This is a genomic window from Micromonospora sp. NPDC002717 (assembly GCF_040295705.1).
Classification (GTDB): domain Bacteria; phylum Actinomycetota; class Actinomycetes; order Mycobacteriales; family Micromonosporaceae; genus Micromonospora.
The window spans coordinates 1-57,671 of the sequence record NZ_JBEOVW010000002.1 but is presented as its reverse complement, the minus strand read 5'-3'; the positions used below and the strand labels follow the sequence as shown (position 1 = coordinate 57,671).

At 73.7% G+C, this 57,671-nt stretch carries 34 protein-coding genes and 2 tRNA genes (1 of these 36 running past the window's edge); 22 read left to right on the top strand and 14 right to left on the bottom strand.

Annotated features, from left to right (window positions below; all coding sequences use genetic code 11):
• The 3 genes from ABT006_RS04285 to ABT006_RS35065 form a co-directional block, all read left to right on the top strand.
• A protein-coding gene (locus ABT006_RS04285) for a copper resistance CopC/CopD family protein (protein ID WP_350702807.1) crosses the window boundary here: on the top strand, positions 1–839 show its 3' portion. The gene continues 820 nt to the left of window position 1, outside the view; 839 of the gene's 1,659 nt are visible here — the last part of the coding sequence; the start codon falls outside the window, past its left edge; the stop codon is at positions 837–839.
• 15 nt (positions 840–854) lie between these two features.
• Positions 855–1,586 carry a YcnI family copper-binding membrane protein gene (locus tag ABT006_RS04280; protein WP_350702805.1) on the top strand — a complete coding sequence of 244 codons (732 nt, stop codon included), beginning with the start codon at positions 855–857 and terminating at the stop codon, positions 1,584–1,586.
• A gap of 143 nt (positions 1,587–1,729) precedes the next feature.
• A complete protein-coding gene (locus ABT006_RS35065; RefSeq protein ID WP_502890847.1) occupies positions 1,730–2,848 on the top strand; it encodes a hypothetical protein in 1,119 nt (372 codons plus the stop codon).
• 129 nt (positions 2,849–2,977) lie between these two features.
• Here the strand turns inward: ABT006_RS35065 and ABT006_RS04270 are convergent, their stop codons facing one another.
• Positions 2,978–4,246: a glycosyltransferase 87 family protein gene (locus tag ABT006_RS04270; RefSeq protein ID WP_350702803.1), complete on the bottom strand. Its 1,269-nt coding sequence runs from the start codon at positions 4,244–4,246 to the stop codon at positions 2,978–2,980.
• A gap of 75 nt (positions 4,247–4,321) precedes the next feature.
• On the opposite strand from ABT006_RS04270, the gene orn reads away from it, so the two are divergent.
• Entirely contained in the window at positions 4,322–4,912 is a 591-nt protein-coding gene (gene orn / locus ABT006_RS04265; RefSeq protein WP_350702801.1) for an oligoribonuclease, read from the top strand.
• Between the two features lie 96 nt (positions 4,913–5,008).
• Positions 5,009–5,081 (top strand) — tRNA-His (locus ABT006_RS04260).
• 52 nt (positions 5,082–5,133) lie between these two features.
• Here ABT006_RS04260 and ABT006_RS04255 read toward each other — a convergent pair.
• A complete protein-coding gene (locus tag ABT006_RS04255) occupies positions 5,134–6,426 on the bottom strand; it encodes a L,D-transpeptidase (protein ID WP_350702800.1) in 1,293 nt (430 codons plus the stop codon).
• A gap of 331 nt (positions 6,427–6,757) precedes the next feature.
• Positions 6,758–8,014, bottom strand: coding sequence for a L,D-transpeptidase (locus ABT006_RS04250; RefSeq protein WP_350702798.1), 1,257 nt, complete (start codon positions 8,012–8,014; stop codon positions 6,758–6,760).
• A gap of 187 nt (positions 8,015–8,201) precedes the next feature.
• Between ABT006_RS04250 and ABT006_RS04245 the strand changes: the two genes are divergently transcribed.
• Positions 8,202–8,277 (top strand) — tRNA-Lys (locus tag ABT006_RS04245).
• Between the two features lie 84 nt (positions 8,278–8,361).
• Here ABT006_RS04245 and ABT006_RS04240 read toward each other — a convergent pair.
• Both ABT006_RS04240 and ABT006_RS04235 read right to left on the bottom strand, forming a co-directional pair.
• Positions 8,362–8,760 (bottom strand): tyrosine-type recombinase/integrase, encoded by a 399-nt coding sequence (locus ABT006_RS04240; RefSeq protein ID WP_350702796.1) that lies wholly within the window; start codon positions 8,758–8,760, stop codon positions 8,362–8,364.
• 207 nt (positions 8,761–8,967) lie between these two features.
• On the bottom strand, positions 8,968–9,468 hold the full coding sequence (locus tag ABT006_RS04235) for a DUF1877 family protein (protein WP_350702794.1): 501 nt from the start codon (positions 9,466–9,468) through the stop codon (positions 8,968–8,970).
• Positions 9,469–9,681: 213 nt separating this feature from the next.
• On the opposite strand from ABT006_RS04235, the gene ABT006_RS04230 reads away from it, so the two are divergent.
• On the top strand, positions 9,682–10,275 hold the full coding sequence (locus ABT006_RS04230) for a hypothetical protein (protein ID WP_350702793.1): 594 nt from the start codon (positions 9,682–9,684) through the stop codon (positions 10,273–10,275).
• 741 nt (positions 10,276–11,016) lie between these two features.
• On the opposite strand, the gene ABT006_RS04225 is transcribed toward ABT006_RS04230, so the two are convergent.
• The 3 genes from ABT006_RS04225 to ABT006_RS04215 all read right to left on the bottom strand — a co-directional run bounded on the left by ABT006_RS04225 (position 11,017) and on the right by ABT006_RS04215 (position 15,058).
• Positions 11,017–11,229 (bottom strand): hypothetical protein, encoded by a 213-nt coding sequence (locus ABT006_RS04225; protein ID WP_350702791.1) that lies wholly within the window; start codon positions 11,227–11,229, stop codon positions 11,017–11,019.
• 640 nt (positions 11,230–11,869) lie between these two features.
• Positions 11,870–13,216 carry a TolB family protein gene (locus ABT006_RS04220; protein ID WP_350702789.1) on the bottom strand — a complete coding sequence of 449 codons (1,347 nt, stop codon included), beginning with the start codon at positions 13,214–13,216 and terminating at the stop codon, positions 11,870–11,872.
• Between the two features lie 555 nt (positions 13,217–13,771).
• On the bottom strand, positions 13,772–15,058 hold the full coding sequence (locus ABT006_RS04215; RefSeq protein ID WP_350702787.1) for a low temperature requirement protein A: 1,287 nt from the start codon (positions 15,056–15,058) through the stop codon (positions 13,772–13,774).
• 297 nt (positions 15,059–15,355) lie between these two features.
• On the opposite strand from ABT006_RS04215, the gene ABT006_RS04210 reads away from it, so the two are divergent.
• The 3 genes from ABT006_RS04210 (at position 15,356) to ABT006_RS04200 (ending at position 18,122) form a co-directional block, all read left to right on the top strand.
• Complete coding sequence (locus ABT006_RS04210; protein ID WP_350702786.1) at positions 15,356–16,102, top strand: hypothetical protein; 747 nt, start codon at positions 15,356–15,358, stop codon at positions 16,100–16,102.
• A gap of 190 nt (positions 16,103–16,292) precedes the next feature.
• Positions 16,293–16,961, top strand: a complete 669-nt coding sequence (locus tag ABT006_RS04205; RefSeq protein WP_350702784.1) for an NPCBM/NEW2 domain-containing protein — start codon at positions 16,293–16,295, stop codon at positions 16,959–16,961.
• 513 nt (positions 16,962–17,474) lie between these two features.
• The gene (locus ABT006_RS04200; protein ID WP_350702782.1) at positions 17,475–18,122 is read left to right on the top strand and encodes an ATP-dependent Clp protease proteolytic subunit; all 648 of its coding nucleotides are present in this window, start codon (positions 17,475–17,477) and stop codon (positions 18,120–18,122) included.
• Positions 18,123–18,277: 155 nt separating this feature from the next.
• Here the strand turns inward: ABT006_RS04200 and ABT006_RS04195 are convergent, their stop codons facing one another.
• From ABT006_RS04195 to ABT006_RS04180, 4 genes are read right to left on the bottom strand one after another with little or no spacing between them, the layout of a single operon-like run.
• Complete coding sequence (locus ABT006_RS04195; protein WP_350702780.1) at positions 18,278–19,078, bottom strand: SDR family NAD(P)-dependent oxidoreductase; 801 nt, start codon at positions 19,076–19,078, stop codon at positions 18,278–18,280.
• 26 nt (positions 19,079–19,104) lie between these two features.
• Positions 19,105–19,404, bottom strand: coding sequence for a hypothetical protein (locus tag ABT006_RS04190; protein ID WP_350702778.1), 300 nt, complete (start codon positions 19,402–19,404; stop codon positions 19,105–19,107).
• Complete coding sequence (locus ABT006_RS04185; protein ID WP_350702776.1) at positions 19,401–20,753, bottom strand: acyltransferase domain-containing protein; 1,353 nt, start codon at positions 20,751–20,753, stop codon at positions 19,401–19,403. Before ABT006_RS04185 ends, ABT006_RS04190 begins: the two co-directional genes overlap by 4 nt.
• Positions 20,746–25,581: an SDR family NAD(P)-dependent oxidoreductase gene (locus ABT006_RS04180; RefSeq protein WP_350702774.1), complete on the bottom strand. Its 4,836-nt coding sequence runs from the start codon at positions 25,579–25,581 to the stop codon at positions 20,746–20,748. Before ABT006_RS04180 ends, ABT006_RS04185 begins: the two co-directional genes overlap by 8 nt.
• A 984-nt stretch (positions 25,582–26,565) precedes the next feature.
• Between ABT006_RS04180 and ABT006_RS04175 the strand changes: the two genes are divergently transcribed.
• The 9 genes from ABT006_RS04175 (at position 26,566) to ABT006_RS04135 (ending at position 53,897) form a co-directional block, all read left to right on the top strand.
• A complete protein-coding gene (locus tag ABT006_RS04175) occupies positions 26,566–27,369 on the top strand; it encodes an SDR family NAD(P)-dependent oxidoreductase (protein WP_350702772.1) in 804 nt (267 codons plus the stop codon).
• 21 nt (positions 27,370–27,390) lie between these two features.
• Positions 27,391–28,146, top strand: coding sequence for a thioesterase II family protein (locus ABT006_RS04170; protein ID WP_350702770.1), 756 nt, complete (start codon positions 27,391–27,393; stop codon positions 28,144–28,146).
• Positions 28,147–28,221: 75 nt separating this feature from the next.
• A complete protein-coding gene (locus ABT006_RS04165; protein ID WP_350702769.1) occupies positions 28,222–29,856 on the top strand; it encodes a PhpK family radical SAM P-methyltransferase in 1,635 nt (544 codons plus the stop codon).
• 32 nt (positions 29,857–29,888) lie between these two features.
• Positions 29,889–33,353: a non-ribosomal peptide synthetase gene (locus ABT006_RS04160; RefSeq protein ID WP_350702767.1), complete on the top strand. Its 3,465-nt coding sequence runs from the start codon at positions 29,889–29,891 to the stop codon at positions 33,351–33,353.
• The gene (locus ABT006_RS04155) at positions 33,350–36,460 is read left to right on the top strand and encodes a type I polyketide synthase (RefSeq protein WP_350702765.1); all 3,111 of its coding nucleotides are present in this window, start codon (positions 33,350–33,352) and stop codon (positions 36,458–36,460) included. The genes ABT006_RS04160 and ABT006_RS04155 overlap by 4 nt, the downstream gene beginning before the upstream one ends.
• Positions 36,457–42,471, top strand: coding sequence for a non-ribosomal peptide synthetase (locus tag ABT006_RS04150; protein WP_350702763.1), 6,015 nt, complete (start codon positions 36,457–36,459; stop codon positions 42,469–42,471). The genes ABT006_RS04155 and ABT006_RS04150 overlap by 4 nt, the downstream gene beginning before the upstream one ends.
• A gap of 11 nt (positions 42,472–42,482) precedes the next feature.
• Positions 42,483–49,571 carry an SDR family NAD(P)-dependent oxidoreductase gene (locus tag ABT006_RS04145; RefSeq protein WP_350702761.1) on the top strand — a complete coding sequence of 2,363 codons (7,089 nt, stop codon included), beginning with the start codon at positions 42,483–42,485 and terminating at the stop codon, positions 49,569–49,571.
• Positions 49,568–52,780 (top strand): non-ribosomal peptide synthetase, encoded by a 3,213-nt coding sequence (locus ABT006_RS04140; protein WP_350702759.1) that lies wholly within the window; start codon positions 49,568–49,570, stop codon positions 52,778–52,780. Before ABT006_RS04145 ends, ABT006_RS04140 begins: the two co-directional genes overlap by 4 nt.
• The gene (locus tag ABT006_RS04135) at positions 52,743–53,897 is read left to right on the top strand and encodes a hypothetical protein (RefSeq protein WP_350702757.1); all 1,155 of its coding nucleotides are present in this window, start codon (positions 52,743–52,745) and stop codon (positions 53,895–53,897) included. The genes ABT006_RS04140 and ABT006_RS04135 overlap by 38 nt, the downstream gene beginning before the upstream one ends.
• Position 53,898: 1 nt before the next feature.
• Here ABT006_RS04135 and ABT006_RS04130 read toward each other — a convergent pair whose 3' ends face one another.
• Both ABT006_RS04130 and ABT006_RS04125 read right to left on the bottom strand, forming a co-directional pair.
• Positions 53,899–54,624, bottom strand: coding sequence for an ABC transporter permease (locus tag ABT006_RS04130; RefSeq protein WP_350702755.1), 726 nt, complete (start codon positions 54,622–54,624; stop codon positions 53,899–53,901).
• Positions 54,608–55,561, bottom strand: coding sequence for an ABC transporter ATP-binding protein (locus tag ABT006_RS04125; RefSeq protein WP_350702753.1), 954 nt, complete (start codon positions 55,559–55,561; stop codon positions 54,608–54,610). Before ABT006_RS04125 ends, ABT006_RS04130 begins: the two co-directional genes overlap by 17 nt.
• Positions 55,562–55,651: 90 nt before the next feature.
• Here ABT006_RS04125 and ABT006_RS04120 point away from each other — a divergent pair, with 90 nt between their 5' ends.
• From ABT006_RS04120 to ABT006_RS04110, 3 genes are all read left to right on the top strand, one after another.
• A complete protein-coding gene (locus ABT006_RS04120) occupies positions 55,652–56,275 on the top strand; it encodes a TetR/AcrR family transcriptional regulator (protein ID WP_350702751.1) in 624 nt (207 codons plus the stop codon).
• A 163-nt stretch (positions 56,276–56,438) separates the two neighbouring features.
• Positions 56,439–56,639 (top strand): MbtH family protein, encoded by a 201-nt coding sequence (locus ABT006_RS04115; RefSeq protein WP_350702750.1) that lies wholly within the window; start codon positions 56,439–56,441, stop codon positions 56,637–56,639.
• 145 nt (positions 56,640–56,784) lie between these two features.
• Positions 56,785–57,516: a Clp protease N-terminal domain-containing protein gene (locus ABT006_RS04110; protein ID WP_350702748.1), complete on the top strand. Its 732-nt coding sequence runs from the start codon at positions 56,785–56,787 to the stop codon at positions 57,514–57,516.
• Positions 57,517–57,671 lie beyond the last annotated feature (155 nt).

The window sequence follows — 57,671 nt, the reverse complement described above, 5'->3', positions numbered from 1 at the left end:
TCGGGGTGGCGGCCCTGCTGACCTGGCCGCTGGCCGGGCACCCGGCGGCCTCGCCCGCCCCGGCGGTCTCCGTCGTCGTCGACGCGGTCCACCTGGGCAGCATGGCCGTCTGGCTGGGCGGGCTGGTGATGCTCGCCGCCTTCCTGCTGCGCCGGGCAGACGAGCGGGAACTGGGCGCGATCCTGCCGATCTGGTCGCGCTGGGCGACGCTGGCCGTCTCGGCGCTGCTGCTCGCCGGCACCGTCCAGGCGCTGATCGAGGTCGCCACGCCGGCCGCGCTGGTCGACACCACCTACGGGCGGCTGCTGCTCGGCAAGATCGGGCTGTTCGCGCTGGTCATCGCGGTGGCCGCGTACTCCCGGCAGTTGGTGCGCACGGCGGCCGGCCGGCCGGCGCCGATGCGGCGGGCGGTCTGGGCGGAGTTGGCGATCACCGCCGTGGTGCTCGGCCTGACCGCCGTCCTGGTGCAGACCACCCCGGCCCGCACCGCCGGCTCCGACGTGACCGGCGGTTCCCCCGGTTACTTCTCCACGACGCTGTCCAGCCCGATCTACTCGCTGCAGGTGGAGCTGGACCCGGCCGAGCGGGGCAACAACACCGTGCACTTCTACGCGTACACGAAGGACAACCGGCCACAGCCGGTGGTGGAGTGGCGCGCCACGGCGGCCCTGCCGTCGGCCGGGATCGAACCGATCGAGGTCCCGCTGCTGCCGTTGACCGACAACCACGCCACCGGCGAGATCAACCTGCCGGCGGCGGGGGAGTGGCAGTTGCGCGTGACCGTCCGCACGTCCGACATCGACCAGGCCACGGTGACCGCCACCGTGCCGATCAGGTAACAGGAAGGCTCCCAGATGATCCGTCACCGGCGTACCGCAGCCGCCGCAGCCGCCCTGGCGCTCGGCGCCGTCGCCACCGCCGTCCTCGGCTTCGCGGCGCCCGCCTCCGCCCACGTTTCGGTCAACCCGCAGGAGGCGACCCAGGGCGGCTACGGCCGGTTCGCCTTCCGGGTGCCGAACGAGAGCGACACCGCCTCCACGACCAAGGTGGAGGTGGTGCTGCCCGAGAACGCGCCGGTGGGCTCCGTGTCGACCATGCCGGTGCCCGGCTGGACGGTGGCGGTGGAGAAGCGCAAGGTCGACCCGCCGGTCGAGGTGCACGGCAGCCAGCTCACCGAGGTCGTCGCCAAGCTCACCTGGACGGCGACCGGAAACGCGGGGGTCAAGCCCGGCGAGTTCCAGGAGTTCCCGGTCTCGATGGGTCCGCTGCCGCAGGTCGACACGATGGTCTTCAAGACGCTGCAGACCTACTCCGACGGCAACGTTCAGCGCTGGATCGAGGCGCCGACCCCCGGCGGGGAGGAGCCGGAGAGCCCGGCCCCGGTGCTCACCCTCACCGCGGCCTCGCCGTCGGCCGCCCCCACCGGCGGCGCCGCCCCGGCGCAGGCCGACGACGATGACGACGCCGAGGGCGTCGGCCTGGCCACCGGGCTCGGCATCGCCGGCCTGGTCGCCGGGGCGGGGGGCCTGTTGCTCGGCGGTCTCGCCTTCGCGCGGAGCCGGCGGGAGCCCGCGCCGAAGGCGTGAGCCCCTCCCGCACCCTCCACCGGCCCGTCGGCGTACCCGGCGGGCCGGCGGCTTTCCGGGCCGGTGCCGTGGATATCCGCTGATCAGTCGGTCCTCGTCGGTAAGGTCGGCCGGGTATCCGGCTACGGAGGGGGACGAGGCGAATGCGGTTCGTGCGGGCGCTCGGCGGAGTGCTGCTGCTGACCATCGGGATTCCGGCGCTGCTCGCCGGCGGGGTGCTCGGGATGCTCACCCGGCACGCCGACCCGGCAGGCGCCTTCAGCGCCCGGTTCGAGACCGTGCACACCCCCGGGCACGCGGTGGTCGTCCGGGACGTCGACGAGCTGCTGCGCGCGGAGGCGCCGTTCGCCCGGGTCGGGCAGGCCCGGCTCCGGCTGGACGCCCGCACGGCCGACGGCCCGGCCTTCGTCGGGCTGGCCCCCGCCGACGAGGTGCGGCGCTGGCTCGACCCGGTGCCGCACGCCGAGGTCCGCCGGGTGGCCCTGGCGCGGGGCCCGCTGCCGGTCCGGCTGGAGCCCGCCACCCCGTCCGCCGGCTCCACACCAGCCGCCGGCTCCGCGCCGGCCGTCACGCCGATCGGTCAGCCCTCCTGGGTACGCGAGGGGATCGGCGCGCTGGAGTGGTCCCCGCAGGAGCTGGCCGACCGGCGGCTGAGCCTGGTGGTGCTGCGTCCCGACGGGCGTGCCGACCTGACCCTGGAGCTGCGCGCCGGGCTGCGGGTCGGCTGGACCGCCCCGGCGACCGCGGGCCTGCTGGCCGGCGGGGTGCTGGCGGTGGTGCTCGCCGTGCTGCTCCTGTTGCGCCCGGTACGCCCGCGCGAGGTGGTCTTCGTGGTCGAACCGGACCAGGTGCCGGTGCTGGCCGGGCGGCTCGGCGTGACCTCGCTCAGCGGGCTGGGCGCCCAGCCGACCCGGGACAGCGACCGGTCCCGGGTCGTCGGGCGTCAGCTCGCCTCGGTCGGCGCCGGCCCCGCGCCGTCCCGGGCCGCCATCGGGCCGGTGCCCGCGCGCCGCCCCGCGACGCTCGCCGACCTCGCCGGCGACGACCCGGCGGTCTGCCCGCCCGAGGTGACCCTCAGCCTGGCCTGGCCGCCGGCCGTTGCCGAGGCGACGGCCGCGCCGGCCCCGCCGGCCCCGCCGGAGGGCCGGCCCCGCCCGGACTCCCCGACGACCGCGGATTCCCCGACGACCGCGGATTCCCCGGCCGCCCCAGACTCCCCGCCAACCCCGGCGGTCCCGGATTCCCCGGACGCCGCGCGCTGACCGCGCCCGGGCGGCCCGAACGGCGAGTGGCCCTCCGCGCTGCCGACGCGGAGGGCCACTTTCACCGGGGGATCGGTGCTACCCGAGAGACACCTGAGGTAGTTGTGACCAGATTAGCGGTGAAGGGGGCTACTCGGGAAGACTGTCCATTTGGTGCGACTTCCCGGCCCGGCGCCCGACCGGCAGCGCCACCAGCAGCAGCAGGCTCAGCAGCACGTACGTGTTGCGCACCAGGAACTCGGCCGGCGAGTCGGTGCGCACCGGGGCGACGCCCCAGTCGTAGAAGGTCACCACGCCGTACACGATCAGGGCGGTCGTGCCGACGGCGAGCGCGGCCAGCCCGTTCCGGCGGCGGAGGCCCTCGCCGGTGCCGGGGTCGGCGCTCAGCGCCGCGTCCGCCAGCACCACCACCGCGGGGATGAACCAGTAGATGTGGTGGGTCCAGGTGATGGGGCTGACCAGCGCGCCGACCAGCCCGGTGAGGGCGAGCCCGGTGAGCGGGTCCCCGGCCCGGGCGGCCCGCGCCGCCCGCCACAGCCCGTACCCGGCGATGACCGCGACCAGCAGCAGCCAGAGCATCCGGTCCGGCTTCTCCGGGGCGGTGATGCGGCTGAGCAGCCCGAACAGCGACTGGTTGCCGGTGTAGTCGGTGCGGCCGACCCGGTCGGTCGCCCACAGCTCGTGGGTCCAGAACCGCCACGAGTCACGCGGCGCGACCGCCGCGGCGAGCAGGGTCGCGGCGGCGGCCGTCGCGCTCGCCACCGCCGCCGCCCGCCACCGCCGGGTGGCCAGCAGATAGACGATGAAGATGCCCGGGAAGAGCTTGAGCGCCGTCGCCAGCCCGACACCCACGCCGGCCCAACGAGCCGCCCGGGGTACGGCGAAGAGCAGGTCGGCCAGGATCAGCACGACCAGCAGCATGTTGATCTGACCGAAGGTGATCGTCTCCCGGGTGCTCTCCACGGCCAGCACGAGCAGGACCGCCACCGTGAGGGTGAACACACGGGGCAGGCCGTGCCGGGCGATCACCGGCGCCGCCAGCCAGCGGGTGGTGACCACCACCGCGAGCGCGGTCAGGATAGTGAAGATCGTCACGGTGGCGCCCAGCGGCAGCAACGCGAACGGGCGCAGCAGCAGCGCGCTGAACGGCGGGTAGGTGAAGTAGAGCTCGCCCTGCACCCGGTCGGGCTGGACGTAGTCGTAGAGCGGGTTGCCGGCCGCCCACCAGTCCATCGCCCGCATGTAGATCTTCAGGTCGAAGAAGTCGTGTACCAGCCCGGGCAGGTAGAGCGCCGGCAGCACGGCGGCCAGCGCCAGCACGGCGGCGAGCCGACGGACCGTACGGCCGCCCGGGTCGTCGTCGGTGACGGCGGGCGGTGCGGCGGGTTCGGCTGGCACGGGGAAACCCTAGCGGTCGGGTCGCCCCACGGTGCGCGGGCGCGCGGCCGGCGGGGCTGCGCGTAGTCTGGGCCGGTGGCTGATCTTCTCGTCTGGATCGACTGTGAGATGACCGGGTTGGACCTCGGCAGGGACAAGCTGATCGAGGTCGCCGCGCTCGTCACCGATCCCGACCTCAACGTGCTCGGGGAGGGTGTCGACGTGGTGATCCACGCCGACGAGGCGGCGCTGGAGGCGATGCCGGAGATCGTCCGCACGATGCACGGGAAGTCGGGGCTGACCGAGGAGGTCCGGCGCTCGACGGTGACCCTGGCCGAGGCGGAGGACATGGTCCTCGACTACGTCGCCAGCCACGTCAAGGACCCGCGCAGCGCGCCGCTGTGCGGCAACTCGATCGCCACCGACCGGGGCTTCATCGCCCGGGACATGCCGCGCCTCGACGCGCACCTGCACTACCGGATGATCGACGTCTCCTCGATCAAGGAGCTGTGCCGCCGCTGGTACCCGCGGGTGTACTTCGGCCAGCCGCAGAAGGGGCTCGCGCACCGGGCGCTGGCCGACATCCGGGAGAGCATCCGGGAGCTGGAGTACTACCGGCGGACCGTCTTCGTGCCGCTGCCCGGCCCCGACGTGGAGACCGCCAAGGCGATCGCCGCCCAACTCTGATCCGGGGCGGAGAACCCGCTGGACGCGGCGGGCGGGGGTGGGGCTATTATTGGTCCGCACCCCGCCCGGGGCGATCGACCGGGTGCGGAAGGCATGGTGGCTGTAGCTCAGTTGGCAGAGCACCGGGTTGTGGTCCCGGTTGTCGTGGGTTCAATTCCCATCAGTCACCCGGTTGCCGAAGGCCCCCTCCTCGCGGAGGGGGCCTTCGGCGTTTCCGGTGCTCAGGCGGTCGGGCTGGGCGCGGGCTCGCCGCTGGCGTCCGGGTCGGCCCCGGCCGGCTCGTACGGCAGGGCGCTGCCCTTGACGTACTCATCCCAGCTCATGTTCCAGTCGGTCCAGCCGTTGCCGTTCTGCAGCTTGCGCTCGGTGCCCTTGACCGTGATCGGGTCGCCGATCCTTGTGTTGGCGAACAGCCAGGCGCCGTTGGCCATCGAGACGTTCACGCAGCCGTGCGAGACGTTCACGCTGCCCTGCTGCCCCTCCGACCAGGGCGCGGCGTGGATGAACTCGCCACCCCAGGTCAGCCGCTGGGCGTAGTCGATCTTCGTGCGGTAGCCCTCCTCGGGGCCCAGCTCGTCGAAGGTGTCGAAGACCGTCTTGCGCAGCTTCTCGATCACCACCATGGTGCCGCTCGACGAGGGGGTGCTCTTCTTGCCGAGGCTGACCGGGATGGTCTTGATCACAGACCCGTTCTTCGTGACGGTCATCCGCTTGGTCTTGTTGTCCACGGTCATGATCACCGCTGCGCCGATCTTGATGTCGACGGTGAGGTCCGCCCGGCCGTACCAGCCGCCGCCCAGCGGCAGGCCGCCGGCCTGGACGCGGTAGGAGACGGTACTGCCGGCCTGCCAGAACTTTTTCGGGCGGTAGCGGATCTCCGTCGGGCTGACCCAGTGCCAGATGCCCTCCTGGGCCGGCGTGGAGGTGACCGTCATCCGGCGCTGGACGTCGTCGCGGTAGTCCTCCGGGATGGCCCGGCCGAACTTGACGATCAGGGGCATGCCGACGCCGACCACTTGGTCGTCGCCGAGGAAGCTGGTGATCCGGACCTGCTTGCCGGGCTTCGCCATGGTGGTGAAGGTGCTGGTCGCCGTGGCGGGCCGGCCGTCGTCGCCGGTCGCGGTCACGGTGGCGGTGTACGTCTCGCCGTACTTGAGCGCGCCGGCGGGCAGCCAGCTCGTGCCGTCCGCGGCGAGCTTGCCCTCGACGGCCTCGCCGGCCGAGTCCTTGAGCTCGACGCTGGTCTCCTGGGCGTCCTTCGTGGTGAAGGTGATGCCGGTCGAGGCGGGCACGTCCTTCGCGTCGGCCTTGGGCTCGACGATCGTGGCCGCGGCCTTCGGCGCGGCGGGCTGGCCGCCGCCGTCCTGCCAGCCGGACGGCTTGCCCCCGCCGCCGTCGGTGCAGGCGGAGGTCAGGGCGAGTGCCGCGGCGAGCACCGCCGCCGCGATCCCACGGCGTCGCCCACCCCGCCGGTCGTCCCCACGCCGGATCAGCTGGTCCTGGACAGCTCGCATGATTCCCTCACAGTCGTGGTCCCCGGTTGCCCATCGTCCCTCACTGACGCATCCGGACAGATACCCGTTCCTCAGGGTGAACCGAAACACGTCGGGCAAGCTGTCCGAATATTGATAAAATCAAGGGCTTTGCGAGGTGGGTTCGCGTTTCCGGGGTTTCGTGTTCCCCGGGTGACGGGGCGACAAGGCGGCGGCCGGCCGGGGCGGCGACTCGGTCGACGTCGCGGTCGGGGGTCGTGGCGAACGGCCGGAGTCGGGTGCGACCCGGCCCGGAACGCGGCGACCGGCCCGCGGGTGCGGACCGGTCGCCGGATCGTCGGGTGGAGGTGCGTCAGAACGCCGGCCCCGCACCGCCCTCGGGCACCGGCAGGGCGCTGCCCTTGACGAACTCGGACCAGCTCACGCTCCACGCCGTCCAGCCGTTGCCGGCGGCCAGCTTGCGCTCGGTGCCCTTGATGGTGATCGGGTCGCCGACCTTCGTCTTCTCGAACAGCCACTTCGCGTTCGCCGTCGAGACGTTGACGCAGCCGTGCGAGACGTTCTGCCGGCCCTGCACGTGCTCCGACCAGGGCGCGGCGTGGATGTACTCGCCGCCCCAGGTGAGCCGCTGCGCGAAGTCGATCTCCGTGACGTAGCGGTTCTCCGGATCGGGGTCGTCCCGGGTGTCGAAGACGGTGGACTCCTTCTTCTCCATCACCACCATCGTGCCGCTGGAGGAGGGCGTCTTCTTCTTGCCGAGGCTCACCGGCAGGGTGCGGACCACCTGGCCGTCCTCGTACACCGTCATCTTCTTGGTCGCGTTGTCGACCTTCATCTCGAAAGCCCGGCCGATCTTCGCGGTGGCCGCGCGGTCGACGTTGCCGTAGCGGCCGTTGCTCAGCGGGATGCCGGCCAGCGCGATCCGGACGGTGAGGGTGGTGCCGGGCTTCCAGTACTCCGGCGCGCGGTAGTAGGCCTGGGTGCCGTTGTCGACCCAGTGCCAGGCGCCCGGCTGCGGCGGATCCGTCTGCACGAACATGCGCTTCTGCACGGCGGCCCGGTCCTTCTTCGGGATGCCCGGGTGGAACTCGGCGACCACCGGCATCGCCACGCCGTACGTCTTGTCGTCGAAGAGGTACAGGCCCGAGCTGATCATGGACTTGGGCTTCGCCATCGTCGTGAAGGTGCTGGTGCCCTGGCTGGTCCCGCCGTCGGCGCCGGTGGCGGTGACCGTGGCCGTGTAGCGGGTGCCGTACTTCAGCGGCTTCGACGGCACCCAGGACGAGCCGTCGGCGCGCAGCCGCCCCTCGACCTGCTTGCCGTCGGCCGCGGTCAGCGTGACGCCGGACACCTTGCCGCCGTCGGGCAGCTCCGCGCTGATCTCGGAGCTGACCGGCTTGTTCTTCGCCCCGTCGGCCGGGCTCAGCGCCAGCGGCGGACCGCTCGGCGCCGCCGGAGTGGCGGGATCGGCCGCCGCGCTCGCCGTGGCCGGCGTGGTGCCGCCCACGAACTCCGCCTTCTTCTGCTCGTCGCCGCAGGCCGTCAGTGCCAGCGACGCCACCAGACCGAGGGCGCCCACCATCGCCCCGGCCCGCGCGAACCTGCCCATCCCCACCTCTGTTCTCGCGTACCTGGCGCACATCGTGCCGCATGGACCCCCCTCCTCAGGCCCCTGTCGTCGTACGACTGGTGGTTTTGCCCTTGGATGCCCCTTAAGCTCGACCGAAGGGGGGAGCCGGGGATCGGATTGGAACCCGGCTCGGAGGCCGTGCTAATGTTCTCCCCGTTGCCAGCGAGCGCCGCTAGCTCAACTGGCAGAGCAGCGGACTCTTAATCCGCGGGTTCGGGGTTCGAGTCCCTGGCGGCGCACCAGCAATCATCTGGGCATCCACCCTCACGGGTGGGTGCCCAGATATCGTTTCGGGGCGAGTGACAGCAACGTCGACAGCAACGGTGTCACTCGTCACCGTCATCACCCGCCTGCGGCTCGCTGAGCGCCGCGTCCATGTGACCCGCCGCCTCCTGTTGCATGGCCGGCATCACATGCCCGTAGATGTTCATCGTCACCGCGATCTGCGAGTGGCCGAGAACGTCCATGACAACTCGTGGCGACACGCCTGCGGCCAGCAGCAGAGTCGCGCAGGTGTGTCGCAGGTCATGAAAGCGAATTGGCCGGACATCGGCTCGGACGATCAACCGGCCGAAGGCAGTGTTCGGATTGCGCGGTTCGACATGGCGACCGGTGGCGGTCGTGAAGACCAGCCCTGTCTCGTGCCAATCCTCATCGGCGAGACCGCGCTCATGCTCCTGGACGTTCCGGTGACGCTTGAGCGCCTGGACCACAACGGCCGGCATCGTCAGAACCCGCCGGGAGCGGCGCGACTCGCTCGACGGCTCCAAGCCAGCATGCAGGCCCGGAGTCAGGCCGGTTCCGCCTACCTAGAAGAGGGCGTGCCTGTCACCGTCTGAGACGCGGAGTCGGCTCCGCCAGCACAATCCAGGCCGGCCGGCTGCTGGCGATGCCTGGTCTCGCATGATGGTTGACGGGGCGGGTTCAACTGATCAGGCCACCATCGCCACGATGACGGCTTCACCTGCTGCTCCGGCTAACCGGAACAACTCTGTCAGATCCTGCGTATCCGCCACGACCGTCTGAGCCCATTCGTCGTCGAAGGGGCGCTTGTAGCCCATCTCACGAGCTGCAACGGCGAGTTTGGGCCGCAACTGCTGCATCAAGGCCGCCGGTTCGGCGCGGGAGAGGAACTCGGTCGCCTTTGCGACCTCTTCTGGCGTGAGGACGCCGACCATGTGGTCCCCACCCAACCCGTCGGCGCCATCGACCGCGAGCCAGGCACCAAAGGCATCGGGACCATCTCCAGCGCCAAGGCGAAGCAGCTCACCGATCAGCGCGCCGGTGTCTTCCGCACCGACAGTGATCCGAGCCGTGGTCTCCTGTTGGAAGCGGTCGTCGTGCCAGTACGGAACAAGCGTCCGCAGTTCTGCTGGTTCAAGGCCCTGTACGACCCCGGGGTCTACTCGCCGCCAGAACATGTCCACGCTCACCGGCAGATCATGTCGCTCATCGTCGTAGTCGGCAACATCGAACCCCGCGTCCCTCTGGTGGGCCGGCAGCCGGCGATGTCCGGTCTCAGGACCTGCGTGACAGAACAGTCTCGGGACCTGCGTGACAGGTCCGGCTAGACCTGCCGTGAGGGTCTGTGCGGTGCTTGGCAGGCTGGAGTTGTGTCTGCGGAGTTGCATGGGTACTACTTCTGGATGTTTGACCTGGTTGCCGCGGACCAGGTTGTGCGACGCCGGGCGCTTGCTCGTCATCAGGCGTCGGTTGCGGCTGCGCGCGAGGGGCTGCGCGGATGGAACGCGCTGCGGGCCGTGGAGTTATGGCATGACAAGAGAACGATCCATGGGCCTGTTCGTGCGTTCCTGGACTCGGCCCCCGGCGATGACGTTACGGAGGCGTTGTGGGCACCGTTTGCGGTGCTGTACCTGCGGTGGGAGGCGGACTATCCGACCGAGTGGGGAGCGCCTGAGTCGTGGATGTGGTCCCCATGGGCAACCAAGGAGAGGCTTCTCCTGCGGTTCGAGCGCGGCGGTCTTCCGGAAGGTGCTCGGCCTCAGATAGCTGAGTTGATTCTCTCAGCGTTGGGGCGACCCTATCGGTGCAAGGACTGGATGTACGCCCGGCTGGTCCGACACCTTGACCCGTCGTTCCTCGACAGGGTCGCCGCGCTGACTACGGCGGACGACCCGTTGGTCCGGCTTCGGGCGCAGTTCGTCCTCCACGCGGCCGAGAGCCGCGAGCGGCGGATCACACGTGTCAGCTGGCAGCGTTGGCTGAGCGCCAGCGGATGACTCAGCGTTCTCGACTCCACCGTGCCACCGGCAAGTGTCACCGAGGTGCCGATACCGATCCGTCACGCAGGTCCCGAGACCGGACACCCGGCTGCCGGCAGCCGACTGCCGGCCGGCGTGGGAGGACTTTCTGTACGTCTATCAAGGCGGCCCTGAATGGGCCGCACGCGCCGCCGCCTGGGCGCGCGCCGGCCGCTGCCGCTGTCGCTCTGCGGCCGTCACGCCTGATGCCCGGCGGCTGGCGCGAAGAGCGGGGAGCCCGGGGGCCGCCGCAGACGGGATAGCGGGCAGAGTGGTGGAGGTTCGTCGCCGGCAGCCGGCCGCGCCGCGCCTGAGCAGCGCGACGCGGGGAAGGGCGCGCCGGGTCCGCGCGGCAAGCCCCGAGCATGGGGGCGGTGGCCGCGGAGGGCATGCTGGTCGTCCCGGAGCCGGCTCCGCAGCCGCTCAGGGTCAGGTCAACTGCTCACCTGGGAGGGGGAGGGGTGGCCGCCGGTGGCCAGCTTCGACCCCGGGAGCCGGGTCCGTGCCGGGCGAGGTTGGGTCAACTGCGCCACTGTGGCGGTGTCCGCCGGGGGCACGGTCCGTGACACGAGAGCCGACTCAGGCTGTTCCGGCAGCGTCCGTACGGCGTCAAGGTCCGCTTGACGTGGCGGGCCGGGCGGCGGCCCGCTTCCCAGGAGGGCGGATCGGCGGCAGACGGGGGGGGGCTAGGTAGGGGCTTCCTGCTCACGCGAGGCTCGCTCAGGCGCTAGGCGGGTTTTGGCCGCGCCGCCAAACCTCACCTTGGACGGCATGACGCTCCGCCGCGTACCGCTCTTGCGTAGACCTGGCATCGCGGGCCGCAGCCGAGTCCTCCGGCGAGGAGTGCCGCTTCCGGTCTCGCCAGCCAATGAAGATGAACGCCGCGATCAGCAACGCGGCGAACGCCACGAGGGACACCACCACCGGCTTCATGCCATCGACGCTACGGCAAACGTGCCAGAAAGCGCCGTCGGCTTCAGTCCGGCGGGTGACTAACTGAGTGACGATCGGTGCGGACGTCAGCGGACGAGCACGGACGATGGCGGACCGCGTTCCCAGGTCAAGCGCCACGGAACAGCAGGTCACGTGGCGGTGCTGGTTGCCTGGGGGGCAAGGAGTCATTTCCGGCGAGGCCGCAATCGGCGATCTTGTAGACCTCGAATGGCGTCGTCGCCGAGGGCCGAGCCGAACCGGCCTGCGTCGGCGTCCTTGTGGAGCCGCCCGCATGGGCACCTGTCGGTCCTGTCGGGGCTCCCGCTCATCAGATAGCCGCAAGCAACGCACTTGAACGCGAGTCGAGAACTCATCGTCCAGCCGGCGCCGCCGGTAGCAGCCGGTCCTCTACGGAGGTATTCCCACGCCGCCGCGCCAGTATGCCCGCTGGGCCGCGTCTGGGCCGTCTGGGCCGTCAAACGTCGACCAGTGATGACCAAAAACGACCGGCAGCACTCAGAAAAACAGCAGGTCAGCCACCATGTGGCGGTGGCTGACCTGGTGGGCGACGGACGAGTCGACCTGTACGCCGGATACTGCCCGGCGCCCCTAATCGCAGAGATAGCGCCTGCTCATGAATTCAAGAACGGTGCGTCAGTCCCCGATCTCCACCGTTACTGGCTGAGCGTCGGCGCTGCCAACGCACTAGCGCCAGGACGGCGAGCAGCAGCGGCACCGCGAGCGTGGCGTACAACCACGGTGGCGCGGCGAATGGGGACGGACGCGGCTCCGGGCCGCCGAACGCGGCCCGGTCCAGCAGGTCGCCAGGCACCACAAGGTCGCTGACACCGTTTGGAGTGGTCAGCAGCACCTGATCTCCGCCGCGGGCGGAGACCGCCGCGAGAGCGGTGTGCCGCTTCTCGTGGTCCGCCTCCGGCGACTGCCGCTTCACTACCGGGTCGCCGCTCCGCCAGGCGACCAGTTCTACTGCCGAGCCGGAGACCGGGATTGCGTCGCCGACTGGGCGGCCGGTGGCCGCGTCAAGGAACTCGATCCGCCAGGAGCGCCGGAGCATCTCGGCAGTGTCGGCGCAGCGGGTGGCGCAGCCGTCGTATGCCAGCAGAGCGATCCGTCGTCCGTCGGGGCTCCAGGCGCTCCGGCCAGCCAGCCGTCGCCGCTCGCCCAGCTCGACTTGCCAGCGCACCCCACCCCCGGAGGGGTCGGCCACCACCAGCCGTTCCCGCTCAGCGATCTGAGCGGCCGGGTCCGCCGGGCCCGCCACGGCGAGCAGTGACCCGTCGGGGGACCAAGTCGCCGCGCTGTGGCTGGCGAAGGTGCCGACCGGCAACACCCGTTCCACGCCACTCCATGGGTCGACGGTGAGGAGATCGTCCGGCTTCGGTGGGTCGTTGAGCTGCTGATTGTCCGGCCCGTACGTGATCACGGCGTCGTCGTTGTTGCGGGTGGCGAGCACCAGTTTTCCGTCCGGGGACCAGGCCAGGGGGTGCAGGCGCGGCTGGTGCGTAGGCCGTTCGTCGCCGGTGCGCAGGTCGACAAGGCTTCCGGTGCCGGGACGCAGGTACCACTGGCCGTCAGGGGAGAGCAGTCCATGCCCCTCGCCCACGCCGATTGGCAGCAGCCGGTAGCCGCCGTCCCGGCCGACCACGACCCCGGTGGACTCGAAATAGCGGGTGTGCGCGGTGAAAAAGAGCACCGAGGCCGGGCCGACTGGGTGCTGGCCGACGGTCGCCTGCCACAGCCACGGGTCTCGCACCCGGCTCGGGACGACCTCGGCGGGGGCCGCGTCGTGGTGTGCGGCGAGCCAGCCGGGCGCCTGCGCGGCGACGATGACAATGGCCGCCGCGGCGATGAAGGTCGCGACAGCCGGCGCTCGGCGTATCAACATTGCGCCATTAAACTGGATCCGGAGGGGCGGCGATGTCCTTGCCTCAGGCTGCAAGGCCACCACGAAGAGCTCACGGCACACCGATACCTCCCCCCGCGTGCCATTGGCGGGCGGGCAGTCCGCAAGAGGCCGACGGACGGCGGGGAGCGGTGTGAAATGTCGAGAGGCATTTTCGCTGCTAGAACCGCATGTGCCCATGTCGGCGCGGCGGGCAACTTGATCTCGTAATGCGTAGGTCGTGGTGACAGCAACGGCGACAGCAACCGAGGCGCGTCGAACCAGCCACAGACGGGACTCGGCCGTCACGACAGACGAGGTGGCGCGGCGACGATCATCGTTCGGTCTATGCCTCTTAACCCGCGGGTTCGGGGTTCGAGTCCCTGGCGGCGCACCAGCAGTAACACCCTCAGGGCCGGTCGTTCAGACCGGCCCTGACTCCTTTTGGTGACCCCTACGTCAGGCATCATCGAACAGATGACCGAGCTTGTCCGTGGTCGACCGCTGGGACTGCCGGGTCACCTCTACGTGGACGTAGATCATGGAGGCGCAAGCCAGGCTGCGTCGAGGTCTGTCAGGCATCTTCGATGCTCCCGCTGATGGTCAGCGACGCGTTCCGGTGGCGGCCCACGTCAGCTCCTACGGGATGGCCCCTCCGCCCGAGTCGCTGTTGCCTCTGGCTGTGGGTTCGCCTTCCGCCTCCTCGAAGAGCGTCTGGCGCAGTCGCCACCGGTGCCGGCGACTGATTAGGAACTCGGTGACAGCCGTCACCAGGCAGACCCCGGCAAGGCAGGCCAGGGCCTGCAGAGCGGGCAGCCAGGCGGTGACCGGCAGTAGGGCCAGCAGGAGTGCGGCGGCGGCGAGTCGGGGCCAGATGACGATGAGGATGCCGTGACCTAGCCGCCCGTGGAACGCGGCGTGGGCGAGCAGGAACAGGGCGACGCCGCCGTACATCGCGTACCGGCCGGTCCGGTCGAGCGGATCGCCGCGGTTGTATGAGTTGGCGCTCTCGATGAGGCCGGGCGTGTGTTTCAGTCCGAGAGAGAGCAGGATGATCCCCGCGATCATGGGTAGGTGCAGGTAGGTGTAGGCGTCCCGGGCGAGTCGTACCCGGCGGAGCGGGTCGGCGGTGCGCAGTGCGTGCTCTCCGACGAGCGCGGAGAGGTCGAAGTAGATCCATTCGAGGGAGCAGGCGATGACGGCGGCGAGCGCCGAGGCGATGAGGAAGCTCGCTGTGGCGTGCAGGTAGCTGCCGGTGACACCGATCGACACCAGCACCTCGCCCAAGGCCAGGATGATGATCAGGTTGTGTCGCTCGGCCCAGTGCCGGGCAGAGAAGATCTGCCGACGCACGGGCAGCGCCATCCCGGCGCCGTAGTCGATGCTGATGGCCAGTACCCACAGGGCTATCTGGCCGGCCAGCGTTGCCGTGCTGCCGAGCCTGCCCAGCGGCAGCAACGCGGCGCTGAGCAGTAGGCCGATGGCGGCGAGCGCCGGCACGGTGAGCGACACGATCTCGTGGCCCCGCAGGCTCGGCGTGGCGTACCAGCGTAGTCCCAGGTACAGAAGCCGGACTGTGGCGTAGCAGCCGACGAACCCGACAGGGGCTGCCACGCCGCCGGGAACATCCCTGAACGCGTCCAGCGTGACAGCCGCCAGCACGAACAACACCGGCGTTGTCGCCAGCAGGGTGAGCCTGGCCAGGCCGAAGTTTCCCCGTACCCGGTTGCTCAGCCAGGCGAAGAGCGACCACAACCACCAGAGCAGGGCCAGGACAAGCAGCCCGTGCGCGACACCGAGCCCACCCTTGTCGTCGGTCATCAGCGTGGTGACCTGAATGAACGCGAAGACGAACACCACGTCGAAGAAGAGCTCTGCGGTGGAGACGCGAGAATGTTCGGAGATCCGCCAAATGCCTGGGCGCAACCTCTGGACCATGGAGGAGGCCTCCCGTGATCAGGCTGAGCTGGACCGCCGGCCACCCGCGTTGCATTAACGTCTCCTCGTCGCGGCAACCCGCTGTCCGGGGCTACCCTGGCCGACCCGCCGCAAACCGATGGACCACTGCTCTGGATGCGGTTGGCGACTCGGCGTGGCCTTGCCGGTCCGTACTCGCCTACCTGATGGTCTGGTCTCCGCACCCCTGTTCCTACGAAGGATCGGTGCGGAGGCTTGTGTGCGGAGCCGGCGTTGCCCGGCCGTGGTTGCGGGTACCCGGCACGGATGGCGGAGGTACTTGAAGACGGGGACATCTACTTCCTCTACCGGCCACGGGTGGAGGAGGAGCACGTCGACTCGCTGGAGGAGGTGCAGCGGCTGCTGGTCGTGATGCACCCGTGGCGGGGACGACACCTGCGGCTGCTCGTGGTCGGGCGCAAGCGCCTGCCCGGAATCGACCAGCACGACCGCTTCTGGGCGTTCGTCGACGAGGTGGTGGACCGGCCCGAGCAGTTACACGAGGCCCTCCAGGCGCGCGCGTACCGGACGAAGACCCGCGGCGGACGGGAGCAGCCGCCGGCCCGGCCGGTGGCGGAGGGGGCGTACGTGATCGCCCGGCACGACGACCACACCCATCTGGCGTACGAACTCGAACTCCCGCTGCGCCTCGGAGCGCCGCAGCACGAGCTGAGCATCGAGCCGGAGGCGAGCTACATCATCACGGTGAAGAACCCGCAAGCACCCTCCCCGCCCAGGGTCGGACTGCGCGGGGACCAGAAGGTCAAACTGCCCGCTCAGCTACAGGGGAAGTTCCACGGCCGTCGTTTCGCCCCGCTCGACCCGCCGGACTTCCTCGACCATCCCGGGACCGAACTCGTCCTCGTCGGCGCGGCCCACGACGCCTCCGAGGAGCTACGGATCGACCTGGACTCGGAGGTCGAGCGGGCGGCGCGGAGCACGATCTTCGGGGACCTGCGGATCGGACGCCGGGATCGCCCGGTCGAGCCGCTTTTCGCAGGGGAGTGGGCCTAGTCTCGCGCCGGTACGGCGGTGTGGCGCGAGTTGGGTCCGGGAAGTCACGTAACCGTGGCGGAGGGCGCGTCCAGAGCCGGTCCACGTCCCGCCCGCCCGCCCCGCCGTCGTCGTCGAGCACGCCCGCTCCACCGCGCACCGCGCGCCGTCCAGGGCAGCCCGTGGTGCGGGGCGTTGCCATAATCGGACCGTGTCGATCCCGAGACGGCGTCGGTGGTTCCATCCCGCGATAGTCGGTGCGGTCATCGCCGCGGTGGCCACGGTGGTCTCGGCGGCCATCCCGGTCGCGTTCGAGCTCACCCGCGACGCCGGCAGCGGTGGTGGTGCGCCGTTGGTCCAGGGCACCCCGTCCGCCGTGCAGCCCCAGCCCGCCACACCGGCGGCCACCACCGGGCTCAGCCCGTCCCCGGCGCCCGGGACGAGTGGTCCGCCCGCCTCACAGGCCGGCGACGCCGAGGTGCGCTCGTTGACGGAGATGCCCGAGGTGGACGACTTCGACGGCTGGGAGCAGGAGCCGCGACTCGTGGCCGGCAAGCAGCGCGAGACCGTCCTCGTGGCGTCTCCGTGCTGGCTGAACGACAACTTCACGGCAACGTTCGTGGTCAGCCGGCAGTACGCGGTCCTCGAGGCGACCGTGGGGATCGCGGACGACTCCGCGAAGGCGCTGCCGCTCCGGTTCACCGTGCTGGTCGACGGCAAGGCGGTCTCCGCCGCCACGGTCGGCCTCGGGAAGACCCGCGCGGTCAGAGTGGACATCAGCGACGCGACACAGGTGTCCCTCCGGGTCAGCACCACCAGCGTCAACCAGTGCCACGGCGACGGCATCGGCGTCTGGATCGCCCCTCGGGTGCGTCGGTGAGCGGCGAAGCCCGCCGCACGCCGCCGGGCGCGGCTCTGCGTGGCTGATGGGGCAGCCAGCGTGCGCCGCTCGGGCCGGACGGGGGCCGTCGGCGAGAGGCGCCCGTGTGTCGGGTGCCGCCTCTGCATTTGACCATCGTCGATCGGCGTGGAGTAACTCGCCGACGTGCTCTCACGGAATTCCCATGTCAGGGAAGTGCGCCGAACTGCACGGACGAATTATGCGGCTGTCCCTCGTCGTCGGCGACCGGCGTCCCCGGGCCCGGATCGACCGCCCTGCCCGCCCGGACGCACCGGCGCCCCCGGTCGCCGCCCGAACCGTTGTGGGTGCGGCGCAGCCGGCAGCGCCGACCGTCCGCAGTGGAGCCTTCTGCTGCTCGCGTAAACACCCCTGTTTGGGAGCGGCATTCCGCTCGGGAAGCGGATAGGGTCGACAGAGGATCATCTCCGCTGCGTCGCCCGGTCGACGGGTGAATTTGCCGGGGGAGCAATTTCCGAGGGAGAGAGGGCGAACATGATCCGGAAGCCGAATCTGTCCGTGGACGCGCGGTACGTCCTGCCGTCGTTCGCCGAGCGGACGTCGTACGGCATGAAGGAGACCAACCCGTACAGCAAGATGTTCGAGGACCGGATCATCTTCCTCGGCACACCGGTCGACGACGCCGCGGCCAACGACGTGATGGCGCAGCTCATCACGTTGGAGGCGACGGATCCCGAGCGGGACATCACCATGTACATCAACTCGCCCGGCGGCTCGTTCACCGCCATGACGGCGATCAACGACACCATGCGCTACGTCCGCCCGGACGTGCAGACCGTCTGCCTGGGACAGGCGGCGTCCTCCGCCGCGATCCTGCTGGCGGCGGGCACCCCGGGCAAGCGGATGGCGCTTCCGCACTCGCGGATCCTGATCCACCAGCCCGCCATCGAGGGCGTCCAGGGTCAGGGCACCGACCTGGAGATCCAGGCCCGGGAGATCATGCGGATGCGCACCCAGATGGAGGAGATGCTGGCCCAGTACTCCGGCCGCCCCCAGGCGGAGGTCTCCCGCGACATCGAGCGGAACAAGATCCTCACGGCCGACGACGCGGTGGCCTACGGGCTGGTCGACACGATCCTGCGCAGCCGGAAGAAGAGCGCGGCGGCGATGGCGGCCAGCTGAGCTGACCCGTCCGGGGTCGACGGCGCCACCGGCCCGTCGACCCCGCCCGGTCAGTCCGGCCGTCGGCCCTGCGCCGCCGGCTCTGTCCGGTCAGTCCCGCTCGTGCAGCGTCGGCCCCCGGGCCAGTCCCGCGCCGGTCGCGTCGACCGTCCCGGTCAGTCCCGCGCGGTCGCGCCGGCCCTGTCCGGGGTGGGCGGCGGGTCGCCCAGCGCGGGCAGCAGGTCCCCCGCGAGGTGCGGCTGGTAGCCCCCGCTCGCGGTCCACCCGCCGTCGAAGCGCACGGTGGTGGCGGTCAGGTAGCGCAGCTCGTCCGCGGCCAGTGCCCGGATCAGCTCCGCCACCTCGGCCGGCTCCGCCAGCCGACGCTGCGGGGTGCCCCGCACGATGGTCTCCTCGTCGAGGAGGTTCCGGTGGATGCCGTCCATCACCAGCGGCGTCCGGACGTAGCCCGGGCTGACCGCGATGACCCGGATGTTCTGCGCGGCCCACTCCACCCCGAGCACCTCGGTCAGCATGGCGACGCCGGCCTTCGAGGAGCAGTACGCGGCCCCCTCCACCATCGCCAGATGTGCCGCCACGGAGGCGATGTTGACGACCAGCCCGCCGGCCCGCCGCAACGCCGGGAACATCGCCCGGCAGCAGTAGTACGTCCCGGTCAGGTTGACCCCGATGACCCGCTCCCACGCCGCCGGCGCCAGTTCGCTGGCGAACCCGCGCCCGCCGATGCCGGCGCTGTTGACCAGCAGGTCGGCCCGCTCGACCTCGGCCGCCGCCGCGGCCACCTGGCCGTAGTCGCGTACGTCGACCTGCCGCCCGGTCACGCCGTCCGCGTCGCACGGGCGGCGGTCCCAACCGACCACGCGCCACCCGTCGTCGACCAGCCGCCGCGCCAGCGCTGCGCCGATCCCGCTGGCCGCGCCGGTGACCACGGCCAGCCGCTGCCCACTACCGTGCAACCTGCCCTCCCTGGGTTGTGCGCCGTTCAGTTCGGGGGCAGCCGCAGTCGGGCGATGCGCCGTTCGCCGTCCAGGGCGCGCATCGCCCTGGCCAGCGTGGCGACGTGCAGTTCGTCCTCGCCGCGTTCGAGCATGGTCTCCGCCGTCACGCCGATCGCCTTGGCCTCCGCCATCAGCGCCTGCGCGGCCAGCACGCATCCCCGCACGTCGAAGTGGCCGCTGTCCCGGGCCGGATTGAGACGGGCGACCAGGTCGACGATGCGCAGGTAGCGGTCCACCAGCTCCTGCTCGGCGCGGGTCAGCGCGGGAAGCTCTCGTTCCGTCATGGACTCACCCTGTCACCCCGGGTCCGGTGCTGCCAGCCGCCGAGCACCTCGCGGCTGGCGTGGGCGACCTCGTCGAGGACGGCCTGGAACGCCGCGAGCACCGGATCGTCGACGGTACCCGGTGCCGGTGGGCCGGTGGGGTGGGCGGCGGCGTCGGCGCCGGGCAGCGCGGCGAAGTCCGGTCGCAGGCCCTGCACCCACAGCGCCGCGGCGAGCCGGGCCAGCGCCGCCAGCCCGTCGGGGCGCCCTTCCGAGGCGCTCACGACGACGTGCCGCTGGCCGTGCAACGTGTCGCGGACGAAGGCGGCGAGGCTGCCGTGGCCGACCTGCACGAAGACCCGGGTGCCCTCGTCGTGGAGGCGCTGCACCAGTTCCCGGAAGCGGACCGGCGAGACCAGGTGCCGGACCAGGAGCCGACCCAGCGCCGGCTCGTCGTCCGGGTAGCGGTCCACCGTGGTCGCCGACCAGACCGGCACCGTCGCGGCCCGCAGCGGGACGGCCCGGAGGATGGCGGCCACCGGGTCGAGGTAGGGCGCCAGCATCGGGCTGTGGAAGCCGGACCGGAACGGCAGCACCGTCCGGGGCACCGAGGGGTCGGCGATCCGGGCGAACGCGGTGTGGATCGCCGCGTCGGTGCCGCAGAGCACCGTCTGCCGGGGACTGTTGTCGTGGGAGATGACCACGTCGGCCACCCCGTCGATGAGCCGTCTCGCCTCGACCACCGGACAGCCCACCACCGCGAACGCCACGTCGGGCAGTTGGTAGGCGTCCGGCCCCATCCGCCGGGCGAACTCGTCGAACGCCTCCGCCGCCCACCTGCCGGCGGAGAACAGGGCGCTCCACTCGCCGGCGCTGTGGCCGGCGACGAGATCGGGCCGGATGCCCATTCGCCGCAGCGCGCCGTCCAGCAGGCGCCCGGTGTGCAGCAGGTCCCACGTCCGGCCGCCCACCGTCCCGGTGCGGTCCGGCTGGTAGCCGGGCAGGCCGAACGCCCCGGCCACGTCGTCGAGCGGTGGCCGGTCGTGCGCGGACAGACCCGGAAAGAGGAACGCCACCCGGCCGGGGCGGCCCGGCCGCAGCACCGGATCGGTGGTGTACCAGAGGTCGGCCGGGCCGGCCCACGACCGTTCCCGCAGCACGAGTTCCTGGGCGAGGGCGAGCCGGTCCGGGGTCGGGGTCAGCAGGGCCAGCCGGCACGGCAGGCCGGGGTCGTCCGGCTCCCCCGGGCGGCGCGTGCCCCGGGCCACGGCCCGGAGCCGGTCCGCGAGTTCCGCCGGGGAGGACGCCGCCAGGCGCAGGACGGCCGGTCCCGACCGGCGGGGGTACGGCGACCGGGCCGGCTCAGTCATCGAACCCGGCGGGCCGGAACGGGGCCGGGTCGCCGGCCATGTACAGCACCTGGTGCGTGTCCCGCGGGCCCTCGGCGATCTCGCGCATCAGCGCCTCGACGCCCGCCTCCGGGTCGATGACCGCGATGCCGCGGCGCGCGTACTCCCGTTCCAGCTCGGCCGAGACCATGCCGCCGCCGGCGGCGGCCCACGGGCCCCACGCCACGGCGAGGGTGCGGCCGGTGAAGCGGTCGGCGGCGGCCAGCGCCAGGGTGTCCAGCGCGTCGTTCGCGGCCGCGTAGTCGGCCTGCCCCCGGTTGCCGAACACGCCGGAGACGCTGGAGAAGAAGAGCAGCAGGCGCAGGTCCGGCTTCAGCGCGTCCAGCAGGACCCGGGCGCTGCGCACCTTGGCGTCGTAGACGGCGGTGAAGGCGGCCTGGTCCTTGTCCCGGATGAGCCGGTCGTCGAGCGTCCCGGCGCCGTGCACGACGACGTCGATCCGGCCGTGCCGGCGGTAGACCTCGTCGACGGTGGCGACCAGGCGGGCGTCGTCGCGGATGTCGAACCGGTGGTACCGCACGGACGCGGCGTGCGCCTCGAGCCGGTCGAGGACGGCACGCAGCTCGCGCCCGGCGAGCAGGGCCCGCAACCGGCGCTCCACCTCGGCCGGCGTGCCGGTGATGCCGGCCGCGAGGAGGGCGCGGCGCAGCTCGGCCGGGTCCGTCAGGCCGGCCGTGGCGGCGTCCTCCGCGGCCTCCGGCGGGGCGGTACGCCCGACGATCTCCAGGTGGCAGCCGTACCGCTCGGCGAGCGCCACCGCCGTCCGGGCGGTGATGCCCCGCCCGCCGCCGGTGACCAGCACCACCGAGTCGGAGTCCAGGTCCAGCGCCTCGGACCCGGCGGGAAGGTCCTGCCGGACGTAGCGGCGGGTCACCCGGGATCCGTCGGGCAGGCCGACCACCCCCCGGGTCGTCCCACCGGCCACCTCGTCGACGATCCGCTCGGCGACCGCCTCCGCGCCGCCCTGGGGGTCCACGTCCAGCAGGCGGACCCGGGTCTCCGGATACTCGTGGGCCACGGTGCGGACCAGCCCGGCGAAGCCGATCCCGGCCAGCGCGGCGTGCTGCCCGGCCGGGGCGGTCTCCGAGTCGAGGGGCGCGAAGTGACCGCCCATCGTGGTGACCACGGTGATGTCCGGCACCCCCGCGGTGAGCAGCGCGCGGAGCCGGTCGTAGGCCGCCGGCAGGGCCGGCTCGCCGGCGGCGTCCGTCACCGGCAGCAGGATCGCCAGGTCGAGCTCACTCGGCGGGGTCGCGGCGTCGGCCGTGGAGACCCCGGAACGGGCCAACCGGCGGCGCAGCGCGTCCGCCAGTTCGGGCGCGCCGCCGGCGACCGCCGCGACGCGTCCGGAGAGGTCGGCGGCGGCGCGGGACGGCGCGGGCAGCGGCTGGAGGGCGGGGACGTACCGGTCCGGCGTCCGGCCCGGGGCGGGCCCGGTGGGGGTCTCGGCGTCCGGTGTGGAGCGTCCGGCCGTCTCCGGGTCGTGGGTGGTTCGGCCGGCCGTCCGGGTGTCGGCCGGCCCCGGGACGTCGCCCGGTGTCGCGGCCGGGCCGGTCGCCGCCGGGTCGAGCGGGGGAAGCAGCGCCACCAGGTCGGCGATCGTACGGGCGCCGACGAGAGTCGACACGCGCGTCTCCGGTCGCGGCACCGCCAACCGGCGCAGCAGCGTCTCGGCCAGCTCCGTCCGCTTGATCGAGTCGATGCCGAGGTCGGCTTCCAGGTCGATGGTGGGGGCGAGCATCTGCGCGGGATAGCCCGTCCGCTCGCTCAACAGGTCGACGGCGAGGCCGAGGACGGTGGTCGGGCCGGCGTCGGCCACCTCGGCGGGGGCGGGCTCGGTGGACGCCGCCGCGGCGAGCGGCGTCGGGTCCGGTGCGGACCGTCGCGGCCGGGGCTCCCGGTCCAGGTAGCCGAGCACGATCTCGCGCTGGGCGTCGACCAGCTCCCGGCTGTTGCGCAGGAACTCCAGCACCGCCGTCTCGCGCGGATCCCCGCTGCCGGTGCTGTCCGCCGCCAGCCGGGGCGCCTCGTCGGCGGGGCGCAGGCCGTTTGGCACCGGCTTGCCGTCCGGGCCCCGCACCAGGTGCCCGTCGACCGTCCACCCGGTGGCTGCGGGGGCGGCGGCCGAGGTGGCCCGTGGGCCGGCGAAGAGGCGGGCCGGGTCCACCGGCACCCCCGCGACGGCCAGCTCCGCCAGGGCGTGCAGCAGGCGGGGCAGCCCCGGTTCGTTCGGCACGTCGCAGCTGACCGCCCGGTGCGGCCGGTCGCCGAGGATCCGGCCGATCATCCGGCTGAGCACCCGTCCGGGCCCCACCTCGACGAAGACCCGGGCCCCGGCGGCGTACATGTCCTCGACCTGGGTCAGGAACCGCACCGGGGCGGCGAGCTGCCCGGCGAGGAGCCGGCGGATCTCGTCCGGTGCGTCCGGATAACGCTGGCCGGAGGCGTTCGCCCAGACCGGCCGCTGTGGCGGCTGCACCGGGCAGTCGGCGAGGACGGCGGCGAACTCCTCGGTGGCGTCGGCCATCGCCGGGCTGTGGAAGGCGCAGGAGACGCCGAGCGTGGTGGCGGACCGGCCCTGGGCGCGCAGCCCGGTCACCGCGGTCGCCACCGCCGCCTCGGGGCCGGCGATCACCACCTGCTCCGGGGCGTTGTGGTTGGCGATCACCACGGCGTCGTCGAGGCTGGCCCCGGCGAGGGCGGCGGCGACCTCGTCGGCGCTCGCGGCGACGGCCGCCATGGCTCCGCCCCGCCCGCCGGCCGCGTGCATCGCGGCGGCCCGGGCGGCGGTCAGCCGCAACAGGTCCGGGCGGGACAGGGCGCCGGCGGCGTGCAGGGCGACGAGTTCGCCGTAGCTGTGCCCGCCGAGCAGGTCGGGCCGGACCCCGAGGGAGCCGAGCAGCTCCAGCAGGGCCAGCTCGGCGACCCCGAGGGCGGGTTGGGCGTGGCGCGTGTCGGCGAGCGTGGCCGCCCGGGCCGTCGCCGTCGCCTCGTCGAACGAGGTGGGCGGGAACATCACCGCGGCCAGCGCCGGGTCGTCGTACAGGTCGGTTCGCATGGCGGGGAAGGCCGCGAAGAGGTCGGCCAGCATGCCGGGGCGTTGGCTGCCCTGCCCGGGGAAGACCAGTGCCACGACGGGCGGTTCCGCCGGGCCGGGGTCGGCCAGGTAGACCCCGGCCCCGGGGTCGGCGGTGCCCGTGGCGGCCAGCCGCAACCGTTCCCGCAGCTCGTCGAGGCTGCCGGCCACGACGGCGGCCCGGACCGGCCGGCCGTCGTCGCGGGTGCGGCCGAACCACTCCAGCGCGAGGGCGTGCAGCGCCCCGTCCCCGGGCGGCGCGTCGGCGGCCAGGGCGGACAGGGCCCGCGCCGCCTCCCCGGTCGACTGCTCGTCGGCCGCGCGGAGCAGGAAGAGCTCGGCCGGCCAGCGTTCCCACGCCTGGTCGGGGTCGGCGGTGCTGGGGTGGGCCCGGACCACGGCGTGGAAGTTGGTGCCGCCGAAGCCGAAGGCGCTGACGCCGGCGGCGCGGCGGGCCGGGGGAGCGAGCCAGGGTCGGGCCGCGCCGTCGAAGGCGAACGGGCTGGCCGTGGCGTCCCAGTAGGAGTTGGGCCGGGTCAGGTGCCCGGTCGGCGGGCGGACCCCGGTCTGTACCGCCCGGACGGCCTTGATCAGGCCCGCCATGCCGGCGGCGCACTTGGTGTGCCCGATCAGCGACTTGACCGAGCCCAGCGAGCAGGTGCCCGGCCCGGCCCCGTCGGCGGCGAACACCTCGGACAGGGCGGACAGCTCGGTGCGGTCACCGACGACGGTGCCCGTGCCGTGCGCCTCGACCAGGCCGATCTCCCCGGGCGCGACGCCCGCCGCCCGCAGGGCCCGCTCGACCGCGTGCCGCTGGCCCTGCGCCCGGGGGGCGGTGAGGCCCATGCCGCGGCCGTCGCTGGCGCCGCCCACGCCGGCGATCACCGCGTGGATCCGGTCGCCGTCGCGTTCCGCGTCGGCCAGCCGCTTGAGCACGAGACAGGCGACGCCCTCGCTGATGACGATGCCGTCGGCGGACTGGTCGAAGGTGCGGCACCGCCCGGTGGGCGACAGTGCCTGCACCGAACCGAAGAGCAGGTAGTCGTGCACCGCGTTGTGCACGTCCACCGCGCCGCACAGCACCATGTCGCTCGTGCCGACGGCCAGCTCCTTGCAGGCCAGGTCGACCGCCGCCAGCGAGGAGGCGCAGGCCGCGTCGACGGTGTAGTTGACCCCGCCCAGGTCGAGCCGGTTGGCGATGCGGCCCGCGATGACGTTGCCCAGGATGCCGGGGAAGGAGTCCTCGGTCAGGCGGGGCAGGTGGGCGTCGAGCGCGGCGGGCGGCTCGGCGAAGTACGTCGGCAGCAGCGCCCGCATCCCGTACGCCGTCGCGAGGTCGGCGCCGGGCTCGGCCCCGAAGATCACCGAGGTCTGCGCCCGGGGGAAGGGGCGGTCGGCGTAACCGGCGTCGGCCAGTGCCCGCTCGGCGACGACCAGGGCGAGCAGTTGCGCGGGGTCGATGCTCCCGAGTGCGGCGGGCGGTACGCCGTGGGCCACCGGGTCGAACGGCACGGGTGCCAGGAAGCCGCCCCAACGGGACGGGCTCTTCTCTCCCGGGCGGGGATCGTCCGCCGAGTAGTAGCGGTCCGCGTCCCACCGTCCGGGGTCGACCTCCACCACTGCGTCGGTGCCGGCGACGACGTTGGCCCAGAAGGAGGCCGCGTCGGAGGCACCGGGAAACGCGCAGGCCATGCCCACGATCGCGATGTCCATGGAATGCCCGGATCCTTTCCTCATCCCGTCCCCGTCCCGCGCCCGGTCCCACTCGTGACGGGCGGACGCGCGGTCGTACTCGAAAAGGGCACGTCGGCGGCGACGTCCGTGAATGCGCATAGCGTTGCGACGGACGTTTATGGGCTGTGGCCAGTGGCGCTGCGGCGATCTGCCGCGGTGGCTTCGCACGGGCGGCGCTGACGGTCTGGTGCCAGTTATAAAGACGCGAACCCCGAGTCGGGGTTCGGAGGTCGGCACAAGCAAGATCGGTTGGTGCCTGCCTGCCTCCGAATGATCTCGTTCGATTTGCAAGCGTTTCCTCGATCCTTGCATACCGGCTGGTATGTGTCCACCCGTGATCGAATGCTCACCCGAACCGCCAGTTTTTGGCAGACGATGCCCGGTTTGCATGCATTTCTAGGGTGCTCGGGCGTGGAACTTCCGCGGTCCGCAGGCCGCGCGGCGGGCGTCCTGGGCTGAGTCCGTGATCAGTGTCACTCGATCCCGTGGAACTGCAGCTAGCCGCGATAATGCGCGGCGGCCAAGGGATCGTTAATTGCCGGATCCGTCCGCGCTAATGCGTACGTCGGTGACCCCGAACTTATTGGTGGGGATTGACTCCGTCCGTGCTCCATGATGTGCTTCCCGAGTCCCGACGGGGTTGGCGGAAATGCGCCGGAGTGCTCCCGGGTGGTCGACCGGGAGGTCGGGACGCCGGTGTCGTGCCCGCCGTGGCGGCGACACCGCTGGGGTAGGGAGAACGCGGGGGAACGGGGACATCCAAGTGCTGATCCGGCCTGTCGACCGGGTGTGTGAGCACCGCGACCGTGGGCGGCGGACGACCGCCTGCCGCGGTGCGTCGAGCGCCCGCTCGCCGGGGCGGCGCCGGCGCGGCTGAGCTGGCCGCCGCGGGCGGATCGTCAGGCCGGGTAAGGGTCGCCCCGTGCCGGGTGCGGCGTTCGAACCATGTCACGGGGGGAACCAGTGGATCTTGGATTGGACGGTCGGCGGGCGCTCGTCACCGGATCGTCGTCCGGCATCGGAGCGCGGATCGCCGAGATGCTCGCCGACGAGGGAGTGACGGTCGTCGTGCACGGGCGCTCCGTGCCCGCCGCGGAGTCCGTGGCCCAGGGCATCCGGGCCCGGGGCGGCGCCGCGGAACCGATCGTGGCGGACCTGCTCGACGCCGACGGCCCGCACCGACTGGCGGTCGCGGCCGAGCGCTACCTCGGCGGCGTCGACATCCTGGTCAACTGCGCCGCCACCGGCCTGGATCGGCCGTGGGACGACACCACGGACGAGGACTGGCGGCGCCTGCACGAGCTCAACGTGGTGGCGCCGGCCCGTCTCGCCCAGGCGCTGGTCCCCGGCATGCGTCGCCGGGGCTGGGGCCGGCTGATCCAGATCGCCAGCGGCGCCGCCACCCAGCCGCAGGTCGGCTCGGTGGCGTACTCGACGACCAAGGCGGGACTGGTCAACCTCACGACAGGGCTGGCCCGGGCGTTGGACCGCACCGGCATCACCGTCAACACCGTCAGTCCCGGCATCGTCGTCACCCCCCGGGTCGAGGCGTACGTCCGCGGTCTCGCCGCCGACCAGGGCTGGGGCACCGACTGGTCCGACATCGAGCAACGCGTCCTCGCCAGGTCGATCGACAACCCCACCGGCCGGCTCGGCACGCCCGACGACGTGGCGGCGCTGGTCGTCTTCCTCGCCAGCCCCCTCGCGGGCTTCGTCAACGGGGCCAACCACCGCGTCGACGGCGGCGCGGTCGCCGTCGTCAACTGAGTCTCCGCGGAAGGATCAATGGTGACTGTCCACTACTCGGCGGACCGACGACCACGGTGGTTCCTCTTCCCGGACACCCCGGAGGCGCCGGTGGCGTTGTACTGCCTGCCGCACTCGGGGGCGGGGGCGACCGCCTACCGGGCCTGGATCCCGGCCGCGGCGCCGGGCATCGCGGTACGCCCCCTGCAGCCGCCCGGCCGGGAGAGCCGGATCGACGAGTCGCCCGTCTTCGACGTCGCCGAGGTCGCCGACGTGCTGGCCGACGAGACCCGGCCGTACGCGCTGTACGGCCACAGCTTCGGCGCCCTCCTCGGGCACGCCGTCGTGGCGGAACTCCAGCGCCGCGGCGCCCCGCTGCCCCGGCGGCTCGTCGTCGGCGGGTCCCGCCCCCCGGACGACCTCCCGGAACTCGCCCGCCGGCTGCTCGGCCTCGACGACGAGGAGTTCCTGCGCGAGGTCGTCCGGATGGGCGGCACCCCGGCCGAGATCCTGAACCACCCGGCGCTGGCCGCCCTGCTCGTCCCGGTGCTGCGGGCCGACTTCGGCTGGATCGACCGCTACGCCGACGCCGCGCACGGCCCGGTCGACGTGCCGATCCTCGGCTTCGCGGGCACCGAGGACCCGATCGCCACGGCCGAGGCGATGGCCGGGTGGCAGCGGATGACCTCCCGCGGGTACCGCGGCCACAGCGTGCGCGGCGACCACTTCTTCCACATCACCGACCCCGCCGGGGTGGTGCGGGCCATCGCCGCCGACCTGGCGGCCGATTCCCGGTAGCGCCCCGGTGCAACTCGACGGGCCCGGCAGCGGGCGACGAGGTCCCCGGTCTCTTTGTCCGGAACGGAGCGGCACATGACAGACTGCCTGATCGTCGGTTTCAACGACGTCGACTTCGCCAGCTACGTCAGCGACGTGCGCCTCATGGGGGCCGACTCCGGCGCCTTCCGCGACCTGCGCCTGGCGTACATCGACCTCGACGGGCGACCGCTGCGCGCGCTGGACGCGCTGAGTCACCTGCGCGAGAGCCCGCCGGGCGCGCCGAAGCCGTACTTCCACAACGCGGACTTCCTCTGGCCGGTGGTCACCGTGCTGGGCAGCTTCCTGGCCCGCCGGGGGCTGAGCGTCGACTTCGTCAACCTGTTCCAGCACGAGCGGGAGCAGTTGCGGGAGAAGTTGGACGGCGACGTCCGCCTCGTGGCGATCACCACGACCCTGTACGTCTCGCCGCAGCCGATCATCGAGATCGTCGAGTTCGTCCGCCGACACAACCCGAAGGTGTCCATCGTGGTCGGCGGGCCGTTCATCACCAACCAGGTGGCCGCGCTCAAGCGCCCCGACCTGGACGCGATGATGGACTACCTCGGCGCCGACTACTACGTCACCGGCCGGGAGGGCGAGCTGACCCTGGCCCGGCTGGCGCTGGCGCTGCGGTCCGGCACCGACCCCGGGGACGTGCCGAACCTGGCCTACCGCTCGGACGGCGACTTCGTCCACACCCGCACCGAGATCGAGTCGAACCCGCTGCACGAACTGGTCGACTACCAGGTCTTCGGCCCCGACGCGTTCAACGAGTTCGTCACCACCCGGACGGCGAAGTCCTGCCCGTTCTCCTGCGCCTTCTGCGGCTTCCCCCAGCGGGCCGGCAAGTACACCTACCTCGACGTGACGCACGTCGAGCGGGAGCTGGACAACATCCGCAAGCTGCCGTCGGTCAACACCGTGACGTTCATCGACGACACCTTCAACGTCCCCAAGAACCGGTTCCGGGACATCCTCCGGATGATGATCGACAAGGACTACGGGTTCAAGTGGAACTGCTTCTACCGCAGTGACCACGGCGACCGCGCGACCATCGAGCTGATGAAGGAAGCCGGCTGCGAGGGCGTCTTCCTGGGCATCGAGTCGGGCAGCGACGTGCTGCTCAAGCAGATGAACAAGACCGCCCGCCGGGCGGACTACATCGACGCGCTCGGGGCCTTCAACGAACACGGCATCTCGACGTACGCCTCGCTGATCGTCGGCTTCCCCGGCGAGACGGAGGAGACCGTCGCCGAGACCGTGGACCTGCTCGACCAGGGCCGGCCGGACTACTTCCGGGCCCAGCTGTGGTACTGCGACCCGGTCACCCCGATCTACCAGCGCCGGGACGAGCTGGGCATCAAGGGCGAGGCGTTCAACTGGAGCCACCAGACGATGGACTGGTCCACCGCCGCCCAGATCATCGACGACCTCTTCGTCGACGTGACCAGCTCCGTCTGGCTGCCGCAGTTCGGGTTCGAGCAGTGGAGCACCTTCTACCTCCAGCGCAAGGGGATGTCCGGCGCGCAGGTCAAGGACTTCGTCCGCGCCTTCAACGGCGTCCTGGCCGACCAGCTGCGCCACTCCGGCGGCAGCGCCGCCCAGCCGGAGCTGCTCGACCGGTTGCGCCGGGCGAGCCAGTTCGAGGCGGTGAACCCGCCTGGCCCGGCGCCGTCGTCGGTGAGCTGACCGTCCCGCCCGTCCCAGCAGAAAGCGGTACCGTGCGCCGAACACCTTCCGACGCGGTCCGGGCCCGGCTGGCCAGCCGGCTGGCGGCCGGGGCCGAACTCCTCGCCAACGACACGACGGCCGACCCCCTGCCCGACGACGCGGCGACCACCGAAGGCCCACGGCTGTTCGCGGCCGACGGAAACCCGTCGGACCCGGACGCCCCGGCCCCGGTCTCCTTCGCGCAGCGCCGCCTGTGGTTCCTGCACCAGTTCCAACCGGACAGCCCGGCCTACCACGTGCCGGCGGTGCTGCGACTGACCGGACCGCTGTCCGTGGACGCCCTGCGGGACGCCCTGGACCGGCTGGTGGCGCACCATCCCGCACTGCGCACGGTGTTCGACGACGTCGACGGCGAACCGGTGCAGCGGACGGTCGACGTGCCCGCCGTCCGGCTCGACGTGACCGACCTGACCGACCTGCCGGCCGCGCAGCGGGAGGAGCGCGTGCGCGAGGCGGTCGCCGCCGAGCGGCAGCCCCCGTTCGACCTGCGGCGCGGGCCGCTCCTGCGGACCCGGCTGTTCCGGCTCGGCGAGGACGACCACCGGCTCTTCCTCGACCTGCACCACATCGTCGTCGACGGCTGGTCGCTCAGCGTCCTGGTCAACGACCTGGTCCGCTACTACGCGGCGGGGACCGGGCACGGCACCGAGCCCGCCCGGCCGCCCGTCGACCCGGCCGGGCACGCCCGCTGGCAGCACCACCGCGTCGGCGCCGGTGAGCTCGACGACCAGCTGGCCTGGTGGGAGCGGCGGCTCGCCGGCGCCTCGGCGACGGAACTGGCGCCCGACCGGGTACGCCCCGCCGTGCTGGGCTGGCGGGGCGGCCGGCGGAACGTACGCTTCGACGCCGAGCTGACCGACCTGGTCCGCGCCGCCGCCCGCCGGCACGCCGCCTCGCCGTACATGGTGCTTCTGGCCGGATTCGTCGCGCTGCTGCACCGGCAGACCGGGCAGTCGGACGTCGTGCTCGGCACGCCAATCGCCGGCCGGGACCGGGTGGAGTTGGAGCCGCTGGTCAGCCTGCTGGTGAACACCGTCGTGCTGCGCACCGACGCCTCCGGCGACCCCACCTTCGCCGAGCTGGTGGCCCGGGTGCGCGACGTCGTGCTGGACGCCCAGACGCACCACGAGGCCCCGTTCGAGCTGCTCGTGGAGCGGCTGCGCCCCGTCCGGGACCCGGCCCGCCACCCGCTGTTCCAGATCGTCTTCGCGATGAAGAACCTCCCCCCGTTCGAGCGCCTGCACGTCGGTCCGCTGACGGTGGAGCTGCTCGACATGGTCGGCGAGGTCTCCAAGTTCGACCTCTCCGTGATGGCCTTCGAGGGCGACACGCACATCGACTGCGAGTTCGAGTTCAGCTCCGAGCTGTTCGACGACGACCGCATCGCGCAACTGATGGCGCAGTACCGGGCGATCCTCGGCTCGCTCTGCGCGCGCCCGGACCGGCGGCTGTCGGCGGCGGCGCTGCTGGACCCGGCGGAGGAGGACCGGATCGTGCGCCGCTGGAGCGGGCAGGTCCGCGAATACCCGACCGGGCCGGTGCACCACCTGGTCGCGCGGTGGGCCCGGACGGCGCCGGACGCCCCCGCCGTGCGGGCCGACGGCAGGACGCTGACGTACGGGGAGCTGGACCGCCGCGCCGACGCCCTCGCCGCCCGGCTGCGGGCCGTCGGCGCGGGGCCCGGCCGGCCGGTGGCCGTCTGCCTGGACCGGGGAGCGGAGCTGGTGACCGCGTTCCTCGCCGTGCTCAAGGCGGGCGCGGCGTACGTGCCGCTCGACCCCGGCTACCCGCCGGACCGGCTCGCCTTCACGCTGGCCGACAGCCTGGCCTGCGCGGTGCTGACCAGCGAGGACCTGATCGGCAGGTTCGCGGCGGCGCGGACGGCGGTGCTCGACGTCGCCGCCGCCACCGCTGTCTCCGCCGACGCTGCTGGCGAGGCCGCCGCCGGGGCCGGCGGGGTGGCCGCGCCCGCGGAGCCGGACCCACGGGAGATCGCGTACGTCATCTACACCTCCGGCTCCAGCGGGCGCCCCAAGGGCGTCGAGGTCACCCACGGCGGCCTGGCCAACCTGGTGCACTGGCACCTCGACGCCTACCGGGTCGGGCCGCAGGACCGGGCCACCCTCGTCGCCAGCCCCGGCTTCGACGCCTGCACCTGGGAACTGTGGGCGGCGCTGGCCGGTGGCGCGGCGCTGCACGTGCCGCCCGAGCCGGTCCGGGTCGCACCGGACCGGCTGGCGCGCTGGCTGGTCGACGAGGCGATCACCGTGACCTTCCTGCCCACCACGGTCGCCGAGGCGGTGCTCGCGGAGGAGGCCGTGACCGGCTCGGCGCTGCGGCTGCTGCTCACCGGGGGCGACGCGCTGACCCGTACGCCCCCGCCCGCGCTGCGCGCCCGGCTGGTCAACCATTACGGCCCGACGGAGAACACCGTGGTGGCCACGGCCGACCCGGTGCCCCCGCAGGACGGGCCGGTGGTGCACGCGCCGCCGATCGGCCGCGCCATCGCCAACGTCGCCACCTACGTGCTGGACGGGGCCGGGCGACCGGTGCCGGTCGGCGTGCCCGGGGAACTGTGCCTCGGCGGGCTCCAGGTGGTCCGGGGCTACCTGCGGGACCCCCGCCGCACCGCGGAACGCTTCGTCCCGGACCCCTTCGGGGCCACGCCCGGCGCCCGGATGTACCGCACCGGCGACCTCGTCCGCTGGCTGCCCGACGGTCGGCTGGACTTCCTCGGGCGGCTCGACAGCCAGCTCAAGGTACGCGGCTTCCGGGTCGAGCCGAGCGAGATCGAGGCGGTGCTGGTGACCCACCCCGCCGTCCGGGAGGCCGCCGTCGTGGTCCGCGGCGACCACCCGGACCGCCGGGACCTCGCCGCCCTGCTCGTCCTCGAGGACGGGCCGGCGCCGACGTACGAGGAGGTGCGGGCCGTGGCCCGGCGGCACCTGCCGGGCTACATGGTGCCGGCGGTCCTCGCCGCGGTGGACGCCCTGCCCGTGACCACCAACGGCAAGCTCGACCGGGACCGGCTGTCCTGGCGGGACGGCCGGCCGCTGCGGCAGGAAGCCACGGCGGAGCCGCCGATCGGCGCCACCGAGCGCGCGGTCGCGGAGGTGTGGGCCCTCGTGCTCGACGTCCCGCCGTTGGGCCGCACCGACAACTTCTTCGACCTCGGGGGCCACTCGTTCCTCGCCCTGCGCGCCCGCCAGCAGCTCGCCGAGCGGCTCGGCGTCGAACTGAACGTGGTCGACCTGTTCCAGTTCCCGACCGTGGCCGCGCTCGCGGCCCACCTGGACCGGATCCGCGCCACACCGGAACCGGCCGCCGGGGGGCAGGACCCGGGGTCACCGGCCAGCCGCGCGCAGCTCCGCCGGGCGGCGGTGCGCGGTGGCGCCCTGGCACGTCGTCGACAGGCGCACGAACAGCGCCGCCTCGCGGAAGGGACGGACCGATGAGCGAGTTGCCTACGCACCTCGACGACCAGTTCGACAACGCCCTGGCGGTGGTCGGGATGGCGGGTCGTTTCCCGGGGGCGCCGAGCGTCGCGGAGTTCTGGCGGAACGTGTGTGCCGGGGTGGAGTCGGTGACGTTCTTCTCGCCGGAGGAGTTGGCGGCGGCGGGGGTGCCGGAGTCGGTGTATTCGCATCCGTCCTATGTGCCGGCGAAGGCGCGGTTGGACGGCGTGGAGTTGTTCGACGCGGAGTTCTTCGGCTTCAACGCGCACGAGGCGGAGATGACGGATCCGCAGCACCGGTTGTTCCTGGAGTGTGCGTGGGAGGCGTTGGAGGACGCGGCGTACGACCCGGCGCGTTTCCCGGGCCGCATCGGCGTCTACGCGGGCAGCTCCGTCAATTCCTATCTGCTCCGGGCGGTGGCGGCGGACCCGACGCTGATCTCCGACATGAGCGCGCTCATGGCGAACGAGAAGGACTTCCTGGCCACCCGCGTGGCGTACAAGTTCGACCTCCGCGGCCCCGCGATGACGATCCAGTCGGCGTGCTCGACCTCGCTGGTCGCGATCCACCAGGCGTGCCAGGCGCTGCTGGCGGGCGAGTGCGACATGGCGCTGGCCGGCGGCGTCGGCGTCCGGGCCGAGGAGGCGGAGGGGTACCGCCACCAGGACGGCATGGCCCTCTCCCCGGACGGGCACTGCCGGGCCTTCGACCGGGCCGCCGCCGGCACCGTCAACGGCAGTGGACTGGCCGTCGTGGTGTTGCGGCGGTTGGTGGATGCGGTGGCGGCGGGGGATGTGGTGCATGCGGTGGTGCGGGGTTCGGCGGTGAACAACGACGGTGGTGGTAAGGCGGGTTTCACGGCGCCGTCTGCGGTGGGTCAGGCGCAGGTGGTGGCGGATGCGTTGGCGGTGGCGGGGGTGTCGGCGTCGTCGGTGGGTTTTGTGGAGGCGCATGGGACGGGGACGCCGTTGGGGGATCCGATTGAGGTGGCGGGGTTGACGCGGGCTTTTCGGGTGGATGCGGATGGGGTGGGGTTTTGTGCGTTGGGTTCGGTGAAGACGAATGTGGGTCATTTGGATGCGGCGGCGGGGGTGGCGGGTTTTGTGAAGGCGGTGTTGGCGGTTCGGGAGGGTGTGGTGCCGCCGACGGTGCATTTTCGTGAGGCGAATCCGAAGTTGGCGTTGGAGTCGTCTCCGTTTTTTGTGAATGGTGAGTTGGTGTCGTGGCCGGTGGTGGGGGTGCGGCGGGCTGGGGTGTCGGCGTTGGGTGTTGGTGGGACGAATGCGCATGTGGTGTTGGAGCAGCCGCCTGCGGTGGGTTCGGTTTCGGGTGGGGTGCGGGGTTGGCAGGTGGTGGTGGTGTCGGGGCGGACGCCGTCGGCGTTGGTGGAGGTGGGTCGTCGGGTCGGTGGGGTGCTGGCTGGTGGCCGGGTGGGGTTGGCGGATGTGGCGTACACGTTGCAGGTGGGTCGTCGGCATTTCGAGCGTCGGCGGGCGGTGGTCTGCCGCGACGCCACCCAGGCCGCGGCGGCCCTCACCGGAGCGGACCCCGAGCGGCTGCTGACCGGCCGGGCCGGCGACCTCCCACCCGCCCTCGTGTTCCTCTTCCCCGGCGGCGGCAGCCAGTACGTCGGCATGGGCCGCCAGCTGCACGCCACCGAGCCGGTCTTCGCCGAGCACCTGGACCGCTGCGCCGACCTGGCCGCCCCCCGGCTCGGCTACGACCTGCGCGAGGCGGTGCTCGCCCCCGACGGCGACCGCCGCGCGGCGGAGATCCTCGACACCACGGCGGGCCGGCTGACCGCCCTGTTCGCGGTGGAGTACGCGCTGGCCATGCTCTGGCAGTCGTGGGGCGTACGCCCCGAGGCGATGCTCGGGCACAGCAGCGGCGAGTACGTGGCCGCCTGCCTGGCCGGTGTGTTCGACCTCGCCGACGCCATCGACACCGTGGCCCTGCGCGGCCAGCTCATCGACCGGCTGCCCGGCGGCGCCATGCTCGCCGTCTCGCTGCCCGAGGAGGAACTCGCCGCCCGGCTGGGGCCGGAACTCTCCATCGCCGCGGTGAACGCCCCCGGCCAGTGCACCGTCTCCGGCCTGGTGGAGCCGGTGCAGGAGCTGGCCGGCCGGCTCGCCGCCGACGGGGTGGACTTCCGCCGGCTGCACGTGCAGACCCTTGGCCACTCGGTGGCCATGGAGCCGGTGCTCGACGAGTTCCGTGCCCACGTCGCCGGCCTCACCCTGCGCGAGCCGTCGCTGTCCTACGTCTCCAACGTCACCGGCACCTGGATCACCCCGGCCGAGGCCACCGACCCCGACTACTGGGTGCGGCACCTGCGCGGCACCGTCCGCTTCGCCGACGGGGTGCGGACCCTGCTCGCCGGCTCCGCCGACCGGATGCTGGTCGAGGTCGGCCCCGGCACGGTGCTCGGCGCGCTGGTGGGGGCGAACGGCGACGGCGCGGCCCCGCCGGTCCTGCCGTCCGTCCGCCACCCCCGCGACTCGCAGCCCGACCAGGCGTTCCTGCTGGCGACCCTGGCCCGGCTCTGGGAGTCCGGCGTGGACGTCGACTGGGAGTCCTTCGCGGCCGGCCAGTCCTGCCGCCGGGTGTCCCTGCCGACCTACCCGTTCGAGCGCCGCCGCTACTGGATCGACGTGCCGGAGGACGGCCCCGTGCCGGTGCAGGACGACTCGGTCGCCCTGCGCCGGGCGCCGGAGCCGGTGGACGCCGGCCCGACCAGCCTCGACGTGGACCTCGGCAGCACCCTGCACCAGCGCCCCCACCTGATCACCGAGTACGTCGCGCCCCGCGACGACCTGGAGGAGTCCATCGCCGCCGCCTGGCGCGAGCTGCTCGGCTTCGAGACCGTCGGCGTGCACGACAACTTCTTCGCCCTCGGCGGCAGCTCCCTGCTGACCACCCGCCTGGTCACCCGGCTGCGGGAACGCTTCGCGGTGGACCTGCCGCTGGAGGAGCTGTTCAAGGCGCACACCATCGCCGCCCAGGCCACCATCATCCGCGCCCTCCAGGACACGGAGCCCGCACCCGGGTCGGACGGAACCCCGTCCTCCGCAGCCGACAGCGCCGGGCCGGACGGGGCCGCGCGATGAGCGTCGACGAGCAGCGCGGGGCGCGCCCCGCCCAGGCGTTGTCCCCGGCCAAGCAGGCGCTGCTGTCGGCCTGGTCCAAGGGGCGGCGCGGCACCCGCGACGAGATCCCCCGCCGGGGCGACGGCGGCCCCGCCCCGCTCTCCTTCTCCCAGCAGCGCCTCTGGTTCCTCGAACGGATGGTGCCGGACAGCCCGGCGTACAACACGCCGATGGCGGTCGAGCTGCGCGGGCCGCTGGACGTGGCGGCGCTGCGGGACAGCGTGCAGCGCATCGTCGACCGGCACGAGGCGCTGCGCACCACCATCCGGGAGGCCGACGGCGAGCCGGTGCAGGTGGTCTCGCCGCCCACGGCCGTCGACCTGCCGGTGACCGACCTGACCGGGCTGAGCGAGGCCGAGCGCGACGAGCGCGTACGCCAGGCCCTCCAGGAGGAGGCCCGGCGGACCTTCGTGCTGGCGGTCGGGCCGCTGGTCCGGTTCGGGCTGTTCCGGCTCGCCCCGGACCGGCACGTCTTCCTGGTCAACTGGAGCCACCTGATCGCCGACGGCTGGTCGGGTCGGGTGTTCTCCCGGGAGCTGGCCGAGTGCTACTCCGCGCTGGTCACCGGCGGCACGCCCCGCCTGCCCGAGCTGAAGCTCCAGTACGCCGACTACGCGGTCTGGCAGCGGGCCCAGATGTCCGGGCCGACGCTGGCCCGGCAGGTGCGCTACTGGCGGGACCGCCTCGCCGGGATCCCGGCGCTGCTGGAACTGCCCACCGACCGGCCCCGGCCCACCGTGCAGAGCTTCCGCGGCGACACCCTCCGGTTCACCGTCGACGAGCGGCTCACCGGGCGGCTGCGCGCCCTCTGCGCCGGCACCGACAGCACGCTGTTCATGGTGCTGCTCGCCGCCTTCACGGTGGTGCTCTCCCGCTGGTCCGGGCAGCCCGACGTGGTCGTCGGCACGCCGGTGGCCAACCGCAACCGCCCCGAGCTGGAGGACCTGTTCGGCTTCTTCGCCAACACCCTGGCGCTGCGGACCACGGTGACCGGCGACCCGACCTTCCGGCAGTTGCTGACCCGGGTCGGCGCCGACGTGTCGGCCGACTTCGTCCACCAGGACCTGCCGTTCGAGAAGCTGGTCGACGAGCTGCAACCCGAGCGCAGCACCAGCCACAACCCGGTGTTCCAGGTGATGCTCGCGCTGAACAACACCCCGCCGCCGCGCGTCGACCTGACCGCCGACACCCAGCTCGTCGGGCTGGTCGAGGGGGACACCGGGTCGGCGAAGTTCGACCTGTGGCTGTCCCTGGCGGACGCCGGGGACACGCTTCCCGGCGGGCTGGAGTACGCCACCGACCTGTTCGACCGGGACACCGTCGAGCGGATCCTGGCCAGCCTGCTGCGCCTGCTCGACCAGGTCTGCGCCGACCCCGACGCCCCGCTGTCCCGGCTGGAGCTGACCGACGACGAGGAACGCGACCGCGTCCTGCGGGCGTGGAACGACACCGCCGCCCCGGAACCCGCGCCGCGCGTCCTGCACGAGCTGATCGCCGAGCAGGTCCGGCGCACCCCCGGGCACGTCGCCGTCCGGCTCGACGACCGGTCGCTGACCTACGCCGAGTTGGACCGCCGCAGCAACCGGCTGGCCCACCGGCTGCGCCGGCACGGGGTGGGACCGGACAGCCGGGTCGCGGTCTGCCTCGACCGCTCGCCGGAACTCCTGGTGGCGCTGCTGGGCGTGCTCAAGGCCGGCGGCTGCTACGTGCCGCTGGACCCGGAGCACCCGCCCGCGCGGCTGGCGTACCTGCTCGCCGACTGCGGCGCGGAGATCGTGCTGACCGGCGACGGCGGGCGGGACGTGCTGCCCGCCGACGCGCCGCCGGCGATCGACCTGCACCGCGACGACTGCGCCGAGGAGCCCGAGCAGGCCCCGCCCAGCGGGGCCACCGAGGACGACCTGACGTACGTCATCTACACCTCCGGCTCCACCGGGATGCCGAAGGGGGTGATGAACAGCCACCGCGCCGTGGTGAACCGGCTGCGCTGGATGCAGCGCCGCTTCGAGCTGACCGCCGGCGAGGCGGTGCTGCAGAAGACCCCCGCCAGCTTCGACGTCTCGGTGTGGGAGTTCTTCTGGCCGCTGCTGGTCGGCGCGACCGTCACCATGGCCCGCCCCGACGGGCACCGCGACCCCGGCTACCTGGTCGACCTGATCAACGAGCAGCGGATCACCACCGTCCACTTCGTACCGTCGATGCTCCGGCTCTTCCTGGACGAGCCACGCTCGGCCACCTGCACCGGGCTGCGCCGGGTGGTGTGCAGCGGCGAGGCGCTGCCCCGCGACCTGGTCCGCCGCCTCCAGGAGCGGCTGCCCGCCCGGCTCGACAACCTGTACGGCCCGACCGAGGCCGCCGTGGACGTCACCGCCTACCGGTGCCCGCCGGGGGAGGACGCCACCGACGTGTCGATCGGCGCCCCCGTCGACAACACCAGCGTCTACGTACTGGACCCGGCCGGCCGGCCGGTGCCGGTCGGCGTGCCCGGCGAGCTGTGCATCGGCGGCATCCAGGTGGCCCGCGGCTACCAGGGTCGGCCCGCGCTGACCGCCGAGCGGTTCGTCCCCGACCCGTTCACCGACCGCCCCGGCGCCCGGATGTACCGCACCGGCGACATCGTCCGGTGGCGGCCCGGGGGCACCCTGTCCTACCTCGGGCGGGAGGACCTCCAGGTCAAGCTCGGGGGGATCCGCTTCGAACTGGGCGAGATCGAGGCGGCCCTGCGGGAGCACCCCACCGTCCGGGACGCGGTGGTCACCGTGCACCGCGACGCCGCCGGCGGCGAGGGCCAGCTCGTGGCGTACGTGGTGCCCCGCTCCGGGGAGCAGCCGGAGCCGGCCGCGCCGGTGACCCCGGACGAGCCCCCGGCGACCGGCGACGTCGACGGCACCGTGCACCAGTGGGCGCGGGTCTTCGACGAGGCGTACACCGAGCCGGAGACCGCCGACGCGGCGGACAGCAACTTCTCCAGCTGGAACAGCAGCTACACCGGCGCCCCGATCCCGCCCGACGAGATGCGGCGGTGGGTCGACGAGACCGTCGCCCTGGCCCTGGCGGAGCCGCCCGGGCGGGTCCTGGAGGTGGGCTGCGGGCTCGGCCTGCTCCTGCTGCGCATCGCGCCGCACGCCGCGTCGTACCACGGCACCGACATCTCCCGGTTCGCGCTCGGCCAGGTCCGCGCCGAGGTCCGGGCCCGCGGCCTGGCGAACGTGACCCTCGACGAACGGGCCGCGCACGAGCTGGCGGACCTGCCCGCCGGGTCCTTCGACACCGTGCTGCTGAACTCGGTCGTGCAGTACTTCCCGGACGCCGACTACCTGCGGCAGGTGCTGGCGGAGGCACGCCGGCTGGTCGCCCCGGGCGGCCGGATCGTCGTCGGCGACGTGCGCAGCCTGCCCCTGCTGGCCGACTTCCACCGCTCGGTGGAACTGCACCGGGCGGACCCGGACGCCGACCCGGCGGTGGTGCTCGCCCGGGCGGCCGCCCGGACGTGGCAGGAGGAGGAGTTGGCGCTGGACCCGGCGCTGTTCACCTCCCTCGGCGACATGCCCGGCGTCGCCGCCGTCGAGGTGCGGCTCAAGCGCGGCGGCTACGACAACGAGCTGAGCCGGTTCCGCTACGACGTGGTCGTCCGCGTCGCCGCCGACCCGGCGGCGGATGGCCCGGCCGCACCGGAGCCGGCCGCCGACCCCCTCGGCTGGGAGGGTGACCTGGCCGGCCGGCTGCGCGACCGCCTCCGGGAGGAGCCGGTGGTCGCCGTGACCGGGATACCCAACGGCCGCCTCCGCGAGATCGCCGTCCTGCGGGCCGGCGACGGCGCCTGCCGGACGGTGGGCGAGCTGCGTGCCCGGGTCGACCGGGAGCCGCCCGGCGTCGACCCCGACGAGCTGTACCGGCTCGCCGACGAGCTGGACGTGGGCGTCGTCGTCGCCCCGTCGGCCGCCGACCCGACCCGGATCGACGCCCTGTTCCACCGCGCCGACGTGCGCCCGTCGTGGCCGCCGGCGCCCCCGGCGCGCGGCGGCGCGCTCGCGAACTGGCCCCGCCAGGCCCGGCTGATGGGCGAACTCGGCCCGCGCTGGCGGGCGCACCTGAAGGAGCGGATCCCGCGCTACGCCGTGCCGGCGGTGTTCGTCCCGGTGCCCGGCATCCCGCTGAGCCTCAACGGCAAGGTGGACTGGTCGGACCTGCCGGCGCCGCCGCCGGTGGCGGCCCGGGACCGGGGAGCGCACGTCCCGCCGGCCGACGGCACCGAACAGCTCGTCGCCGACATCTGGGCGTCCGTCCTCGGACTGGAACGGGTGAGCGCCACCGCCAACTACTTCGAGCTGGGCGGCGACTCGATCCGGGGCATCCGGGTGATGGCCCGGGCCAACGGGGCCGGCCTGCCGCTGGTGCCCCGCGACCTGTTCGCGCACCCGACGGTGGCGGAACTCGCGGCGGTCGCCGACGCCCGGCTCGCCGAGGGCGGCACCGTCGACGGGCCCGCTCCGGAGTCGCCGGGCGACTGGGGGCTGTCGGACCGCGACCGGGCCCACCGGGAGCGGCTGCTGGCCGACGCCGACGTGGCGGAGGTCTTCCCGCTGGCCCCGTACCAGGCGCACATGCTGCGCCGGCTCGTCGCCGACCCGCGTCCCGGCGAGTTCCTGGTGCAACGCGTCGACACCCTGCGCGGCCCCATCGACGTGGACCTGCTGCGCCGCTGCTGGGCCGGGCTGGCCCGCCGGTACGCCCTGCTGCGGACCATGTTCGTCTGGGCCGACCTGGACGAGCCGCTCCAGGTGGTGCGGCGCGACGTCGAGCTGCCCTCCCGGTACGAGGACTGGACCGGGCTCACCGCCACCGAGCAGGACGCGGCGCTGGCCCGGTTCCTCCGCGAGGACCAGGCGGTGGGCTGCGCCCCCGACGATCCCGCCGGCATCCGGCTGTTCCTGGCCAAGGTCGACGAGGACGCCTACCGGACCGTGTTCAGCTTCAGCTACCTGCGGATGGAGGGCTGGAGCCTCAGCGTCTTCCTCAGCGACGTCATCGGTGAATACCACCGCCTGCTCGCCGGCGAGACCCCGCAGGCCGGCACGGACGTGCCGTTCAGCCGCTACGTCGACTGGCTGCGCCGGCGCGGCGTACCGGCCGACACGCCGGCGTTCTGGCGGGACATGTTCGCCGGCGGGTGGTCGCCCACCCTGCTGGCCGCGTCCGCCCCCGACAACCGGGCCGGGGACCGGCACGGCTACGCCCGGCAGCACATGCAGGTGGACGCGCGCGTCACCGAGGCGCTGCGGGACACCGCGCAGCGGCTGCGGATGCCCCCGAACACGCTGGTCCAGGCCGCCTGGGCGGCGTTGCTCGCCCGGTACGCCGGCCGCGACGAGGCCACCCTGGGGGTCTTCTTCAACGGCCGCCCCGCGGACCTGCCGGGCGTCGAGGACCTGACCGGGCCGACGATGAACGTGCTGCCGATGCGGGTGCGGCTGCCCGCGCCGGACCGGCCCGTCGTCGACCTGCTGTCGCACGTGATGACCGTCGGCGCCGACGCCGCCCACCACCAGTACGTGGCGCCGGAGCGGGTGGCGGAGTGGGCCGGCTGGCCGGCGGACGAGCCGATGTTCGACGCGTACCTGGTCTTCCAGAACCTCGACCCCACCCTGTTCGGCTCCACCGAGCGGGTCCCGACGTTCTTCAGCCGGCTGGCCGAGCCGTTCCGGCTCGACGTGATGCCGGGGGTGGAGCTGGGACTGATCCTGTCGTACCACCGGGACCTGCTGACCGACGAGGCCGCCGGCCGGGTGCTCGACGACCTCGTGGCGACGCTCGCGGCGATCACCGCCGACCCGTACCGGCCGGTCGCCGAGGTGCTCCGGCCGCCCGCCCGACCCGCCGCCGCGAAGGTGCTGCTGGTGGAGGGCGAGCTGGGCGGCCACCAGATCAAGGACACGCCGTTCCCCGTCCCGGCGGCGGTGGAACCACGGTGACGGAGGTGCCCATGTCCTGGATGGTGCCGATCGGCGCCGCCGACGCCGACGCGCTGCGGCGCCGGGCCGCCGAGGCCGCGGACCGGCTGGCCGCCGGGGCGGAGCCGACCGCGCAGGGCGCCCCGGCGGGCGCGGCGCACCGGCTGGTCGCCGTCGGAGGGGACCGGGTGGCGCTGGTGGCCGCGCTGCGCTCCGCCGCCGCCGGGGAGCCCACCGACGGGGTACGCACGGCCACCGGCACCGACGTCCCGCGCCTGGCGATGGTGTTCTCCGGTGAGGGCACCCAGTGGCCCGGCATGGGCGACGGGCTGTCCGGATGCGCCCCGTACGCGGACGCCCTGGACCGCTGCGACGCGGCCGTGCGCGCGCTCGGCGGCTGGTCCGTCACCGAGGAGATCCGCCGGCCGGCCGGGGCGAGCCGGCTCACCGAGACCGCCGTCGCCCAGCCGGCGATCGTCGCGGTGGAGATCGGCCTGCTCGCGCTGCTGGACAGCCTCGGCGTACGACCCGATGTGGTGATCGGCCACAGCCTCGGCGAGATCACCGCCGCGTACGCCGCCGGGGCGCTCGGCGTCGAGGACGCCATGGCGGTCGCGTACCACCAGGGCCGGATGTTGCAGCGGGCGACCGGCGGCGGCGGGATGCTCGCCGTCGGCCTCTCCGCCGAGCAGGCCACCCGACTGCTCGCCGACCTGCCCGCCGGGCTGTCGCTGGCGGCGGTCAACGGCCCGGCGAGCGTGGTGCTCTCCGGGGAGCGGTCCGCCCTGGACGCCGCCGTGGCGCGGCTGGCCGCGGACCGCGTGTTCCACCGCGACCTCGGCATCAACTACGCCTTCCACAGCCCGCAGATGGAGCCGTTCACCGGGGAGCTGGTGGCGGACCTGCGGCCGCTGCTGCGCAACGGCCCCACCACCACCGACATGGTTTCCACCGTCCACGGCGACCTGGTCGGCGGCGACCGGCTGGGCGCGGAGCACTGGGGGATGCTGTCCCGCCGGCCGGTGCGCTTCCTCGACGCGGTGGCCCGCGCCGACGCCGCCGTCCACCTGGAGATCAGCCCCACCCCGGTGCTGCGCACGGCGTTGCTGCAGTGCCTGGGCGGGCGGCCCGGCACCACCGTGCTGGGCTCGCTGCGCCCCGACCGGGACGCCGCCGAGGCGGTCCACGCGCTGGCCGCCGACCTCTACCTCGCCGGCCTGCCCGTGGCCTGGGACGCGCTGCCGGCCGTGACCCGGACCGCCGGCACCCCGGCCGCGGAGCCGGAACGGGTCTCCGTCGGGTCGTCGGTCGTCGACCGGCTCCGCGCCGGCAGCCCGGCCGGGCTCGGCCACCGGGTCCGGGAGTACGTCGTCGACCGCGCGGCGGAGGTGCTGGGCCGCCACCGCTCGGAGGTCCCCGCCGACGCGGGCCTGTTCGCCCTCGGCTTCGACTCGCTGACCGCCGTCCGCCTCGCCGAGCGGCTCGCCGCCGAGCTGCGTCCGCACGTCCCGGTGGGGCCGACGGTGGCGTTCGACCACCCGACCGTCGCCGACCTCGCCGCCCACCTCACCGCCCGGCTCGGCGGCGGCGACGGGGACCGGCCGGCGTCCGGGCCGGCGGCGACCCCGGTCCGGACGGGCCCGGTGCCGGCGGCCGACGAGCCGATCGCCGTCGTCGGCATGGCCTGCCGGGTGCCCGGCGCCGACGGCCCGGACGAGTTCTGGCGGCTGCTGCGCGACGGCGTCGACGCCACCGCCCCGGTGCCCCGCGACCGCTGGGACGTCGACGCGCTGCACGGCGACGACCCCCTCGAACCGGGCACCATCTACGCCCGCCGCGGCGGGTTCCTGCCCACCGTGGACACCTTCGACGCCGACTTCTTCGGCATCTCCGCCGTGGAGGCGGAGAGCATGGACCCCCAGCAGCGGCTCCTGCTGGAGGTGGCCTGGGAGGCGCTGGAGCACGCCGGGATGCCGGCGGACCGGCTGCGCGGCACCCGCAGCGGTGTGTTCGCCGGCCTGTCCATCGACGACTACAAGGGACTCCAGATCGCCGACCCGGCCCGGATCGACGGCTACACCGGCACCGGCAACCTCTTCTGCGTGGCGGCCGGGCGGCTGTCGTACGTGCTCGGGCTGCGTGGGCCGTCGATGGCGGTCGACACCGGCTGCTCGTCGTCGCTGGTCACCGTGCACCTGGCCGCCCAGGCGCTGCGGGCCGGCGAGTGCGACCTGGCGCTGGCCGGCGGCGCGCACCTGATGCTCGCCCCGGACATCACCCTGTTCCTCTGCCGTGCCGGCGCGCTCGCCCCGGACGGCCGGTGCAAGACCTTCGACGCGGCGGCGGACGGCTACGCCCGGGGCGAGGGCGCCGGGATGGTGGTGCTCAAGCGGCTCTCCGACGCGATCGCCGACGGCGACGACATCCACGCCGTGCTCGCCGGGTCCGCCGTCAACCACGACGGCGCCAGCAGCGGCCTGACCGTGCCGAACGGCACCGCCCAGCAGGAACTGCTGACCGACGCGCTCCGCGCCGCCGGCCTCGCCCCGTCCGACGTCGGCTACCTGGAGGCGCACGGCACCGGCACCCCGCTCGGCGACCCGATCGAGCTGCGTGCCGCCGCGGACGTGCTGGGCCGGGACCGGCGCGAACCGCTGGTGGTCGGCTCGGTGAAGACGAACATCGGTCACCTGGAGGCGGCGGCCGGGGTGGTCGGCCTGATCAAGACGGTGCTGGCGCTGCGGCACCGGTGGATCCCCGCGCACCTGAACTTCCGCACCCCCAACCCCCGCCTGCCCTGGGACGACCTGCCCCTGTCGGTGGCCACCACCGGCCGGCCCTGGCCGGAGGGCCCGGACGGCCGGCCCCGGGTCGCCGGGGTCAGCTCGTTCGGCATCGGCGGCACCAACGCCCACGTGCTGCTGGCCGAGCACCGCCCCGCGACGGAGCCGGCGAACGGCGAGGAACGCGGCGACGGCAGCGGCGACGCCCTGTTGCTGCCGCTGTCCGCCGGGTCGCCCGCCGCGCTGCGGGCCCTCGCCGGCCGCTACGCCGCCCACCTCGACCGGCACCCGGAACTCCCCGCGCCGGCCGTCTGCGCCGCCGCCGCCCGGTTCCGCGCCCCGCTGCGGCACCGCCTGGCCGTCACCGCCGCCGACCGGGATGAACTGCGCCACCACCTCGACCGGTACGCCCGGAGCCGGGCGGACGACATGGTCGAGGGCGAGGTGCGCGCCGCCCCCCGGATCGCGTTCGTCTTCCCCGGCCAGGGCTGCCAGTACCCGGGCATGGGCCGGACGCTGTACGACACCGAGCCGGTGTTCCGCAGCGCCCTGGGCGAGTGCGCCGACATCCTCGGCGAGCACCTGGGCGACGACCTGGTCCGGGTGCTCCACGACGGCGGTGAGCTGCTGCACCGCACCGGATGGACCCAGCCGGCCGTCGTCGCCGTCGAGTACGCCCTGGCCCGGCTCTGGGGTTCCTGGGGCCTGGAGCCGGCGGTCGTCCTCGGCCACAGCGTCGGCGAGTACGCCGCGGCGTGCGTGGCCGGCGTGCTGCCGCTGGACGAGGCGCTCCGGCTGGTGGCCGTACGGGCCCGCCTGATGGACGCGCTGCCCGCCGGCGGCCGGATGCTCGCCGTCGCGGCGGACGGGGCGGCCACGGAGGCCGTGCTGGCCCGGCACCCCGAGGTGTCCGTCGCGGCGTACAACGGCCCGGCCGAGACCGTCGTGTCGGGCCCGGCCGGTGCCGTCGAGAGCGTGGCGCGGGCCCTGGACGACGCCGGTGTCCGGCACCGCGACCTGCGGGTGTCGCACGCGTTCCACTCGGCGCTGATGGACCCGGTCCTGGCCGAACTCGCCGCCGAGGCGGCCCGGGTCCGGCCCGCCGAGCCGCGCGTGGACGTGGTCTCCACGGTGACCGGGCGGCTGCTCGACGGGCCGATGGACGCCGACTACTGGTGCCGCAACGCCCGCGAGCCGGTGCGCTTCGCCGAGGCGGTGGGCCGCCTCGGCGAGCTGGACTGCGGGCTGGTGCTGGAGCTGGGCCCCGACCCGGTGCTGGGCACGCTCGCCCGCCGCGGGGCGCTCGTGCCGCGGGGCGTCCGGTGGGTGCCGACGATGCGCCGGGGCCGGGGCGACCGCGCCGTGGCCCGGGACGCCCTCGGCGCCACCTTCTGCGCGGGCGCGCCGGTGGCCTGGGAGCGGGTGCACCCGGACGCCGGGCGGGTGCCGCTACCGACGTACCCGTTCCAGCGGCGCCGCTACTGGCGCGACACGCGTCTCGGAGTCGCCAGGTCCGCCGACACCGGCCCGCTCGGGGAGCGGCTGCGCTCACCCGCCCTCACCGGCAGCGCCTTCGAGCAGGTCGTCGGCCCCGAGCTGCCGGAGCGGCTGACCGACCACGGCCTCTTCGGCGCCACCGTCGTCTCGGCCGCCAACCACCTCGCCGCGATCCTCGCCGCGACCGCCGCCGACGGGGAACCGGCCGCCGAGGTCACCGACGTGGCCTTTCCCGAGCCGCTCACCCTGACCGCCGGCGAACAGGCCCGGGTGCAGGTGCTGCTCGGCGCCCCGGACGGCCCCGGGCGAACCGCCGAGGTGGTCAGCGCGACCGGGACCGACCCGGGGCGCTGGCGGGTGCACGCCACCGGCACCGTGCGGCCGGCCGGCCCGGTGCCGGCCGAACCCGCCCGTCCCCGCGACACCGCCGGCACCGTGGTGGTGGACCTGGAGGACCGGATGCGGGCTGCCGGCTACCGGCTGGGCCCCCGCTACCGGTGGTTGGAGTCGGTCGTGCGGCACGGCGACGAGGTCGACGCGACGCTGCGCCGCCCGCGCGTCGTGCCGCCGTCCACGCGACCGGAACCCGGCCTGCTCGACTCGTGCCTGCGCCTGGTCCTGGCGCTCGCCCCGCAGGCCCTGGCGACCGACGGACGCGGGCTGGCCGTCCCGGTCGGCGTCGACCGGCTCGCCTGGTACGCACCCGGGCCGACGGCTGCCGGGGACGACGACCTCACCTGCCGGGCCCGGCTGCGGTCGGCCACCCCCGACGGCGACGACCTCGTCCTCGACGTCACCCTGCGTGCCGCCGGCCGGGTCCGCCTGGTCGTCGACGGCCTGCGGCTGCGCCGGGTCCGCCGGGACGCGCTGCTGCGCGGGGCCGAGAACGGCGACCGGCTGCGCCACCGGATCGACTGGCGTCCCGCCGACCCGGCCCCGGAACGCCCGACCGACACCGCCGGCCGCTGGCTGATCCTCGCCGACGACGGGGGCGTCGCCGACCGGGTCGCGGCCGCCGTACGCGACGGCGCCGGGACCTGCCGGTCGGTCGGGCCGGCGACGGTCGCCGACCACCCCGGCGGGTTGCCCGCCCTGCTGGCGGAGCCGGAACCGGAGCCGCTCCGCGGTGTCGCCCTGCTGTGGCCCCTCGACGACGGCCCCGGGGTGCCGGGCGGCGCCGAGGCGCTGCACGAGCGGCAGGCCCACGGCGCGCACGCCGCGCTGCACCTGCTGCACGCCCTGGCCGACCGGCACCCGGCGGCCCGGCTGGTGCTCGTCACCCGCGGCTGCCAGCAGACCGACGACACCGGTCTGGTCGACCCCACCCACGCCGCCGTGTGGGGGCTGGGTCGGGTGGCGATGACCGAGCGGCCGGACGCCGACGTGGTCCTGGTCGACCTGGCGCCCGACGGCGACCCGGCCGCGGACGCCGCCGCCGTGCTCGCCGCGCTGACCGCCCCCGCCCCGCCACCGCAGCAGGCCGTCCGTCCGACGGGGACGCTGGTGCCCCGGCTCCTGCCGGCACCGGCGGACGGGCCGGAGACCCTGCCCGTGCACCCGGACGGCAGCTACCTGGTCACCGGCGGCACCGGCGGCCTCGGCCGCCGGGTCGCGGCCTGGCTGCTCGACCGGGGTGCGGGCCGGGTGTGGCTGCTGTCCCGGGGCGCCACGACCGTCGAGGGCGCGGAGCCCCTCCCGACCGGGGACGACCGGGTGAGGACCCTGGTCTGCGACGTCACCGACCCGGTCGCGCTGGACCTGGCGGTGGCCGAGGCGCGGCGCGCCGGCCCGCCGCTGCGGGGCGTGGTGCACGCCGCCGGCGGCCTCGACGACGCCCCGCTCGGCGCGCAGACGCCCGACCGCCTCGACGTCCCGCTCCGGCCGAAGCTGGCCGCCGCGCACCTGCACCTCGCCACCCTCCACGACCAACTCGACTTCTTCGTGCTGTTCTCCTCGCTGGCCGGGGTGGTGGGCACCGCGGGTCAGGCCGGGTACGCCGCCGGCAACGCCTTCCTCGACGCCCTCGCCGGCCACCGGCGCGCCCTCGGCCTGCCGGCGGTCAGCATCGCCTGGGGCCCGTGGGCGGAGACCGGGATGGCGGCCCGGCTGGGAGCCCGCGAGCGGGACCGGCTGGCCGCGTTCGGCCTGCACCCCCTCGACCCGGCCGCCGGGCTGGACGTGCTGGCCCGGTCCGCGTCCGGGCCGCCGTGCCTGGTGGTCGCGGACGCCGACTGGTCCCGGCTCGCCGGGCACCTGCCGGAGCGGTGGCGGCCGGGCCTCTACGCCGAACTGGTCGACGCCACCCCGGCGGCGACCCGGGCCGCCGGGCCGGGATCGGGCCGTCCCCGCCGGGCGCCGGAGAGCCCGCGCGAGCAGATCCTCGCCGAGATCTGGGCGGAGATCTTCCGGGTCGACCGGGTCGGCGTCACCGACAACTTCTTCGACCTCGGGGGCGACTCGATCCTCAGCCTCCGGCTGGTCGGGGCCGCCCGCCGGGCGGGCCTGCGCATCGCCGAGGCCGACGTCTTCGCCCACCCGACCGTCCGGGACCTCGCCGCCGTCGCCACCGACGACCGGGAAGCCGACGACCGGGAAGCCGACGATCGCGGAGCCGGCCGGCCCCCGGCCGGCGACGCCGCGCCGGGGCCCGGCCGGCCGGGCGGGGAGCGGACGCCGGCCGGCGAGGGCCGCCGCGCACCGGCCGACCTGGCCGCCTTCGCCGACGCCGAGCTGGACGCGAGCGACCTGACCGCGCTGGCCGCGCAACTGGCCGGGGCAAGCTCCGGCCGGCCGAACGGACGTCCCACCGCACCCGAGACGCTGAGGAAGGACAAGCCTTGACCGTTCCCGGAGTCGACAACATCTACCGGTTGTCGTACATGCAGGAAGGGCTGCTGTCGCACAGCCTCGCCGACCCCCGGGCGGCCTTCTACGTCGACCAGGTCGAGTACCGGCTGCACGGGCCGGTCGACCCGGACCTGCTGCTCGCGGCGTGGCAGGCGCTCACCCAGCGGCACGCGGTGCTGCGCACGTCGTTCCACTGGGAGGACATCAAGCAGCCCGTCCAGGTGGTCCGGGACCACGTCGAGGTGCCCATGGAGACCCTCGACTGGCGGGACGTGCCCGCCGCGGACCTGCCGGCGCGGCTGGAGGAGCGGCTGCGCGCCGACCGGCTCCAGGGTTTCGACGTCCAGCAGCCGCCGCTGGTCCGGCTGACCCTGATCCGCACCGGCGAGGAGGACTACACGTTCGTCCTGCGCTACCACCACCTGCTGCTGGACGCGTGGTCGGCGCTGATGGTGCTCGACGAGGCGTTCGCCAACTACGACACCCTGGCCGGCGGGCGGCCCCTGGAAACCCGGCCGGCGACCTCCTTCCACGAGTACGTCGGCTGGGTGCGGGCCCAGGACCTCGACGCGGCCGGGCAGGCGTGGCGGGAGGCGCTGCGCGGCGTCACCGACTCGACCACCCCGGCGTGGATCCGCCCGCCGGACGGCAGCGCCCCGGAGCCGTCCGGTCGGGACAACCCGGAGCAGGTGCTGCACGTGCCGGCGGAGACCGTGGCCGCCCTGCGCGAGCTGGGCCGGCGCCGGGAGGTCACCCTCGGTTCGTTGCTGCAGACCTGCTGGGCGCTCGTCCTGCGGGCGCACAGCGGGCGCGACGACGTCGTGTTCGGGGGCACGCTGTCCAGCCGCCCGTCGGACGTGCCGGGGGTGGAACAGACCGCCGGCCTGTTCATCAACACGCTGCCGGTGCGGGTCCGCTTCGACCCGGCCCGCTCGGTCCTCGCCACGGCCGTCGCCCTGCAACACGAACAGGCAACGTTGCGCCGGTACGACTTCAGCCCGCTGGAGCAGGTGCAGCGGTGGAGCGAGGTGCCCCCGGGCCTGCCCCTGTTCGACACCATCATGACGGTGCTCAACCTGCCCGGGGTGGGCGTGCTGCACCGGCGCAGCGGCGCGGTCGAGATCCGCGACGGGCAGTACCGCTACCGGACCAACTACCCGCTGTCGGTGCTGGTGATCCCCGAGGGCGAGCGGCTGGCCGTCCGGGTCGGCTACGACCCCCGTCGGGTCGGCCACGACGCCGTCGCCCGGCTGCTCGGACACCTCGCGACGGTGCTCGACACCGTGGCGACGCGGCCGGACACGCCGGTGCGCGGCGTGGACGTGCTGACCGACGCCGAGCGCGCCCTGGTGGCCGGCTGGAGCGGGACGTCCGCGCCGTACCCGGACGGGACGACCGTGCACGGACTCGTCGAGGAGCAGGCCGACCTGGGTGGCGAGCGGGTCGCGCTGCGCGCCGGCGGCGAGTCGGTCACCTACGGCGAACTGGACCGCCGGGCCAACCAGCTCGGCCGGCACCTGCGCGGCCTGGGCGTGGGCCCGGACACGCCGGTCGGGCTGTGCCTGGGGCGTACCCCGGAACTGGTCGTGGCGATGCTCGCCGTGCTCAAGGCGGGCGGCTGCTTCGTCGCGCTGGACCCCGACCACCCGCCGGCCCGGCTGGCCGACATCCTCGCCGACGCCGGCGTCGCGGTGGTGGTCAGCGACCGGCACCACCGCGCCGGCCTGCCGCGCGCCGGGGTGGAGACCGTCCTGCTGGACGCGCACCGCAACCGGTACGCCGACCTGCCCGACGACCGGCTGCCGGCCTCGGCCGGTCCCGACGACCTGGCCTACTCCATCTACACCTCGGGGTCGACCGGCCGGCCCAAGGGCGTGCTCGTGCCGCACCGGGGGCTGTGCAACGTGATCGCGGCCCAGCGCGCGCTCTTCGGGCTGGGCCCGGACGACCGGGTGTTGCAGTGGGCGTCGCCGACGTTCGACGCGTCGGTCTTCGACGTGGCCATGGCCCTCGGCGCGGGCGCCACCCTGCACCTCGCCCCGGCCGAGCGGGTGGCGCCGGGGCCGGACCTGCGGGACCTGCTCGCCACCGAGCGGATCACCGCGCTGACCATCACCCCGTCGGCCCTGGCGGCCGTGCCGGTCGCGGCCCTGCCGGAGCTGCGCACCCTCGTCCTCGCCGGCGAGGCGCTGCCCGCTTCGCTGGTGCGGCAGTGGCGCACCCCGGGGCGCCGGGTCTTCAACGCGTACGGCCCGACGGAGGCGACGATCTGGGTCTCGGTGCACGAGTGCGGCCCCGAGGACGAGGCCCCGCCCATCGGCCGGCCGATCCCGAACGTCACGGTCCGGGTGCTGGACGCCTCGGGCCGCCCGGTCGGCGTCGGCATCCCCGGCGAGCTGCACGTGGGTGGCGCCGGACTGGCCCGGGGGTACGCCGGGCGCCCCGAGCTGACCACGCAGCGGTTCGTGCCGGACCCGTTCGGCCCGCCCGGTGCCCGCCTCTACCGCACCGGCGACCTGGTGCGCTGGACCGAGGACGGTGCGCTGCGCTTCCTCGGCCGCACCGACCAGCAGGTCAAGGTACGCGGCCTGCGGATCGAGACCGGCGAGGTGGAGGCGGTGCTGCGCCGGCACGACGACGTGGCCGAGTGCGCGGTGGTGGCCCGCGCCTCGGACGGCTCGGACGGCACACCGGACACCCTGGTGGCGTACGTGGTGCCGGCCGGCGCGGCGCGGGTGGACGCGGAGAAGCTGCTCGCGCACTGCGCGCAGGTGCTCCCGGAGTACATGCTGCCCGGTGCCGTCGTGCCGCTGGACCGGCTGCCGCTGACCAGCAGCGGGAAGCTCGACGTGCGCGCCCTGCCGTCGCCGCGCGACCTGGCCGGGGAGCAGGAGGCACAGGCCGAGATGACGGTCACCGAGCAGGCCGTGGCGACGCTCTGGGGCCAGGTGCTCCAGGTGGAGGGCCTCGGACCGGACGGTGACTTCTTCGCGCTCGGCGGGACCTCGATCAAGGCCACCCAGGTGGTGTCGCGGGCCCGCCGGGCGTGGCAGGTCGACCTGCCGATCCGCAGCGTGTTCGAGAACCGCACGGTGACGGCGTTCGCCGCCGCCGTGGAAGAGGCACTGGCCGCCCAGATGGATGACGACGATCAGGAGGTGCAGGATGGCGACGACCAAGGCGTGGGTGCTGCATGCCACTGAACCGGGGAGCGAGCCGACCCGGGGACAGCTGACGCTGGAGCAGATCCCGGTGCGCCGGCCCGAGGAGGGCGAGGTCCTCGTCGAGCCGCTGGTGGGCTGCTGGGAAGCCAACATGGAGCACGCGATTTCCCGGCACCCGGTGGACGTGGCGCGGCAGCGGGGCGACGACAAGATCGTCCTCGGCACCTGCGGCGTGGTCCGGGTGCTCGCGGCCGGGCCCGGCGTGCGGGGCCTGCGCGAGGGCCAGGAGTGCCTGTGGATCCCGTTCGGGGTGATCGACCGCAACGGCTACGCCGAGCGGATCTGCGCGTACGACGCCCCCGGTTCGCCGGGGCTGCTGTGCGGGCGGTTCGTCACCGAGGCGCGGCTGCTGGTGCCCCTGCCCGAGCAGGGCCGCCACCCGATCGAGCGCTGGGCGCCGTTCGCCCGCTACTTCACCGCCTGGGACAACTGGCGGGTGGCCCGGCGCTGCTGGGAGGCGCAGGTCGACGACCACTGGGACGAGCCGCCCCTGGTCCTCGGCTGGGGCGGCGGCGTGGTCTGGGCGCAGTTGGAGCTGGCCCGCCGGGACGGCTTCCGCACGGCCATGGTGTCCGGCCGCGACACCCGGCTGGCCGCGATCGCCGCCTCCGGCGCCGCCCCGATCGACCGCCGCGAGTTCCCGGACCTGGACTACGACGTGGCGAAGGCCTCCGGCGACCCGGACGCGCTGGACCGGCACAAGGATTCCAAGCGGCGCTTCGTCGAGCGGGTGATGGAGCTCAGCGGCGGCCAGGGCGTCTCCATCTTCCTGGACAACATGGGCGGTGGGCTGCACCGGGTGACGTTGCAGTCGCTGGCCCGCGAGAGCGTGCTCGCCACCGTCGGTTGGAAGCACGGCATGCGGCTGTCGAACCTGCGGGCGGTGGAGTGCATCGGCCGGCACATCCACGTGCACACCCACGCCTGGCGGTTCCAGGACTGCCGACGGATCCGGGACGTGCAGGAGAGCACCGGCTGGTTGCCCGAGATCAACGAGCCGGTGGCCTCCTTCGACGCCATCCCGCAGTTGGCCGACGCCTACTCCCGGGACGCCTTCGACAGCTACTTCCCGCTGTACGAGGTCGTTCCCCGGTGAGTCAGGGCCGCCGGACGATCAGCCGGTAGGTCACCACCAGCCCGACCAGGCACCACGCGCCCATCACGAGGTACGGGGTGCCGCTGATGCCGCCGACCAGCGCCTCGCGCACGCTCTGCGCCATGTACTGGAACGGGAGCACGACGTGCACGGCCTGCAACCAGCCAGGTAGCCGGTCGACGGGGAAGTTGACGGGGGAGAACATCAGCGTGACGAAGACGACGAGCTGGGTCACCAGGCCGACCGCGGCCGGCGGGAGGGCGTGGGCCAGTCCGTAGCCGAGCGTGGTGGCGGTCAGGGCGACGAGCAGGGCGGCGAGGATCACCAGCGGGCTCGGGTCCAGTCGCAGGTCGAAGCGGAACGCGGCGACCAGCAGCGACAGCACGAGCCCGGGCAGCGCGCCCAGGATCCACACGGTGACCCCGGCGGCGACCGAGGCCAGCGGTGGGACGGGCAGCGTCTGGTCGAACTCGAAGCTGCCCTGCAACTTGCTCTGCGCCACCATGTTCGGGGCCATCACCAGCCCGACGGTGATCAGCCCGATGGTGGGGCCGCCGGTGGCGAGGAACGCGGCGCTGGTCGCGTCGACGTCGGGCAGCAGGTACGCGAAGCCGACGATGATGCCGACGGAGAGCCCGGCGGAGACGATCGCGAAGAGGGGAAGCAGGAAGCGCAGCCGCAGCGTGTTCCAGCGCAGCAGCAGGGCGTAGCTACGGAGCCACGACATCGTCGACCTCCTCGTGGGTCGTCTGGTGCTCTTCGAGGGCGAGGTAGATGTCCTCGACCCGCATCGGGTACAGCGAGAAGTCCTCGATGGTGCCGGCGGCCTGCATACGGGCCGCCCACTCGGTGGCGGCCACCGCGTCGGCGGTGTCCAGGGCGTACACGAGCCGCTGCCGGTCCCGGCGCGGGGGCTGCCCGGCGAACGGCGGTGGCGCGGGTTCGTCGCTGCCGGCCGACAGGCTGACGTCGAGCCGCAGCGCCGGGCCGGCGCCGGCCCGCAGGTCGGCGACGGTGCCCTCGGCGACCACCCGGCCGTGCGCCAGGACCGAGAGCCGGTCGAGGATCCGTTCGACCTCGGTGAGGTTGTGGGTGACCAGGAGGACGGCGGCCCCGTCGTCGGCCAGCGACCGGACCTGCTGCCACAGCAGCCGCCGGCGCACCGGGTCCACGTCGTTGCTGGGCTCGTCGAGCACGATCACCTGGCCCGGCCGCACGGCGGCCAGGCAGTACGCGGCGAGGCGGCGGACGCCGCCGGAGAGGCGCTCGGCCGGGGTGTCGGCCCACTCGGTGATGTCGAGGGCCTCGAGCAGCCGCTGGGTGGCGGCGGCCGCCTCGGCCCGGCCGGCCCCCCGGATGCGGGCCACCAGGGTGATGGCCTGGCGCGGCGTGACGCCCATCAGCGGCACCTGGGCCTGCGGCTGCACCGAGCAGACCCGGTGGGCGAACCCGGGGTCGGCGACCGGGTCGCCGTCGCCGATGCGGATCGTGCCGCTGGTCGGCTTGATCAGCCCGGCGACCTGGTTGACCAGTGTGGTCTTGCCGGCGCCGTTGTGGCCGAGCAGGCCGTACACCTGGCCGGCGTTCACCCGGATGCTGATGTCGTCGTTGGCCCGCACCCCTCCGCGATACTCCTTGCAGACATGGTCCACGCGCAGCACCATGACATCTCCGATACTGGTCGGTATTCAGATACCGCCGAGTATGCGGAATGCGGAGATTCGGGTCAAGCGGAACGACGGGAGAGTCGCCTGATGGAACGAATGGGGCGCCAGGAGCGGCAGCGGCACAACCGGAACCGCCTGCTCGACGCGGCGCAGCGGCTGCTCGCCGAGCGCGGGCCGGCCGCCTCCCTGGACGACATCGCCGCCGCCGCCGGGCTGACCAAGGGCGCGGTGTACTCCAGCTTCCGCAACAAGGAGGACATCATCCTCGCCCTGCTGGACCGGCAGCTGGACCTCATTGGCACCGACCTGTCCCAGGTCGACGCCGGTGAGTCCGACATGGTGCAGGCGTTCGCCGCCCTCAGCTCGGCCAACTCGACCGGCGACCGGGCCGGGGAGAACGCCGACTTCGCGCTGCTGATGATGGAGTTCTGGATCGCCGCCATGCGCAATCCGCGGGTGCGTCCCCGCTACATCGAGGCGCTGCGCCGCACCCGCGCCGGGATCGCCGCCCACCTGGCCGTCCGGGCCGACGGGCCGGATCCCGCGCTGGTGGCCCGTACCGCGACCCTGCTCCTCGGTCTGGACATCGGGCTGAGCATCCAGCGCCTCGTAGACCCCGAGTCGGTGCCGGAGACGTGGTACGCCGAGGCGTTCGAGCTCCTCGTTCGGCCGCTGTCGGGCGACGCGCCGCACCCCGACGGCGGGAGCTGAACCGCCGCCGCCAGGGGCCGGGGCCGCCGCCGGTGCCGGGAAACCACGTCGCCCGGCGCCGCCGGATCGAGTGAAGGTCGTCGTTGCCCCGGCCGCGTCGGCTGGATAGGGTCGTGCGGTACCAGTGATCTTCAGTGACCGGTTCGTGACGGGGAGACGCGGGATGAGTTTCGAAGCGGAGCAGTATGTCGTCGTCCGCAACGCCGAGGAGCAGTACTCGATCTGGGCGGCCGATCGGCCCGTGCCGGACGGGTGGCAGGCGGTGGGCGTCCGCGGCTCTCGCGAGGAGTGCCTGAGCCACGTCGAGAGCGTCTGGACGGACATGCGCCCGGCCAGCCTGCGCACGGCCGGAAGCGCGGCCTGACCGACCGTTGCCGCACCGGCCCGCCGCCGCCGGGCGGTGCCGGGCGGCGGCGGATCGCCGCAGGCCGTCGGTCAGCGAACCGTCGCCTGCGGGACATCGTCAACTCAGGGTTGACGACAAGGGGGCGTCAACCTATCGTTGACGCATGACCGAACACACGCAGATGAGCAACCCGGTCCGGCTCGACGACCTCATCCAGGCGATCAAGAAGGCGCACACCGACGCCCTCGACCAGCTCGCCGGCGCGGTCGTCGTCGCCGACCACCTCGGCGAGATCGCCGACCACCTGATCGGCCACTTCGTGGACCAGGCGCGGCGTTCCGGCGCCTCGTGGACCGACATCGGCCGGAGCATGGGCGTCAGCAAGCAGGCGGCGCAGAAGCGCTTCGTGCCCAAGGCCACCGAGGCGGCGCTGGACCCGCAACAGGGCTTCAGCCGGTTCACCCCGCGCGCCCGCAACACCGTGATGGCCTCGCAGAACGAGGCGCGGGCGAGCGGGCACGCCGAGATCCGCCCCGAGCACGTGCTGCTGGGGCTGCTCAGCGAGCCGGAGGCGCTCGCCGCGAGGGCGATCGTCGCGCAGGGCGTGCCGCTGGAGCGGGTGCGCGAGGTCGCGACGGCCGCGCTGCCGCCGTCGTCGGCCGAGGTCCCCGACCTGATCCCGTACGACGCGCAGGCCAAGAAGGCGCTGGAGCTGACCTTCCGCGAGGCGCTGCGGCTGGGGCACAACTACATCGGCACCGAGCACATCCTGCTCGCCCTGCTGGAGCTGGAGAACGGCAGCGGGGTGCTCGCCGACCTCGGCGTCGACAAGGCCACCGCCGAGTCGACGCTCGTCGCGGCGGTCGAGGCCGCCGCGAAGGGCGCCCAGGGCTGACGGGAGGCTCGACGCTCGTCGCGGCGGTCGAGGCCGCCGCGAAGGGCGCCCAGGGCTGACGGGAGGCTCGACGCGCGGGGGGGGGGGGGGGGGGCGCCCCCCCCGGGGGGGGGGGGGGCGGGGCGGGGGGGGGGGGGGGGCCCCAAAATAGAAAA

Coding starts and splice junctions, on each gene's coding strand:
- ABT006_RS04280 (WP_350702805.1), top strand. CDS start 855: ATGATCCGTCACCGGCGTACCGCAGCCGCCGCAGCCGCCCTGGCGCTC.
- ABT006_RS35065 (WP_502890847.1), top strand. CDS start 1,730: ATGCGGTTCGTGCGGGCGCTCGGCGGAGTGCTGCTGCTGACCATCGGG.
- ABT006_RS04255 (WP_350702800.1), bottom strand. CDS start 6,426: ATGCGAGCTGTCCAGGACCAGCTGATCCGGCGTGGGGACGACCGGCGG.
- ABT006_RS04250 (WP_350702798.1), bottom strand. CDS start 8,014: ATGGGCAGGTTCGCGCGGGCCGGGGCGATGGTGGGCGCCCTCGGTCTG.
- ABT006_RS04240 (WP_350702796.1), bottom strand. CDS start 8,760: ATGCCGGCCGTTGTGGTCCAGGCGCTCAAGCGTCACCGGAACGTCCAG.
- ABT006_RS04230 (WP_350702793.1), top strand. CDS start 9,682: ATGTTTGACCTGGTTGCCGCGGACCAGGTTGTGCGACGCCGGGCGCTT.
- ABT006_RS04225 (WP_350702791.1), bottom strand. CDS start 11,229: ATGAAGCCGGTGGTGGTGTCCCTCGTGGCGTTCGCCGCGTTGCTGATC.
- ABT006_RS04210 (WP_350702786.1), top strand. CDS start 15,356: ATGGCGGAGGTACTTGAAGACGGGGACATCTACTTCCTCTACCGGCCA.
- ABT006_RS04200 (WP_350702782.1), top strand. CDS start 17,475: ATGATCCGGAAGCCGAATCTGTCCGTGGACGCGCGGTACGTCCTGCCG.
- ABT006_RS04190 (WP_350702778.1), bottom strand. CDS start 19,404: ATGACGGAACGAGAGCTTCCCGCGCTGACCCGCGCCGAGCAGGAGCTG.
- ABT006_RS04185 (WP_350702776.1), bottom strand. CDS start 20,753: ATGACTGAGCCGGCCCGGTCGCCGTACCCCCGCCGGTCGGGACCGGCC.
- ABT006_RS04180 (WP_350702774.1), bottom strand. CDS start 25,581: ATGGACATCGCGATCGTGGGCATGGCCTGCGCGTTTCCCGGTGCCTCC.
- ABT006_RS04165 (WP_350702769.1), top strand. CDS start 28,222: ATGACAGACTGCCTGATCGTCGGTTTCAACGACGTCGACTTCGCCAGC.
- ABT006_RS04155 (WP_350702765.1), top strand. CDS start 33,350: ATGAGCGAGTTGCCTACGCACCTCGACGACCAGTTCGACAACGCCCTG.
- ABT006_RS04150 (WP_350702763.1), top strand. CDS start 36,457: ATGAGCGTCGACGAGCAGCGCGGGGCGCGCCCCGCCCAGGCGTTGTCC.
- ABT006_RS04145 (WP_350702761.1), top strand. CDS start 42,483: ATGTCCTGGATGGTGCCGATCGGCGCCGCCGACGCCGACGCGCTGCGG.
- ABT006_RS04135 (WP_350702757.1), top strand. CDS start 52,743: ATGGCGACGACCAAGGCGTGGGTGCTGCATGCCACTGAACCGGGGAGC.
- ABT006_RS04130 (WP_350702755.1), bottom strand. CDS start 54,624: ATGTCGTGGCTCCGTAGCTACGCCCTGCTGCTGCGCTGGAACACGCTG.
- ABT006_RS04125 (WP_350702753.1), bottom strand. CDS start 55,561: ATGGTGCTGCGCGTGGACCATGTCTGCAAGGAGTATCGCGGAGGGGTG.
- ABT006_RS04120 (WP_350702751.1), top strand. CDS start 55,652: ATGGAACGAATGGGGCGCCAGGAGCGGCAGCGGCACAACCGGAACCGC.
- ABT006_RS04115 (WP_350702750.1), top strand. CDS start 56,439: ATGAGTTTCGAAGCGGAGCAGTATGTCGTCGTCCGCAACGCCGAGGAG.
- ABT006_RS04110 (WP_350702748.1), top strand. CDS start 56,785: ATGACCGAACACACGCAGATGAGCAACCCGGTCCGGCTCGACGACCTC.